At 60.1% G+C, this 57,229-nt stretch carries 54 protein-coding genes and 1 tRNA gene (1 of these 55 cut by a window edge); 28 read left to right on the top strand and 27 right to left on the bottom strand.

The annotated features are described in order from the left end of the window. Nucleotides 1-790: the 5' portion of a D-alanyl-D-alanine carboxypeptidase family protein gene (locus AX760_RS20845; RefSeq protein ID WP_071834921.1), read on the bottom strand. Its footprint begins 317 nt before the window's first position; 790 of the gene's 1,107 nt are visible here — the first part of the coding sequence; it begins with the start codon at nt 788-790; its stop codon lies beyond the left edge, outside the window. Nucleotides 791-958: 168 nt separating this feature from the next. Here AX760_RS20845 and AX760_RS20840 point away from each other — a divergent pair, with 168 nt between their 5' ends. Further along, a complete protein-coding gene (locus tag AX760_RS20840) occupies nt 959-2,122 on the top strand; it encodes a M20 aminoacylase family protein (RefSeq protein WP_071834920.1) in 1,164 nt (387 codons plus the stop codon). 19 nt (nt 2,123-2,141) lie between these two features. Next, nucleotides 2,142-2,606, top strand: a complete 465-nt coding sequence (locus tag AX760_RS20835; protein WP_071834919.1) for an Lrp/AsnC ligand binding domain-containing protein — start codon at nt 2,142-2,144, stop codon at nt 2,604-2,606. 109 nt (nt 2,607-2,715) lie between these two features. Here AX760_RS20835 and AX760_RS20830 read toward each other — a convergent pair whose 3' ends face one another. After that, nucleotides 2,716-3,756, bottom strand: coding sequence for an NAD(P)-dependent alcohol dehydrogenase (locus AX760_RS20830; protein WP_071834918.1), 1,041 nt, complete (start codon nt 3,754-3,756; stop codon nt 2,716-2,718). A gap of 226 nt (nt 3,757-3,982) precedes the next feature. On the opposite strand from AX760_RS20830, the gene AX760_RS20825 reads away from it, so the two are divergent. The 10 genes from AX760_RS20825 to AX760_RS27295 all read left to right on the top strand — a co-directional run bounded on the left by AX760_RS20825 (nt 3,983) and on the right by AX760_RS27295 (nt 10,342). Further along, the gene (locus AX760_RS20825; protein WP_071834917.1) at nt 3,983-4,924 is read left to right on the top strand and encodes an AraC family transcriptional regulator; all 942 of its coding nucleotides are present in this window, start codon (nt 3,983-3,985) and stop codon (nt 4,922-4,924) included. 135 nt (nt 4,925-5,059) lie between these two features. After that, on the top strand, nt 5,060-6,352 hold the full coding sequence (locus AX760_RS20820) for a calcium-binding protein (RefSeq protein WP_071834916.1): 1,293 nt from the start codon (nt 5,060-5,062) through the stop codon (nt 6,350-6,352). 111 nt (nt 6,353-6,463) lie between these two features. Further along, on the top strand, nt 6,464-6,598 hold the full coding sequence (locus AX760_RS27995; RefSeq protein ID WP_280950793.1) for a hypothetical protein: 135 nt from the start codon (nt 6,464-6,466) through the stop codon (nt 6,596-6,598). 283 nt (nt 6,599-6,881) lie between these two features. Next, entirely contained in the window at nt 6,882-7,319 is a 438-nt protein-coding gene (locus AX760_RS20815) for a YqaA family protein (RefSeq protein WP_071834915.1), read from the top strand. Nucleotides 7,320-7,407: 88 nt separating this feature from the next. Then, the gene (locus AX760_RS20810; RefSeq protein ID WP_071834914.1) at nt 7,408-7,938 is read left to right on the top strand and encodes a sigma-70 family RNA polymerase sigma factor; all 531 of its coding nucleotides are present in this window, start codon (nt 7,408-7,410) and stop codon (nt 7,936-7,938) included. Continuing rightward, complete coding sequence (locus AX760_RS20805) at nt 7,931-8,701, top strand: anti-sigma factor family protein (RefSeq protein WP_071834913.1); 771 nt, start codon at nt 7,931-7,933, stop codon at nt 8,699-8,701. Before AX760_RS20810 ends, AX760_RS20805 begins: the two co-directional genes overlap by 8 nt. A gap of 19 nt (nt 8,702-8,720) precedes the next feature. Beyond that, nucleotides 8,721-9,434, top strand: coding sequence for a Bax inhibitor-1/YccA family protein (locus AX760_RS20800; RefSeq protein WP_071834912.1), 714 nt, complete (start codon nt 8,721-8,723; stop codon nt 9,432-9,434). 130 nt (nt 9,435-9,564) lie between these two features. Next, entirely contained in the window at nt 9,565-9,723 is a 159-nt protein-coding gene (locus AX760_RS27305) for a hypothetical protein (protein WP_175552110.1), read from the top strand. 184 nt (nt 9,724-9,907) lie between these two features. Further along, nucleotides 9,908-10,048 carry a hypothetical protein gene (locus tag AX760_RS27300; protein ID WP_175552109.1) on the top strand — a complete coding sequence of 47 codons (141 nt, stop codon included), beginning with the start codon at nt 9,908-9,910 and terminating at the stop codon, nt 10,046-10,048. Between the two features lie 117 nt (nt 10,049-10,165). Then, a complete protein-coding gene (locus tag AX760_RS27295) occupies nt 10,166-10,342 on the top strand; it encodes a hypothetical protein (RefSeq protein ID WP_175552108.1) in 177 nt (58 codons plus the stop codon). Between the two features lie 36 nt (nt 10,343-10,378). Here the strand turns inward: AX760_RS27295 and AX760_RS20795 are convergent. From AX760_RS20795 to AX760_RS20785, 3 genes are all read right to left on the bottom strand, one after another. Continuing rightward, nucleotides 10,379-10,455, bottom strand: a tRNA-Met gene (locus tag AX760_RS20795). 168 nt (nt 10,456-10,623) lie between these two features. Beyond that, nucleotides 10,624-11,820 (bottom strand): tRNA 2-thiouridine(34) synthase MnmA, encoded by a 1,197-nt coding sequence (mnmA, locus tag AX760_RS20790; protein ID WP_071835069.1) that lies wholly within the window; start codon nt 11,818-11,820, stop codon nt 10,624-10,626. Between the two features lie 179 nt (nt 11,821-11,999). Next, complete coding sequence (locus AX760_RS20785; protein WP_071834911.1) at nt 12,000-12,719, bottom strand: helix-turn-helix transcriptional regulator; 720 nt, start codon at nt 12,717-12,719, stop codon at nt 12,000-12,002. A gap of 521 nt (nt 12,720-13,240) precedes the next feature. On the opposite strand from AX760_RS20785, the gene sciP reads away from it, so the two are divergent. From sciP to AX760_RS20770, 3 genes are all read left to right on the top strand, one after another. Beyond that, nucleotides 13,241-13,516, top strand: a complete 276-nt coding sequence (gene sciP / locus AX760_RS20780) for a CtrA inhibitor SciP (protein WP_004430042.1) — start codon at nt 13,241-13,243, stop codon at nt 13,514-13,516. Nucleotides 13,517-14,304: 788 nt separating this feature from the next. Beyond that, entirely contained in the window at nt 14,305-18,390 is a 4,086-nt protein-coding gene (locus tag AX760_RS20775) for a hypothetical protein (RefSeq protein WP_139276122.1), read from the top strand. Between the two features lie 189 nt (nt 18,391-18,579). Beyond that, complete coding sequence (locus AX760_RS20770) at nt 18,580-18,861, top strand: GNAT family N-acetyltransferase (protein ID WP_071834909.1); 282 nt, start codon at nt 18,580-18,582, stop codon at nt 18,859-18,861. A 145-nt stretch (nt 18,862-19,006) separates the two neighbouring features. Here the strand turns inward: AX760_RS20770 and AX760_RS20765 are convergent, their stop codons facing one another. Next, the gene (locus AX760_RS20765; RefSeq protein ID WP_071834908.1) at nt 19,007-19,357 is read right to left on the bottom strand and encodes a flagellar export protein FliJ; all 351 of its coding nucleotides are present in this window, start codon (nt 19,355-19,357) and stop codon (nt 19,007-19,009) included. 441 nt (nt 19,358-19,798) lie between these two features. Between AX760_RS20765 and ctrA the strand changes: the two genes are divergently transcribed. Next, nucleotides 19,799-20,497: a response regulator transcription factor CtrA gene (gene ctrA, locus AX760_RS20760; protein ID WP_060639445.1), complete on the top strand. Its 699-nt coding sequence runs from the start codon at nt 19,799-19,801 to the stop codon at nt 20,495-20,497. Between the two features lie 206 nt (nt 20,498-20,703). On the opposite strand, the gene AX760_RS20755 is transcribed toward ctrA, so the two are convergent. Both AX760_RS20755 and chpT read right to left on the bottom strand, forming a co-directional pair. Then, nucleotides 20,704-21,066: a response regulator gene (locus AX760_RS20755; protein WP_071834907.1), complete on the bottom strand. Its 363-nt coding sequence runs from the start codon at nt 21,064-21,066 to the stop codon at nt 20,704-20,706. Between the two features lie 112 nt (nt 21,067-21,178). Beyond that, complete coding sequence (gene chpT / locus AX760_RS20750) at nt 21,179-21,826, bottom strand: histidine phosphotransferase ChpT (RefSeq protein WP_071834906.1); 648 nt, start codon at nt 21,824-21,826, stop codon at nt 21,179-21,181. Nucleotides 21,827-22,121: 295 nt separating this feature from the next. On the opposite strand from chpT, the gene AX760_RS20745 reads away from it, so the two are divergent. Together AX760_RS20745 and AX760_RS20740 are read left to right on the top strand one after the other, a co-directional pair. Further along, nucleotides 22,122-22,712, top strand: a complete 591-nt coding sequence (locus tag AX760_RS20745; RefSeq protein ID WP_083531272.1) for a DUF1134 domain-containing protein — start codon at nt 22,122-22,124, stop codon at nt 22,710-22,712. A 232-nt stretch (nt 22,713-22,944) separates the two neighbouring features. Then, nucleotides 22,945-24,102 (top strand): hypothetical protein, encoded by a 1,158-nt coding sequence (locus AX760_RS20740; RefSeq protein WP_071834905.1) that lies wholly within the window; start codon nt 22,945-22,947, stop codon nt 24,100-24,102. 32 nt (nt 24,103-24,134) lie between these two features. Here AX760_RS20740 and AX760_RS20735 read toward each other — a convergent pair whose 3' ends face one another. Both AX760_RS20735 and AX760_RS20730 read right to left on the bottom strand, forming a co-directional pair. Beyond that, complete coding sequence (locus tag AX760_RS20735; RefSeq protein WP_071834904.1) at nt 24,135-24,971, bottom strand: TrmH family RNA methyltransferase; 837 nt, start codon at nt 24,969-24,971, stop codon at nt 24,135-24,137. Between the two features lie 5 nt (nt 24,972-24,976). After that, a complete protein-coding gene (locus AX760_RS20730) occupies nt 24,977-25,360 on the bottom strand; it encodes a hypothetical protein (protein ID WP_071834903.1) in 384 nt (127 codons plus the stop codon). A gap of 31 nt (nt 25,361-25,391) precedes the next feature. Here AX760_RS20730 and AX760_RS20725 point away from each other — a divergent pair, with 31 nt between their 5' ends. After that, nucleotides 25,392-26,420: an RluA family pseudouridine synthase gene (locus AX760_RS20725; RefSeq protein ID WP_071834902.1), complete on the top strand. Its 1,029-nt coding sequence runs from the start codon at nt 25,392-25,394 to the stop codon at nt 26,418-26,420. A gap of 297 nt (nt 26,421-26,717) precedes the next feature. Next, the gene (gene rpoH / locus AX760_RS20720) at nt 26,718-27,623 is read left to right on the top strand and encodes an RNA polymerase sigma factor RpoH (RefSeq protein ID WP_071834901.1); all 906 of its coding nucleotides are present in this window, start codon (nt 26,718-26,720) and stop codon (nt 27,621-27,623) included. 88 nt (nt 27,624-27,711) lie between these two features. Here the strand turns inward: rpoH and AX760_RS20715 are convergent, their stop codons facing one another. Beyond that, nucleotides 27,712-30,144, bottom strand: a complete 2,433-nt coding sequence (locus AX760_RS20715; protein ID WP_071834900.1) for a hypothetical protein — start codon at nt 30,142-30,144, stop codon at nt 27,712-27,714. Nucleotides 30,145-30,212: 68 nt separating this feature from the next. Continuing rightward, nucleotides 30,213-31,511, bottom strand: coding sequence for an adenylosuccinate synthase (locus AX760_RS20710; RefSeq protein ID WP_071834899.1), 1,299 nt, complete (start codon nt 31,509-31,511; stop codon nt 30,213-30,215). 219 nt (nt 31,512-31,730) lie between these two features. Here AX760_RS20710 and AX760_RS20705 point away from each other — a divergent pair, with 219 nt between their 5' ends. Beyond that, on the top strand, nt 31,731-32,621 hold the full coding sequence (locus AX760_RS20705; RefSeq protein ID WP_071834898.1) for a DMT family transporter: 891 nt from the start codon (nt 31,731-31,733) through the stop codon (nt 32,619-32,621). Here AX760_RS20705 and AX760_RS20700 read toward each other — a convergent pair. The 14 genes from AX760_RS20700 to tolQ form a co-directional block, all read right to left on the bottom strand. Further along, nucleotides 32,618-33,142, bottom strand: a complete 525-nt coding sequence (locus AX760_RS20700) for an MgtC/SapB family protein (protein WP_071835067.1) — start codon at nt 33,140-33,142, stop codon at nt 32,618-32,620. The genes AX760_RS20705 and AX760_RS20700 overlap by 4 nt on opposite strands. 116 nt (nt 33,143-33,258) lie before the next feature. After that, nucleotides 33,259-34,854 (bottom strand): phosphoglycerate dehydrogenase, encoded by a 1,596-nt coding sequence (serA, locus tag AX760_RS20695; RefSeq protein ID WP_071834897.1) that lies wholly within the window; start codon nt 34,852-34,854, stop codon nt 33,259-33,261. A 79-nt stretch (nt 34,855-34,933) separates the two neighbouring features. Next, nucleotides 34,934-36,112: a phosphoserine transaminase gene (locus AX760_RS20690; protein ID WP_071834896.1), complete on the bottom strand. Its 1,179-nt coding sequence runs from the start codon at nt 36,110-36,112 to the stop codon at nt 34,934-34,936. Between the two features lie 177 nt (nt 36,113-36,289). Then, a complete protein-coding gene (locus tag AX760_RS20685; protein ID WP_083531268.1) occupies nt 36,290-37,120 on the bottom strand; it encodes an outer membrane protein in 831 nt (276 codons plus the stop codon). A gap of 242 nt (nt 37,121-37,362) precedes the next feature. Next, a complete protein-coding gene (locus tag AX760_RS20680) occupies nt 37,363-38,196 on the bottom strand; it encodes an outer membrane protein (RefSeq protein ID WP_071834895.1) in 834 nt (277 codons plus the stop codon). 241 nt (nt 38,197-38,437) lie between these two features. Continuing rightward, a complete protein-coding gene (gene glmM / locus AX760_RS20675) occupies nt 38,438-39,790 on the bottom strand; it encodes a phosphoglucosamine mutase (protein ID WP_071834894.1) in 1,353 nt (450 codons plus the stop codon). Nucleotides 39,791-40,038: 248 nt separating this feature from the next. After that, on the bottom strand, nt 40,039-41,985 hold the full coding sequence (gene ftsH / locus AX760_RS20670) for an ATP-dependent zinc metalloprotease FtsH (RefSeq protein ID WP_071834893.1): 1,947 nt from the start codon (nt 41,983-41,985) through the stop codon (nt 40,039-40,041). A 116-nt stretch (nt 41,986-42,101) separates the two neighbouring features. Continuing rightward, nucleotides 42,102-43,508 carry a tRNA lysidine(34) synthetase TilS gene (gene tilS / locus AX760_RS20665; RefSeq protein WP_071834892.1) on the bottom strand — a complete coding sequence of 469 codons (1,407 nt, stop codon included), beginning with the start codon at nt 43,506-43,508 and terminating at the stop codon, nt 42,102-42,104. Beyond that, nucleotides 43,498-44,487: a tol-pal system protein YbgF gene (gene ybgF, locus AX760_RS20660; RefSeq protein WP_071834891.1), complete on the bottom strand. Its 990-nt coding sequence runs from the start codon at nt 44,485-44,487 to the stop codon at nt 43,498-43,500. The genes tilS and ybgF overlap by 11 nt, the downstream gene beginning before the upstream one ends. Nucleotides 44,488-44,674: 187 nt before the next feature. Beyond that, a complete protein-coding gene (pal, locus tag AX760_RS20655) occupies nt 44,675-45,205 on the bottom strand; it encodes a peptidoglycan-associated lipoprotein Pal (RefSeq protein WP_071834890.1) in 531 nt (176 codons plus the stop codon). A 196-nt stretch (nt 45,206-45,401) separates the two neighbouring features. Continuing rightward, a complete protein-coding gene (tolB, locus tag AX760_RS20650) occupies nt 45,402-46,706 on the bottom strand; it encodes a Tol-Pal system beta propeller repeat protein TolB (RefSeq protein ID WP_071835065.1) in 1,305 nt (434 codons plus the stop codon). A gap of 37 nt (nt 46,707-46,743) precedes the next feature. After that, the gene (locus tag AX760_RS20645; RefSeq protein ID WP_071834889.1) at nt 46,744-47,814 is read right to left on the bottom strand and encodes a hypothetical protein; all 1,071 of its coding nucleotides are present in this window, start codon (nt 47,812-47,814) and stop codon (nt 46,744-46,746) included. Between the two features lie 10 nt (nt 47,815-47,824). Further along, nucleotides 47,825-48,280 carry a protein TolR gene (gene tolR / locus AX760_RS20640; RefSeq protein WP_071834888.1) on the bottom strand — a complete coding sequence of 152 codons (456 nt, stop codon included), beginning with the start codon at nt 48,278-48,280 and terminating at the stop codon, nt 47,825-47,827. 54 nt (nt 48,281-48,334) lie between these two features. Continuing rightward, nucleotides 48,335-49,051: a protein TolQ gene (gene tolQ / locus AX760_RS20635; RefSeq protein WP_071834887.1), complete on the bottom strand. Its 717-nt coding sequence runs from the start codon at nt 49,049-49,051 to the stop codon at nt 48,335-48,337. Nucleotides 49,052-49,412: 361 nt separating this feature from the next. Between tolQ and AX760_RS20630 the strand changes: the two genes are divergently transcribed. The 4 genes from AX760_RS20630 (at nt 49,413) to ligD (ending at nt 53,616) form a co-directional block, all read left to right on the top strand. Beyond that, nucleotides 49,413-49,676 carry a hypothetical protein gene (locus AX760_RS20630; RefSeq protein WP_071834886.1) on the top strand — a complete coding sequence of 88 codons (264 nt, stop codon included), beginning with the start codon at nt 49,413-49,415 and terminating at the stop codon, nt 49,674-49,676. Nucleotides 49,677-49,817: 141 nt separating this feature from the next. Further along, complete coding sequence (locus AX760_RS20625; protein WP_071834885.1) at nt 49,818-50,081, top strand: hypothetical protein; 264 nt, start codon at nt 49,818-49,820, stop codon at nt 50,079-50,081. 20 nt (nt 50,082-50,101) lie between these two features. Beyond that, nucleotides 50,102-50,971 (top strand): non-homologous end joining protein Ku, encoded by an 870-nt coding sequence (ku, locus tag AX760_RS20620; RefSeq protein ID WP_071834884.1) that lies wholly within the window; start codon nt 50,102-50,104, stop codon nt 50,969-50,971. 8 nt (nt 50,972-50,979) lie between these two features. After that, nucleotides 50,980-53,616 carry a DNA ligase D gene (ligD, locus tag AX760_RS20615; RefSeq protein ID WP_071834883.1) on the top strand — a complete coding sequence of 879 codons (2,637 nt, stop codon included), beginning with the start codon at nt 50,980-50,982 and terminating at the stop codon, nt 53,614-53,616. On the opposite strand, the gene ybgC is transcribed toward ligD, so the two are convergent. After that, on the bottom strand, nt 53,590-54,051 hold the full coding sequence (gene ybgC, locus AX760_RS20610) for a tol-pal system-associated acyl-CoA thioesterase (RefSeq protein WP_071834882.1): 462 nt from the start codon (nt 54,049-54,051) through the stop codon (nt 53,590-53,592). The two genes, ligD and ybgC, sit on opposite strands and share 27 nt — an antisense overlap. A gap of 129 nt (nt 54,052-54,180) precedes the next feature. Between ybgC and AX760_RS20605 the strand changes: the two genes are divergently transcribed. Genes AX760_RS20605 through AX760_RS20595 form a run of 3 tightly spaced genes read left to right on the top strand, consistent with a single transcriptional unit; the run spans nt 54,181 to nt 57,181 of the window. Further along, nucleotides 54,181-55,401 (top strand): NAD-dependent epimerase/dehydratase family protein, encoded by a 1,221-nt coding sequence (locus AX760_RS20605; RefSeq protein ID WP_071834881.1) that lies wholly within the window; start codon nt 54,181-54,183, stop codon nt 55,399-55,401. After that, entirely contained in the window at nt 55,398-56,282 is an 885-nt protein-coding gene (locus tag AX760_RS20600; protein ID WP_071834880.1) for a glycosyltransferase, read from the top strand. Before AX760_RS20605 ends, AX760_RS20600 begins: the two co-directional genes overlap by 4 nt. Further along, nucleotides 56,282-57,181: an NAD-dependent epimerase/dehydratase family protein gene (locus tag AX760_RS20595; RefSeq protein WP_071834879.1), complete on the top strand. Its 900-nt coding sequence runs from the start codon at nt 56,282-56,284 to the stop codon at nt 57,179-57,181. The genes AX760_RS20600 and AX760_RS20595 overlap by 1 nt, the downstream gene beginning before the upstream one ends. Nucleotides 57,182-57,229 lie beyond the last annotated feature (48 nt).

The following is a 57,229-nucleotide window of genomic DNA, read 5'->3' as shown; positions in this document are numbered from 1 at the left end:
TCAGGCCCATCTGCAGCAATCGTGCTGATTCGTCCGCACGGCCGCCAAGACTATCTGCCCCCAGAACGACGGAAACGACGCTGCGGCCGTTGCGGGTCGCGGAAGACACCTGATTGAAACCCGAAGCGCAGATGAAGCCGGTTTTCATGCCGTCTGCACCGTCGAAGCGACCGATCAGCATGTTGTAGTTGGGAAAGTTCTTCTTGCCCGTGGTGAAGCCCTCAAGCGCGAAATAGCCCGAATACTGCGGAAACTCCCGCTTGATCGTGATGGCTAGCACCGCCAGATCCCGCGCCGTCGTGTACTGGCCGGCCCCGGGAAGTCCGTTGGCATTGATGAAGCGTGATGACGTCATGCCGATCCGCAGCGCCTCGGCGTTCATCTGCTGGATGAAGGCTGCGTCCGATCCGCTGACCGTTTCGCCAATGGCCACCGCCACGTCATTTGCCGACTTGACCAGCATCATCTTCAAGGCGTTGTCGAGTGTCAGGGCCTGGCCGGGCTTGAAATACATCTTGCTCGCCGGTTCCGCAGCCGCATTCTTGGTCATCACCACCGGCGTTTCGAGCGTGATACGCCCCGACTTGATGGCACGGAAGGTCGTATAGGCGGTCATCAGCTTGGTCAGCGATGCCGGATACCATTTCTGGAAAATGTCCTCATGCTCCAGAACCTTCAGCGAGTTGACGTCAACCACCAGCCGTGGATTGGCACCCGCAGGGCCAATTGCCAGCAGAAGAGATGCGCAGGCGCCGGCCAAGACACCCAGTCCTTTGAGCTTGCCGCCCATCCAAATTCGACTTTTCACCACAATCCAACCTTCAAATTTCGGGAATTGCCTCGTATCGTCCGGCTATTTACCTTATATGGCAGGGTGATGGCAAAGGCCATCCTATCCATACCGATGGCAAAATCACGCTGGACGACCCTGACCGTACCGGATCCACAGGAACGAAACATGCCCATTCTGAACAGAGCTGCCGAACTCCAGAGCGAAGTCGCCGAGTGGCGCCGCCATCTGCACACCAGGCCCGAACTGATGTTCGCGGTGGAAAATACGGCAGCCTTCGTCGAAATGAAACTGCGCGAGTTTGGCGTTGACGAAATCGTGAAAGGCCTCGGGCGCACCGGCGTCGTCGGCCTGATCCGCGGCAATCTCGGTGAAGGTCGCACCATCGGCCTGCGCGCCGACATGGATGCGCTGCCGATGACCGAAACCAGCGGCGTCGCCTGGGCATCGACGACCCCTGGAAAAATGCATGCCTGCGGTCATGACGGTCACACCGCCATGCTGCTGGGCGCAGCCAAGTATCTCTCGGAAACACGCAATTTCAAGGGCGCTGTCGCCGTCATCTTCCAGCCTGCCGAAGAGGGCGGCGGCGGCGGCAACGAGATGGTCAAGGACGGCATGATGGAGCGCTTCTCCATCGCCGAAGTCTACGGCATGCACAACATGCCAGGCATGCCGGTGGGAGAATTCGGCACGCGTGTCGGGCCGATCATGGCTTCGACCGACGAATTCACCATCAGTCTGCAGGGCCGCGGTGGCCATGCCGCCCAGCCGCACCGGACCATCGACCCGATCGTCATCGGCGCGCAGATCGTCAGCGCCTTGCAGACAATTCCGTCCCGGACCGCCGATCCGCTTGCCTCGGTCGTCGTCTCGGTCACCAAGTTCAACGCCGGTTTTGCCCACAACGTGATTCCCGAACAGGCTGTTCTCGCCGGCACCGTGCGGACGCTGCGCGCCGATGTGCGCGACATGGCCGAAATCCGCATCCGCGAGATTTCGCAAAACATCGCAGCCGCCTTTGGTGCCACGGTGCAGGTCCGCTACGGCCGCAACTATCCGGTCACCGTCAATCACCGCACGGAGACGGCCCATGCGATCGCGGCGGCGGCAAACATTGCCGGCGAAGCCAAGGTCATCTCGGACATTGACCCGATGATGGGCGGCGAGGACTTTTCCTACATGCTGCTGTCGCGCCCGGGTGCCTTCATCTTCATGGGCAATGGCGACACCGCCGGCCTGCACAATCCGAACTACGATTTCAACGACGAGGCGATCCCGCACGGCATATCGTACTGGGTCAAGCTCGCAGAAACCCGTCTGGCTGCTTGAAGGCAGGAAAGGGAGGCGCATGTACGAGATAGACAAGATCGACCGCCGGATACTCCATATCCTGCAGGCCGACGGGCGGATCACCAATCTCGAACTTGCCGACCGCATCGGCCTGTCGCCGACCGCAACCAGCGAACGCCTGCGCCGCTTGCTGAAAGAGGGCTTCGTCTCGGGCTTCGGCGCGCGCCTGGATCCGCACAAGCTCGGCTTCGGCCTGCTGGTCTTCATCGAGGTCATGCTCGACAAGACCACGGCCGAAGTCTTCGACAAGTTCGCTACCGCCATCAAGCAGGCGCCGTCCGTGCTCGAATGCCATATGGTGGCCGGTGGCTTCGACTATCTCGTCAAGACCCGCTTCGAGGACATGATCGCCTATCGCAATTTTCTCGGCCAGGTTCTCTGGACGCTTCCGGGCGTAAAGGAAACCCGCACCTATGCGGTGATGGAAGAGATCAAGAACGACGGGCCGCTGCCGCTGGGGTAAGTGGGCAGTAGGCAGTAGGCAGTAGGCAGTAGAAACAGGGTGCGGGCGCCTTCGTTACAAAGACACCCCTTCACCAATTCCTACTGGCTATTGCCTAACGCCTAACGCCTTACAATGTCGCCATGTCGATGACGAAGCGGTAGCGAACATCGCTCTTGATGACGCGTTCATAGGCTTCGTTGACCTGGTCCATGCGGATCAGCTCGATTTCCGAGACGATGTTGTGTTTGCCGCAGAAATCCAGCATTTCCTGGGTTTCCTTGATCGAGCCGATCATCGAGCCCGAAATGCTCTTTCGGCCCGGCACCAGCGAGAAGGCATGAACCGGAACGGCATTTTCGGGTATACCGAGAAGCACCAGCGAACCATCAACCTTGAGCAGCCCGAGATAGGCGTTCCAGTCGATCTCGGCCGACACCGTGCACAGGATCAGGTCGAACGTTCCGGCCAGCGCCTTGAAGGTTTCGGCATCGCTGGTGGCGTAATAGTGATCGGCACCGAGCTTGAGGCCATCTTCCTTCTTCGACAGCGACTGGCTGAGCACGGTTACATCCGCTCCCATGGCGTGGGCAATTTTAACGCCCATATGGCCAAGCCCGCCCATACCGACGATCGCGACCTTCTTGCCGGGACCGGCCTTCCAATGCATCAGCGGCGAATACAGCGTGATGCCTGCGCACAGCAGCGGCGCTGCGGCATCAAGCGCCAGGTTTTCCGGGATCGACAGCGCATAGCCTTCCTTGACGACGATGCTGTCGGAATAGCCGCCATAGGTCGGCGTGACGCCATCGGCCTCGAAGGCATTATAGGTGCCGACAAGACCCGGCATGTACTGCTCGATGTCGACATCGCGGGTGGCGCACTGGGTGCAGCTGTTGACGAAGCAGCCAACGCCGGCACGGTCGCCGACCTTGAATTTCGTCACCTTGGATCCGACCGCCGTGACGATGCCGGCGATCTCATGGCCGGGCACCATGGGATAGTTGGAGTTGCCCCACTCGTTGCGGGCCTGATGAATGTCCGAATGGCAGATGCCGGAGAACTTGATGTCGATGACGATGTCGTCATCATTGGGTTCGCGCCGTTCGAAGGTGTAAGGCTGGAGCGGTTTCGACGCATCGGTCGCCGCATATCCTCTTGCCTGGGCCATTTTGTTTTCCTTTGATGTTGGTTCGGGGTCGTGCAAGACGAGGCACCGGGCGCGCCTCTTCCCCGCGATCCACTATGCACAGGCCAAAAGCAAACCGTTAGTTCAATCCTGCAAAATTCTTGCATGATCCTGCAAAAGGATTACAGCAGCTTTTGCAAAAAGCCAGCAACAATACTAATGTGCCCCTAGCAAGCCTCAGCCTAAATCACTGGAAAGACGTCTCAATATGACGGAAGAACGACAATCCCGCCAACAGGAACTGATTGATCTTATTGCCCGTTTCGCCAAAACGGATGGTGATCATACAACGGCAATCCAGGGCCTGAACCTGTATCGTCGATCGACATTGGACATGCCCGCCTGCGGCGCCTACCGACCCAGCCTCGCCTTGATTGCCCAGGGCACCAAGCAGGTGACGCTGGCCGAAGAGACCTATCGCTACAGTGGTTCGGACTACCTGCTGACGGCGCTCGATCTTCCCGTCATCACCAGGATCGTCGAGGCATCGCCGGAACGGCCCTATCTCAGCATGTCCTTCCAGATCGATACAGGGCGCCTTCCCAACCTCATTGCGCAGACAGGCGTGACGGGCCCGCTGCCCGGACCGGCCGCCCGCGGCATGGCCGTCAGCCCGGTGACGACGGATCTGCGGGATGCGGCCATCCGCATGCTTCGCCTGCTCGACCGCCCCCACGACATCCCCGCCCTTTTATCGCTGATCGAGCAGGAGCTTGTCTATCGCCTGCTGACAGGTCCGCAGGGCGCGCGATTGCGACAGATGGCCATTGCCGAAAGCCAGTCACATCAGGTGAGCCGCGCCTGCAGCTGGCTGAGGGACCACTACGCCCTGCCTTTGAGAATTGAGGAACTGGCAAACAGGGTGAGCATGAGCGTCTCGTCTCTGCACCATCATTTCAAGGCGATCACGGCCATGAGCCCTATGCAGTATCAGAAGCAACTGCGGCTGCAGGAGGCACGCCGGCTGATGCTTGAGGACATGCTTGATGCCGGATCGGCCGGGCATCGGGTCGGCTATGAGAGCCAGTCGCAGTTCAGTCGCGAATACACGCGCCAGTTCGGCGCCCCGCCTTTGCGCGATGTCGGGCGCATCCGCCAAAGCCTTGTGGGGCGCCTGACGGGAGGGACGGAGATGATGAGCGAAGGATAGGCCACAAGAGGCGGAGCCACTCCGTCGCGGCAGCACCCCAAAAATGGATCGCTTTCCTGTTCCATCAGGAACAGCGCATACTGAAATCAGCTGCTAGTTTCTGCCCATGTTGAACACGAATTGAGGACGAAGATCATGGGTGTCACGATTACAGGAAACAACAGCGCAAACCGGATCGTCCAGGACAATCGGTCAGAGATCATCGTCAACGCGCTCGGCGGCGATGATGTCATCATCCTCAACCTCGTCGGCAATCTCGGCGGCGACAATTTCGTCGATGCCGGTAGCGGCAACGACATCGTCGACAACCGCTTTGAAGGCGGCAACGAGATCCGTCTGGGCGCCGGCAACGACACCTATGTTGGCAATGGCTTTGCCCTGACCGGCGAAGGTTTCGACCGCGTCTTCGGTGGCGACGGCAACGACACGATCGCGGTTTCGACGTCAAACAGCGTCTATTTCGGCGAAGACGGCAACGACACGTTCATCTCCGAAGGCTGGCAGAATTTCTTCAGCGGCGGCGCCGGCACGGACACGCTGAGCTATGAACTGCGCGACGAAAGCAACGTTCTCGGCGGATCGGGCGTAACCATCGACCTGGCACAGAATTTTGCAAACACCGGCGCGATCCGGATCGAAGAGTTCTCCAGCATCGAAAATGCCACCGGCACCAATGTCGGCGACACCATCTTCGGCTCTTCGGTCAACAATGTGCTCAAGGGCCGCGGTGGCAGCGACCTGCTGGTCGGTCGCGCCGGCAACGATACGCTGGACGGCGGCACCAGCGCCGACGAAATGATCGGCGGCGCGGGCAACGACACCTATATCGTCCAGAACAGCGGCGACATCGTCGACGAACTCAACGATGGCGGTGCCGGCATCGACACGGTCAAGTCCTCCATCAGCTTCAGCCTGGAGCAAAGCGCCAAACTCGGCGGCGTCGTCGAAAAACTGACGCTGACTGGCAGCAATGCGATCAACGGCACAGGCAACAGTGCCGCCAACACGCTGACAGGAAACAGCGCCGCCAACACCCTGAACGGCGGCAGTGGCGACGATACGCTGAACGGCGGTCTCGGCAAGGACGTGCTGACCGGTGGAACCGGCGCCGACAAATTCCTGTTCAAGACAGCCCTCAATGCCTCGACCAATGTCGATCGCATCACCGACTTCAACGTCATCGACGATACGATCCAGATCGACAACGCCATCTTCACGACCGTTGCCGGAACCGGCACCCTGAGCGCCGCGCAATTCGTCAAGAACACCACGGGCTTCGCCGGCGATGGCAATGACCGGATCATCTACGAAAGCGACACCGGCAAGATCTTCTTCGACAGCAATGGAAGCGCCAGCGGCGGCAGCGTGCATTTCGCCACCGTCGGCACCAACCTCGCGCTGACGAGCGCAGACTTCTTCATCGTCTGAGGATGTCGCGAATTCGAGGCGCGTCAAAGGCGCGCCTCGACATCGGACCCCTGACAGCAGGCTGACAGGTTCGTCGTGCGATCCTTGCTGAAAGATGGGGTACTGTTGCGAATGAAGATCAGAACCATGCCGCTCGGCTTTATTTTTATCGGCCTGCTCATCGCAACCATCTGCAGCATCGCGCTCGTCCCGCATCGGGCATCGAGCCCCGCCACCGCCAGCATCTCAGGACATGCCCGCACCTGAGCAAAAGCATATCGTCGCCGGTATCCGAGACGGGACAGAGGTCGGTAGAACTTGTCCTCTCAAAACCACGACGATAGCATAGGCTGATGACAGACCCCCGGCATGGCCCACGCGACCACATCACAAACCGGCAAAGACACAGACAACGGCGCCCCGTCATTGATGCCGCGCGCGGGTTTGCCCGATGCGGGAACGGTCTTCGAGGCGAAACCGGCGATCATGAGGGATGGCAGGGGCTTAAAGCGCAGGTAACCACGCCGCCCTTCTCGACGACGGCACCCTGATGGCGGATCTTGCCGCCTATGCCGGGCTGTTTCTCTCCGCACTGGTAGCGGCTACGATTCTGCCGATGCAGTCCGAAGCCGTGCTGGTCGGATTGCTGCTCGGCGGCAACCATTCTCCCACACTCCTGATTGTCGTCGCCAGCCTGGGCAACATTCTCGGCGCAATCATAAATTGGATTCTCGGACGCGGTATCGAGCGTTTCCGCGACCGGCGCTGGTTTCCGGTCTCGGCTGAAAAACTCGAACAGGCGCAGGCCTGGTATCGCCGATATGGCAAGTGGTCACTGCTCGGAAGCTGGCTGCCGATCGTTGGCGACCCGCTCACCATCGTGGCGGGCGTGCTGAAGGAGCCCTTTCCCATGTTCCTGCTTCTCGTATCGATCGCCAAGATCGGGCGTTATCTCGTGCTTGCGGCGCTGACGTCGAGTCTGGCCTAGGACACAGTTCGAAAGCGTTGATGCGGACCGGTCGAAAATATTTTCGCGCGGATGGAATGAGAAGCGATCGCGTCTCGTATACTCTTGTATGGACTCGAAAAACCGCCCGTTCGACGTGCTCGGCCAGCTCACCGCTCTCAGGCGGTACGCCCGCTCGCTCGTGCGCAATCCGAACGATGCGGAAGACCTTGTCCACGATACGCTGGTCAAGGCCTATGAGCGCCGCGTCACCTTCCATACCGGCGCCAATCTTCGCGCCTGGCTTCTCTCCATCCTGCACAACACCCATGTCGACGGCAGACGGTCGGCGCGCGCGCAGCAGCGCCGCGACGATGCCGTGCTGCAAGAAGCGGATGTCTCGATCCCGGCGGATCAGGAAACCGTGGTTCGGCTTGGCCAGATCCGCAACGCGTTTTTCGACCTGCCGGACGAGCAGCGCGAGGCCCTGCACCTCGTCGCCATCGAGGACCTTTCCTATGAGGATGCCGCCAAGGCGCTTGGCATTCCCGTGGGCACGCTGATGTCGCGCGTCTCGCGCGCCCGCGCAAAACTCCGCGCCTTTGAGAACACACCCGCATCGCAAGCCCATCTGAAGCTTGTCGGAGGCAACAATGATTAATCCGGATCCCATCCTTGAAAGCGACCTCGACGCCTATGTCGACAACAGGCTGGCACCAGGCGCCCGTATCCGCGTGGAAAGCCACCTGTCGAAAAACCCGGCGGAAGCAGCGCGCATCATGGCCGACCTGGAGATCCGCAGCACGCTTCGCATTGCGATTGGCGAGCACGACGCCCCGCACCGCGCCGAGACCCGTGAGGCCGCCCGCCGTCTGGAAAGCAATCTGTCGATGCGTCGGACATGGGCGACCCTGCAGCGGATTGCTGCCATCGGCATCCTCGTGACCACCGGCTGGGTCGCCAGCTCGCAGATCGGGCCCTTCAACGCGACTGCGGTGAACGCCTCCGTGCATGCGCCAGCCTATGTTGAGGAAGCCATCCGCGCGCACAACACCAGCCTGCTGCGCGCCAGCATGACGTCGCAGCGCGAAGCCCCCGGCTACGACGCAGAAGACATCCGCGCGGCAACCGCCATCGTCATGCCGAAACTGCCAGGAAACTGGAAGGTCGCCGATGTGCAGATCTTCCCCTCGGATTTCGGTCCCAGCGTCGAAATGGCAATCGCCGTCGAGGGTGGCGGGCAATTGTCGCTGTTTGCCGTCCGGCCCGGTTTCTTCGCGGTCGAGAACGTCACCGACGTCAATCTTTCCGACGCCGAAGCTGCCTATTGGCAGATCGGCGAAGTCGCCTATGCGCTCGTCTCGAGCGTGCCGGATGCGACACTCGCGGCAGAGGCCCGCGACCTGTCGAAAACCCTTTACTGAGTCAACAAAGGAGACCTTCATGTACCAGAACGAACAGCGCCTCGGCGCAACAACCGCCCAGTCGGGGGCAATATTCGACGAGGGCCTGCGCAAGCACATGCTGCGTGTGTACAACTACATGGGCGCCGGCCTGCTCATCACCGGCATCGTTGCCTTCGTCATCGGCAACACGCCGGCGCTTTATGTGCCGATCTTCTCTTCGCCGCTGAAATGGGTGGTGATGCTTGCGCCGCTGGCGTTCGTGCTGTTCTTCTCGTTCAAGATCCAGACGATGTCGGCCGCAACCGCGCAGACGATGTTCTGGGCCTTCTGCGCCGTCATGGGCCTTTCGCTCGCGTCGGTCTTCCTGGTGTTCACCGGCGCCAGCATCGCACGCACTTTCTTCATTGCAGCGACCATGTTCGGTGCGACCAGCCTTTACGGCTACGTCACCAAGCGGGACCTCGCGCAGTTCGGATCGTTCCTGATGATGGGCCTGATCGGGGTGGTCATCGCCTCGGTCGTCAACATCTTCCTCGGCTCTTCGGCGCTGCAGTTTGCGATCTCGCTGATCGGTATCGCCGTCTTCGTCGGTCTCACCGCCTGGGACACGCAGAACATCAAGCAGCAGTATGCTGAAAACTTCGACCAGGAATCGCAGCAGAAGATCGCCGTTTTCGGCGCCCTCTCGCTGTTCCTCAACTTCGTCAATATTTTCCAGCTGCTGCTGTATTTCACGGGCGAACGCGAATAGTCCGGGGCCACATCGACATCGGGACTTCGAGGTCGCAGCGCAAGCTGCGGCCTTTTTTCGTGACCGACGGCGTGGTTCGGAACTATCTGACGACTCCGGTGTTTCCTGTCCTTAAACGCGGAGATGCTTCATGAAATCGCAAGCCCTGCTTTTCACTGCCATTCATCTGACAGCCGGCTTCTGTGCGCTGGCGATCGCGCATTTTTACTACCTGCCGCAGTTGCAGGACGGTGCGACCAGCATGCTGCAGAGCTACAGGATTGCGGAAACCACCCCTGACTACCGGTGAGCCCAGAAACAATTTGTCAGTCGGCTGCCCCGCAGACCGGGCGAGCATGGGCAGTCGCCACGATTGTCTGCATGACACGTCGGAATATAGCGCGATCATTGCATTCATCGGTTAGAACACACGCGGGATCGTTGCACCCTTTCAAACGTCCCAATAGCGATTCGAACGTCAGAACGGAGATACCATGCGCCTGATCATTTTAGCCCTCACTGTGACCGCCAGCCTTTCAACCCTTTCGGGCTGCTCCAGCACGGGATCAAGCAACACGACCTATGCACAAACCGGAAATTCCGGCCCAAGCGCCGTGAGTATCCCGCTGAATTGATGCAGCGACTGAGCTGAGGCCAAAGGGTTGCCCACGTGATCGCTTGAATCGATCCGTGGGCGTCCGGACGCGTGATATACGCCGCATCAACGGCGCCATATCAGCGAAAACACATTCTTGAAGATGATGATCGACAACAAAAAAGGTCGGGGCGAAACCGCACCGACCTTCGTGTCCGTCGCTTTATCACTTGTGCCAGTACATCCGTGGTCAAAAGGCTCAAGCGACGAAGACATTGCGAACATCCGCGAAGTTTTGGGACGCTCACCAGCAATGCCGATGGAAGTTATATAGGGAGTGACTGTGTCAAAATCAAGACAAAGATTGATATGGTAGCGGGAGAGGGACTCGAACCCCCGACCCCAGGATTATGATTCCCGTGCTCTAACCAACTGAGCTACCCCGCCGAGTGGACGGAAACAGCGGTTTTGGCCGCGTTGCCGTCAACAGATGGCGGCTTATAAGGTGCGGTTCATGCCGGTGTCAAGCCAAGCCGTTTCAAAAAAATGGAAGTTTTCCGAACCCGGCGGACAACCGCCCGCCAAGGTGCGGAGGACGGCAGTCGACACCTTTGATCAGGCCGCCGCCACGGTCTGCAGCAGGTCCTTCAGTGCGGCTTCCGCTGCCGCCTCGCGTTCCGACCGCAGAATGAAGCCGCCACCATAAACGCGGGCGTCCTCACCAATGCCCGAATAGAGCGCGCAGGCCTGACCCGGCGCAACCCCGGCCTCGCCTTCCAGCAGCTCGACGGAAATACCATGGCTGTCGGCATGCAGGATCGCCGGTGCCGGCTGACGGGTGGAGCGCACCTTGGCAAAGCAGGCAAAGCCTTTGGCAGCCACGTCATGGATGTCGCCATCGCCAAGCCAGTTGATGTCGCGCAGATAGACGCGGCGCGTTTCCAGCGCCTCCTTCGGGCCGACGATGACGCGGCGCGAGCGGGCGTCGAGGTGCACCACATACAGCGGCTCGCCGGTGGCCACGCCGATACCGCGGCGCTGCCCGATTGTGTAATGCAGGATGCCGTCATGGCTGCCGAGCACGCGTCCGTCCAGATGGACGATATCACCCGCCAGCGCCGCATTCGGCTTCAGCTTGTTGATGATATCGGCATATTTACCCTGCGGCACGAAACAGATGTCCTGACTGTCTGCCTTCTTGGCAACAACGAGGCCCATGTCTTCCGCCAGCGCCCGGGTTTCAGCCTTGGTCAGGTGGCCGAGCGGGAAACGCAGATAATCGATCTGCTCCTGCGTTGTGGCAAAAAGAAAATAGCTCTGGTCGCGGTCGGCATCGGTCGGCCGGAACAGCGCGCGGCGGCCGGGCGCATCCGGCTGCGGATGGGCCTTCGACCGGATATAGTGGCCCGTCGCCAGCGCATCGGCACCCAAATCGCGTGCGGTTGCGAGAAGATCGGCAAACTTGACCGTCTGATTGCAGGCGACGCAGGGGATCGGCGTCTCGCCGGCCACATAGCTTTCGGCAAAGGGATTGATCACCGTTTCGCGAAAACGCTGTTCGTAGTCGAGAACATAGTGCGGGATGCCCAGAACCTCACAGACCCGGCGCGCATCGTCGATGTCCTGGCCGGCGCAACAGGAGCCCGCACGATGCACGGCAGCGCCATGATCATAGAGCTGCAGCGTGATGCCAAGCACATCATACCCCTGGCGTTTCAGGATGCCGGCGACCACGGAACTGTCAACGCCGCCGGACATGGCGACGACGACACGGGTGTCTTCGGGCTTGCGATCAAAATCGAGACTGTTCACGGCATCCAATCCGGTCTTATTGCCTGTCGGCGACCATACCCTTTTTCGGGCAATCGGCCAAATCGCCAGAACTCCCGTCTGCAGGCGTTCTGCCGCTGGCCGGCACAGTCGCTATATAGAAAGTCGAACGCCAGCAAGCAAGGGAAACGCAATCCCCTGCCCTTGGCGTCTTGACACGATCAGATGATCTTCAGGCGCATCGCGCGGGCAATCGCCTGCATGCGGTTGACGGAATCGAGCTTTTTTGTCGCCGTCTTGAAATAGCTGGAGACAGTGTAGACAGATATGCCGAGAATAGTGGCGATTTCGTCGCTGCTTTTGCCCGCTGCAGCCCAGCGCAAGCATTCGATTTCGCGGGCCGAGAGGCGATCGCGGACTGAAATACCGGCATCAAATGTGCGCTCCAGCGTCTCGAACACCTGCAGCAGAGCAAGACAGAGGTCTGCAGCCTGCTGCCTTTCAAGTTCGCAGCGCGTGCCGAAAAGGGTGACGATGAACGGTTCGCCATAGGTCGTGTGCAGGGTGATCGAGAAAATCCGGTTCATACCCGGCTGAACCATGGCTATGCCTTCCCCGAAAAGAAGGGCCGCCTCGCCGGAGATCGGCAGCTTTGTCTGCCGAAGCCGCTCGACAAGGGCCGATGAATGAAACAGCCCCGCGGCATCATACTGGCGCACAAGTTCTGCAGGCCAGCTGCTCAGCACCAATCGTTCGGAAAAGCGTTGCTGCTCTCCGAAAGGCATACGTGCGATCATGAAGTGGTTAAAGCCGAACTGCGTCGCACACTGACGCATCAGATGAAGCACTTCATATTCCGTCTGGATGACAGGGGCAGACATGCCGAACAGAAAATCAGTATAGGCCTCGCTGCGCAAGGCCAGTTTTTCGGGGTCTTTCATTCTTGATCACCAATCAGCCGGACCATCGCGCCGGCACCAAAAAATTCCAGGGATCCGGAATTTTTCTGCAGCAACACATCGGACCAAACATAAAAAAGCGCTCGAAAGCGCCTCTTTGATTGCCCGTTAAGCAACAGGGCCTAGTCTGAAAATAATGTGATGCGACAAAGAGCATTCCGGGAACATCACAAAGATGCTCATGCTCAATTTCTGTCCTTGTATAGCAACATTTTTATGCAAATTGAACAGATATATTTGCATGGCTCCCATGCGCCACCAATTCAGCGGAAAATGGCCCGTTTTCTCCATGACCAGTGTTTGTGCAAGACAGTCTGCATGCCTATTTTCTGCGCAGCCGGACCAGCAAACCGGGAAGCCTGTGCCATCCACGGACAGGGCCTGACAACATCCCCGTGAAGTCCCTCAAATTATGAGCAAATTGTTACCGGCGGTTTAGGCAAATGTTAAATGTGGCAGGGTAAGTTGCCTGAATATGGTCTTGCGTATGTGTAGAGAGTCCGATGACCGAAATGATACGACCCCGCGTGAAATATGTCATCGGACCCGATGGCAGCCCCCTGACGATTGCCGATCTGCCGCCCGCCAATACGCGGCGATGGGTCATCAGACGGAAGGCTGAAGTGGTTGCCGCCGTTCGTGGCGGCCTACTCAGCCTCGAAGAAGCCTGCGAACGCTATACCCTGACAGTCGAAGAATTCCTCTCCTGGCAGTCCTCCATTTCTGACCATGGTCTGGCTGGCCTGCGCACAACGCGCATCCAGCAGTACCGTCACTGACACAGTGCGCTCGGGGAAACCTGAAGCGACACTTTGCCTTCATTCGGGCGGCCGCGGAGAGATCTGCGGCCGCCCGATGTTTTGCAGCACCCCGGATACGATCGCCAAGGCTGCCTGAAACCAGACACCGGGCTGGGTAGAGGCAAAAGGCGACACCTCTGGTCTGGTCTGGTCTGTGATGCGAGATAGCCAGCGCCACCAGCATGACACCCATCATCCGCCATTTCGACAAGAGCGACAAAAGCCGTGCGACGGATCCACTGATCTGGGAGCGGTGTGCAATACCGTGCAGCAAAGCCACCGTCTCCGGGGTCTGGAAACGACGATACGGAATGGAGCGTTGAAAATGGCGTGTTCGCCATGACAATAGCCCACAATCACGTCACCGACGGCCGAACCGACATCCCCCTGAGGTTGTGACGCGCGCCCGCGTCATCACGTGGTTTTGACCTGTCGTCGAGCAGTCTCCAGCCTGAAGCAAGCGTTGACCCGTACTTCAGAGTGGCATCGCGTTACCTGCAGTTGTGATGATAGCGTTGCCACTCAATGTGGGCGCTGCTGCTGACTGTGTGGGTAGCATCGAAACGAGCCACTGAAAGTCTCCGCACATGACATCGATGATATCTTCATTCAGCACTCTCCAGATCAGAGCCCTTGCGCCGTCCATCGTCGCCACCTGGAATCCTGACGATATTGCCGCATTGTCGAGCTCCCAACTGGGAGCGCTATCGTCTGTCCAGGTTGCAGCGCTTCAGCAAAACAGCATCCAGAGCTTGAACAACGATCAGATGGCTTCGATATCCCCAAAAGCGGTCGTCGGACTGACACTGGATCAATTGGCGGCTATTTCGCCCGACAAGATTGCCACGCTGAAGACGGCGCAGGTTGCAGCGCTCACGACAAGTCAGATTGCCGGTCTGAGCACCGCGCAGGCAGAGGCTTTCAATCCTTCCCAGATCGCCGCACTGAGTTCCGCGCAGATCGCGTCGCTCAGTGCCTCCGATCTTGCATCCTTCTCGACCGCCGACATTGCGGCGATCAACACGAAAGCCATCCGGGGCCTGACCAACGACCAGATCGCGGCCCTGAGCGTCGACCAGGTCACCGCGCTGACACCAGCCCAGATCGGGTTCATGAGGGACAGTCAGGTTGCAGCCTTTTCCGTATCGCAGCTCGGCGCATTCACAAAGCAGCAGATTGGGGCGATCACCGCCACGCAACTTTCCGCTTTATCGACAGCAAACATTGCAGGTCTGTCCAGCGAGCAGATCGGTGCGATCAGCACCAAGGCAATCCCCGGTTTCACCTCTGCCCAGCTTGCGGTACTGACGACCACGCAGGCCGAGGCGCTAACCTCTGGCCAGGTCCGGCAGATGAGTGCGAGGCACATCACAGCCTTGGGTCCGCAGGCGCTTTCGACCTTCTCCAACGACGATATTGCAGCAATCAACACCTCTGCGATCTCGGGCCTGACTGCCGAGCAGATTGGCGCACTGACGACGGACCAGGTTACCGCGCTGACGCCAAGCCAGATCGCCATCTTGAAACCCGCACAGATGGCCTTCTTTTCCATGTCACAGATCGGCGCGTTGACGGAGCCGCAGGTGCGCTCCCTCAGCGCCGTCCAGATTGCCGCACTGACGACGGAAAAACTCTCCTCATTCTCGACGGGACAGATCGCCGCCCTCAACACGAAGGCGATCGCCGGATTAACGCCGGCGCATATCGCTGCCTTGAGCGGAGCCCAGGTCGATGCCATGACTCCGGCTCAGATCGGAAGCCTGAGCACCAAACAGGTGGCTGCGCTCAGCACAGAAGCACTGGCTGTTTTTTCATCCGCCGATATTGCGGCCATCAAACCCAATGCCATTCCGGGCTTGTCCACAGCGCAAATCTCATCGCTCACGCTTGAGCAATTCTCAAGCTTTACCGAAAGCCAGATCGGCGCCTTTCAACCGGTTCAGATCGCGAACATGTCGCCATCGCAAATCGACGTCTGGTCAACGGCTCAGATCCGTGTGCTCACCGCGGCGCAGGTTGCGGCTTTGGGAACGGACAAGCTTTCCGTTCTGTCCGCCGAGCACGTCACTGCGCTGAGCAATCGGGCGATCGCAGGCCTGTCGCCGGCCCAGATCTCGTCCCTGTCGCCCGCCCAGGCCGAGGCCCTGACACCAACCCAGATCAGCAGTCTCGGCACAGCGCAAATCGCTGCCTTGACGCCAGCCGCTGTCGAAACGCTGACCGCCGCCAAAATTCAGGCCATCAGCGCAAAGGCCATCTCGGGTCTGTCGCTCCAGAATATGGCGGCCCTCGATCTTGATCAGGTTGCCGCATTCACCACGGCACAGATTGGGGCAATGAAGAACACGCAGATTGCGGCCATGGCTCCGGCGCAGATCGCTGCCCTGTCCAAAGCCCAGATCGGTGGCCTGAATGCTGCCCATGTCACGGCGCTCAGCAACGAGAGCATAAGGGCACTTTCCACTGAGCAAATTTCCTCCCTGAGCACAGCAGCGATGGCGGGTCTGACGACGGGACAAATCTCTCATCTGAGCTCAGCGCAGGCGGAAGCACTCACCTCCTCCCAGGTTGCAGGCCTCAGCATCCTGCAGGTGGCCGCGTTCACAGCGGAAGACCTCGCAGCATTCTCGACCGCCGACATCGCGGCGATCAGGCCCGCTTCCATTCCAGGTCTCTCCGCAGGGCAGATTGCCATGCTGGCGCCGGAACAGATCGAAGCCTTGACAACGGCGCAGATCACAGCCCTGAAAGCCAACCAGATCGCCGGCCTTCAGCCGTTGCAGGTCAACGCGTTGAGCGTCGCACAGGTGCGCGTCCTCAATGCGACGCAGGTTGCTGCGCTGACGGCAGATGGCATAGCAGCTTTGTCCGCGGATCAGATCGCAGCGCTGGCGACAAAAACTGTCGGCGGCCTGACGGCTGCACAGATGGCAAATTTTTCGGCCACCCAAACCGAGGCCTTGACTGCCGCCCAGGTCAACGGCCTGACTGCGACACAGATTGCAGCCCTCGGGCCACACGGGCTTGCCACGTTCCTTGACGAAGAGATCACTGCGATCCACACAACAGCCATCACCGGCATGACGAATGCGACGGTGGCATCACTCACTCAGCAGCAGATCGCCGCCATGACGCCCAACCAGTTCGGCGCAATGAAACCCGAACAGATCGGTGCTTTGACCGTTTCGCAGATCGATGGCATGAGTACGGCACAGATCACGGCGTTGAGCGCCAATCAGGTCGCCGCGCTGCCGATCAACAACCTCGCAGCATTCTCTCCGGATCAAATTGCAGCCCTCAGCCCCAAAGCTGTGGTCGGATTGATGCCTGCGCAAGTCGCCGCCTTGAGCACGATCCAGATCGACAGCCTTTCGACCGCCCAGATCAGTGCCCTGACTGTGACGCAGGTGGCAGCCCTGCCCGCCGGGAGCCTGTCCAATTTCCCGCCCGCAAAAATCGCAGCGATCAACCCGATCGCATTTCCCGGTCTGACCACTGACAGCATCGCCAGCCTCACTCTTGACCAGGTGGCCGCGCTGACGACAAGCCAGATCGCCGGAATGACGGGAGGCCAGGCGGCGAGTCTCTCTGCAGTACAGATGAACGGGCTGACGACTGCACAGCTCGGGGCTCTCGGCCCGACCCAGGTGGCTGCCCTGACGACGGACCGGATCGCCGCGCTTTCCGCCGAGCAGATTGCTGCGCTGGGGACCAAGGCTATCGCGGGATTGACGCCGGCGCAGATATCCGCCCTGTCCATCTCGCAGATAGACGCTCTTTCGACAGCGCAGATCGGCGCCCTGACCTCGACGCAGATGAGCAATCTCGGTGCGGCGGCGCTGTCAACCTTCTCGGCGAGCGACATAGCCGCAATCAGCACCACGGCCATTTCAGGGCTAAGCGCCCCGCAGATCGCAACCTTACGCTCTGACCAGCTTGCAGCCTTGACCACAGGTCAGGTGGCGGCGTTGACGAGCGACCAGATCGCGAGCTTCGGTTCGGGCCAGCTCGACGCATTCACGCCCACGCAGATCGCGGTTTTGAGCGCAACCCAGATCGCGGCTCTTTCACCATCAAACATCGGCGCATTGTCGCCAATCCAAATCGCAGCAATCGACGTCAAGGCAATTCCGGGCCTGAAAGCGGATCAGATGGCAGCGCTTTCGGCCGGGCAGGTGGACAGTTTGTCGAGCGCGCAAATCGGCGCGATGAGTGCCACGCAGATCGCCGCGTTGGGCAATACTGCACTCTCAACCTTCTCCGCCGCAGACATTTCGGCAATCAACACGCAGGCGATTGCAGGGTTGCCGGAATCCTTTGTCTCAGCCCTTCACCCCGAACAAGTTGCCGGGCTGACCGCAGGCCAGATCGCGAACCTGACCTATTATCAGGTGAATGGCTTCACTCCGTCGCAGATATCAGCGCTCACGCCTGCACAGATCAGCAGCTTCAATGCGCTTCAGATTGCCGCCCTCGGCTCCGAGAGGCTCACGGTACTCTCGGCCACCCAGATCGCTGCCATAAGCCCAGCGGCAATTGGCGGCCTGGCAACCGATCACGTCGCCGGCCTGACGACAGCGCAGGCGGAGGCGTTAACGCCAGCACAGATCGCAAAATTCACGGCAACGCAGATTCAGGCGATTGGCAATGCCGCATTTGCAACATTCTCGAGTGCCGATATCGCAGCCATCGGAACAAGCGCGCTACCCGGTCTTTCTCCAACCCAGATTCGTAATCTCAGCGTCAGCCAGCTCCAGGCCTTGACCCCAGCACAGGTACAAGCCCTCGGACCGGAACAGCTTGCCGCAGTAGCGGCAGCATACGATTCAGCCAGAACAGCGACGGGGTCCTAAAGCCGCTCAGCTTCCGCCAAATCCTGTAGAAGCGCTGACACGCCGATGCCGAGCGCAGGAAAAATGGGCACGGAACGACAACGGTGGCGAAATCCAAAAAATGAAGCGCCGACCATCCTCTTTTTTCCTGGACCTCGACCCTACATAGTCGTGCGACGATCAAAAGACCCGCACGAGGAAAGCAGGCCCATGGATATCAAGAACGAGGAAACAGGATCGCACGGTCGCTATAGCGCCACCCTTGATGGCCACACCGGCGAGATGACCTATTCAAGGGCCTCGCCGACGTTGATCATTATCGATCATACCGGAGTTCCGGATGAACTGCGCGGCAAGGGTATCGGCCAGGCACTGGCACAGAATGCCGTGGACGCCGCCCGCAAGGGTGGCTGGAAGATCATTCCGCTCTGCCCGTTCATGCGCGCCCAGGCGCAGCGCCATCCGGACTGGCAGGACGTTATCCAGGGCTGAGATGCGTGCATGCCTGAAAAACAGAAGGCCCTTCTCAGGGACTCGGTATGAGTCCATGAGAAGGGCCTTTTTGTCCGTCCAGCTTAAGACATGGACAGTCGAGGCCGCGCTGCGCAGCTTGTTGCGCAACCCGTCCCGGCCGTTTTCAGGCCCGCATGCGAATAGCGCTATCGCGCTCCTCGATTGCCGCAGCCTTGGCAAATTCCGCCTGGACTTCCTCAAGCGACAGTTCGGCAGCCTCCTGCTGGACTTTCAGCTCACGGATGGAGACCTGCAGGTTGTCGGCCCTTTGACGGGCTGCCTTGGCGAAGGTCGGGTAGGCGAAATGCGAAGGGTCCGAAATGCCGGACTTCTTCTCTTCGAACGTGATCTGATTTTCCAATTCCTTGGTCATCCGCTCAAATTCGGACATCATCAGCTGCAGCTGGCTCAGCTGACGCCGTTTCTCCTTCACCTGAAATTCCTTCAGGCGAACTAGGCTCTCACGTGACTTCATACGCAATACTCCCGTGATGCGAGATCCCGGTTACTGGATTTGGCCCGACAAACCGACCAGACAGTGTCGGAAGCGAAAAATTTTCAGCGATCTTAACAAATACCTACCGCTGGTAACCTTTCGTTTACGGGCATCGTTAATCATAGGGACGATCATTTAAGGGTCAGTAAATGACGCCCATTAAATTTTACAGGCGCCATACATTGAGTCAGATGAGTCAGATAGCTGGTTTTCTTCATGTTTCGGATGAAGAGGGTCATTCTAGATTCACATGCAAAATCAGAGGACTGCAAAAAATATTTAACATTTCCGATACACCTTGCCAGAGTGAATCAGAATTTGTTAACCATTTACTGGCAGCCTCCAAATCAGGCAACGTCTGGATCCGTATCGCGTAAGGGGGCCAAAACGACCTTTCGGCGGCGGAAAAGGGGATAAATTATGCGGGTACTACTCATTGAAGACGACAGCGCGACAGCGCAGAGCATCGAACTGATGCTCAAGTCGGAAAGTTTTAACGTTTACACCACCGATCTTGGTGAAGAGGGTGTCGATCTCGGCAAGCTCTATGACTACGATATCATCCTTCTCGACCTCAACCTGCCCGACATGTCCGGCTACGAGGTTTTGCGGACGCTGCGTCTGTCCAAGGTCAAGACACCGATCCTCATCCTGTCCGGCATGGCCGGCATCGAGGACAAGGTCCGCGGTCTCGGCTTCGGCGCCGATGACTATATGACCAAGCCGTTCCACAAGGACGAACTGGTGGCTCGCATCCATGCGATCGTGCGCCGCTCTAAGGGCCATGCACAGTCGGTCATCTCGACAGGCGAACTGATCGTCAACCTGGATGCCAAGACCGTTGAAGTCGGCGGCCAGCGCGTCCACCTGACCGGCAAGGAATACCAGATGCTGGAGCTGCTTTCGCTCCGCAAGGGCACGACGCTCACCAAGGAAATGTTCCTCAACCATCTCTACGGCGGCATGGACGAACCGGAACTGAAGATCATCGACGTCTTCATCTGCAAACTGCGCAAGAAACTTGCAAACGCTGCCGGCGGCGCCAACTACATCGAAACCGTCTGGGGCCGTGGCTATGTGCTGCGCGAGCCAGAAGGCGAATTCGCCGAAAGCGCCTGAACGACCGCACCAGCGGTGGACGATGATGTCCCGCATCCCGCATATGCGGAGGCGTCGTGTCTGCTCATGATCCGTTTTGAAAACTCCGTCCCCTTACCGGGACGGATTTTTTTTGTGAAGAGGTCGGCATTACTGCACATCCCCGGACAGCAAAAAGCCGCAGGCGAGCTGCGGCTTGTGTTCTGGTCCCGACAAACATGTATGGGTCAGGCGGCAATCGACAGGCTGGCAAAGACATTCGTCAGGATCTTGCGATCGAAAGGCTTCAGCAGGAAATCGTCGGCACCGGCGCGTTTGCCGGCCATCATCTTCTTGAGGTCAGCCTCGACGACGCAATAATAGATGCGAACAGTCTTGCCGTTTTCCATCAGACGAATATTGCCAATCAGTTCCAGCGCGCCATCGAGGCCAGCATCGACGATGATGATATTCGGGAGCTCGGCCTGGCAATTCGACAGCGCCTCCAGCCCGTTGGCCGCCTCGGACACGAGGAAGCCCATTCCGGAGAGAATTCTCTTTCCGACTTTGCGGACCACATCGGAATCGTCGGCAATCATCAAACGCTGCATATTGGCTCCTCTGCGCCCGTATACCTAAACGGGAGCACTAATCTCAGGAACAACCGTATCGGATTTTGGCAAAGAATTTGTTACCGCGATTGCTAAAACGCGATTTTTTCGCCTATGCCGCTGCCATGCGAACGGTGAAGAGGATCTCTTCGCTGTTCGATGTCACCTCGATTTCCATGCCCGCCTCTTCTGCAAGCAGCACCGTATAATAGGGCTGGATCGTGTGTGCATCGACTGCTTCTTCCAGCGTGCCGGAGAGAAGTTCGACCAGACGCGGTGGGACCCGCATCATCCGCCCCTTGGCGATGAGCTTGAACACCGCATCATATTCCGGGTTTTCCAGAATGATATCGAGCGAGCCACCACGCGGGATAGCACCATAGGCAATCAGGAAGAGGTTGAGCAGAAGCTTGACGCGATTCTTGGCGATGATGACGCGCGGGCCGGTCCAGGTGACTTCGGTCTTCTTTTCCGCGGCAGCAAAATCCTTGGCAGCCTTTTCGGCTTCGCCGGTATCGATCGATGCGCCGACAGAGCCGGAGGCACCAAATGCTAGACGGGCAAACTTAAGCCGCACCGAAGCATTCAGCGCGCTTGTACGGATCAGGTCCATGGCATCCGCGTCGGCACCGCCTTCGTCCAGAAGCTCGAGACCGTTGTTGATCGCACCCACCGGGGAAATGATGTCGTGGCAGACGCGGCTGCAGAGAAGTGCTGCCAGATCAGGACCGGTCAGCGTCAGGTTCGGGTTCTTTCCCATAGAATATCCTCAATGGCCTTCGTTCGGCTTCCGGTGTCATTCCGGCAATTGGCTGGCCGTTTACGTTCAACCAACCCGCTTTGTTTTAAGCGATGAAGATTGCGCGGACATATCCGCCAAGGCGAAGGTCATAAAGACACCACATTTGGTAAACCGATTGTTAAGATCATCGGTTCAAATTGCGTCTATGGGAGGTGGATCTTCCGCCAAACGGCGCTTGCGCCGAAAAAGCTCCACCGCCCCGCGAGCCACGCCCCTTCAACGTCCAGGAAGGATGGCTCTGACGGAGGAAGAAATGCAGTCGATCATCAATGCCGCCAAGACCATTTGCCTTCAGGCATTCGTCACCTTAGTCGCCATCGCCGGCCTCGCAGCGCCGGCACAGGCACAGCAGGCTGGCGGGACGCAGTACACCGCACAGGAAATCGTCGATGCCGGCCACGGCTTCTTCGGATCGACGTCCGGTGGCCTTGCCAAAGTGGTCGAGCGCGCCTTCCAGAGTTACGGCCTGCCCAATGGCTATATTCTCGGCCAGGAAGGCTCTGGCGCCTTCGTCGCCGGCCTGACCTATGGCGAGGGCGAAATGTTCACGAAGAATGCCGGCCAGCACAACGTCTTCTGGCAGGGGCCTTCGCTGGGTCTTGATTGGGGCGGACAGGGCAGCCGGTCCATGATGCTGGTCTATAACCTGCCGAGCATCCCTGCCCTCTACAAGCGTTATGGCGGCGTCTCCGGCTCGGCCTATGTGGTGGCCGGCGTCGGCATGACCGTCCTGACAAACGACAACGTCATTCTTGTGCCCATCCGCACCGGCATCGGTGCCCGGCTCGGGATCAATGTCGGCTATCTCAAACTCACCGATCAGCCCACATGGAACCCCTTCTGATAGCGCAAGCAACGTCATGTACCGGGAAAGCCTGGCCATACGTTTCGCAGTCATCCGCGCCTCGCCGACCATCGAATACTTGAAGTTGGAAGACCGTCGTGCTTAGAGCATAGACCGGAAATGCCGAACGGACATATCGTAAAGCCTATCGGCAGCTTTCGGGCCGGTGGTTCCGATGCGCGGCCGCGACGCTTGAAAAGACCTGTAAACAGAGATCGAGTGGTTCTGGCCCGTGATTGAATTTGCCCTCCTGTTTGCTCTTGGATTTTTGACGGCCGCGATTTTCGGCCTCCTGGTTGCCCCCGCCGTGCACAAACGCATCATCCGCTTTGCCGAAGACCGGCTGAAGGCGACCATGCCGCTCTCACCCCAGGAAGTGCGCGCCCAGAAGGATGCCGCCCGCGCTGGCTACGCCGCCGAGAACGCACGCACCAGCCAGGCGCTGAAGCGCGAGCGCGATAAGGCCGTGGCCCTGATGGTTAGCAACGGCACCATGCTCCAGGAAGCGCAGCGCCTGACCGGCGAGAATGCGGAACTGCACACTCAGATTGCAGACATGAATGTCGAGGCGGCGGATTTGAGATCCTCCATCCGACAGTTCGAGCAGCGGATCGAACGGCTGAAATCGACGCTGACCGCAGTGGAGAGCGACAATGAGGGCAAGACCAAGGAGATCCGCACGCTGCTGCGCCAGCTGGATCACATATCGGCCGATGTCGACGGCATGCGCATCGACCTCGCCACCCGTGACACCGAGGTGGAGAACCTGAAGAGCCGGATTACCGGTCTGCGCGACGAACGCGAAAGCCTGCGGGAAGAGATCAAGGCCGAGGGCGCCCGCGCCAGGGAAATGGAAGTTCGGCTTGGCCGCGAGGAAGTGCGCATCCGCCAGCTTGAAACACGCCTGTCCAAGGAAATTGCCGCCAACGCCGATAAGGACAACGTCATCGAGCGACGCACCGCCGAGGTCGAACGCCTGCGTGCCAAGAACAAGGAAACCGGCCTCGAATTGCGCGACGCGTCCCGCGCCCTGCGCACGGCCGGCGTGACACAACTGCCACGCAAGGAAAAGAAGCTCCCGGAGCCGCCGGGACTGGCCGCGGTTTCACCGTCCGCAATCGACATTCCGACACTCTCCGAAGACGCCCGGAACAGGGCGACGGCGGTGTCCGAACGACTGAGCAATTCCCGCACGTCGGCGCATGATGACGCGCTGCGCTTGGAAATCGCCGGCATTGCCGCAACAATGATTGCGGTGACTGCAGCAAGCGAGGGAGTAGCCTCCCCCATCCATTCCATCCTGTCGGCTGAGGCAGTCTCTAGCACGCGTAGCGGCCGCGACAGTCTGGCGGGCCGCGCCCGCGCCTTGCTGCCGCCAAACGAAGCATAATACCTGAAACGCATGTGGAATCCGGCGGTCTTTCAGACGAAACCGTTGATTCGCGCCACCTGATGCAGCGCGATACCCGTCGCTGTCGCGACGTTGAGGCTGTCCAGACCCGGGCGCTGCCTTATGCGGGCCGTGCGGATCGACGACAGGATCGCGGCTGGCAGGCCCTCCCCTTCCGTTCCGACCAGAAGCGCAGTCCGCGGTGAAGGCGGGATGTCGTGCAACTCGGTTTCGCCACGGGGCGAGAGACCCCATATGGCAAAGCCCTTGGCCTGCAACTGGTCAATGAGCGCGGCGATCGATCCTTCGCGGGCAAAGGGCACGCTCAGCACCGAACCGACGGAAACGCGGATCGCCTTGCGGTACATCGGATCGCAGCTCGTCTCGTCCATCAACACCGCGTCGACCCCGAAAGCCGCAGCGTTTCGAAACATCGACCCCAGATTGTCATGGTTGGAAATCCCGCAGGCGGCAAGCACCAGCGCATCGGGTGCAACGGCATCCAGCAGCGCATCCCGGCCCGCCATACCATCGCGTCTACCAATGGCCAGAACGCCCCGGTGCATGTTGAAGCCGGCAATCGCATCGAAGACAGAGGCCGCCGCGACATAGACCGGCACATCAGCGGGAAAGGCAGCGAGAATTTCATCAACGCCGGACAATCGGTTTTCGAGGATCAGGATCGCATCTGCCACAATACCGCGCCCCATCGCATGCGCTGCCGCCAGCATGCGCAGCACCACCGTCCCCTCTGCAATGAACAAGCCCTGCCGCCCGGTCAGGTCGCGCTCCTTGATCGACATGAAGCCAGCCACCCGCGGATCGGCAGGATCGGAAATATGGATCCGCAGCGCGCCGCTACCAGACATCGCTCTCAGTTCGTCTTGACGAGAATATCGGCGACGATACGACCGTTGGCGATATCGACGACAAACGCCTTGCGCTCACCGCCGGCCAGGCTGCCGTAGAACAGGATCTGCCCATCGGCAAGCGCGACGTCGGAAACGGTAAACCCTGCAGGCAGGGCCGCAATGCCCGCCACAGGCGCATCGCTTGGTACGCTCGCCGACGACGCCTGAGACGAAGGTCCGCCGCTCGGACGTGTCACCTTGTAGACAATCGTGCCCAGCACGGCCATAAGCATGACCAACATGACGCCGACCGAGACGACCTGCAGTTTGATCATCTTGCGGCGGACGTTTTCCATGGCCGGGTCGAGCGGCTTTTCTTCCTGTCCGTCTTGAACCTGTTGCGACATGACTGGCCTTTACCTGTGAGATCGAAGAACTATGAACGACCCCTTTAAACAAGCCCCGGCCATTAGGAAAGTCCTGACTGCCAACGAGGATGCCAGCGGCCGCATGGATGCGTTTCTGACGGATGCGCTGGACGGCGAATTTTCGCGCAACCGGATCAAGGCGCTGATTGAAATGGGTGTCGTCTTCGTCAACGGCAAGGCCGTCACCGAGCCAAAGCGCAAGGTCCAGCCGGGCGACCTCTTCGAAATCGGTTTGCCGGAGCCGGAAGACCCGGAACCGAAGGGCGAGAACATCCCGCTCGATGTCGTTTACGAGGACGCGGACGTGATCGTCCTGGTCAAGCCGCCGGGCCTGGTGGTGCATCCGGGCGCCGGCAACTGGACCGGTACGCTGGTCAACGCGCTGATCCATCATTGCGGCGATAGCCTGTCGGGCATTGGGGGCGTCAAGCGTCCCGGCATCGTTCACCGCCTCGACAAGGATACCAGCGGCGTCATGGTCGTCGCCAAGAATGACAATGCCCACCGCCATCTCTCCGAGCAGTTCGCCGACCATGGCCGCACCGGACCGCTGGAACGCGCCTACCAGGCGATCGTCTGGGGACGGCCGAAAACCTTGAAGGGCACCATCGATGCCCCCCTCGGTCGCGCCGGTGACCGCATCAAGCGGGCCGTCAAGAAGATCGATACAGACGATGCCCGCGAGGCCATCACGCATTACACCGTGATCGACCGCTATCTCGAAAAGCCGGATTCGACGGCGCTGGCCGCCATGGTCGAGTGCCGGCTCGAAACCGGTCGCACCCACCAGATCCGCGTCCATATGGCCTATGTCGGCCATCCGCTGATCGGCGACCCAGACTATGGCGCGGCCTTCCGGACGAAATCGAATTTGCTTCCCCCTGCGGCAAAAACAGTGGTCGATCGCTTCCCCCGCCAGGCGCTGCATGCCTTCCTGCTGCAATTCGAGCATCCGGCAACCGGCAAGACCATGCACTTCGAAAGTCCGATGCCGGATGACATGCGCGCACTCGCCAAGGCCTTGAAGACATCAGCCTGATCCGCGCAGTTTCGGTGCGCAGGAGAGTGATCCAACGGCTGCGTCCCGAACGTATCGTAGACAGGAAACAGATTTTCATGCGGGTTTTGGGGCTGGAAGACTTGTTTTTCAGCCTTTCGGACCCGATCTAAGCGAAGCAACCACCTTATGGAATTCTGTTCTCCCGGTTCACCACTCCGTGAAACCGGAGTTCTTGAATCATGCTTTCGCCGTACTTATTTGTTAGATCGTGGGGTCGGATAGACCCACATGCCCGGTCAGCCGTAAGGAGACCGGAACGCGAAAGGGGGGTGCATCATGGCCCGCAGTACAATGCCGTCAATTACCGCCGGAGAAGGCGGTCTCAATCGTTACCTCGACGAAATCCGCAAGTTCCCCATGCTTGAGCCGCAGGAAGAGTACATGCTCGCCAAGCGCTATCATGAGCATGACGACCGGAAAGCGGCCCACAGGCTCGTGACAAGCCATCTCCGTCTCGTGGCCAAGATCGCCATGGGCTATCGCGGCTACGGCCTGCCGATCGGCGAAGTCGTGTCAGAAGGCAATGTCGGCCTGATGCAGGCCGTCAAGAAGTTTGATGCGGAGCGCGGCTTCCGCCTGGCGACCTATGCGATGTGGTGGATCAAGGCATCCATCCAGGAATACATCCTGCGCTCCTGGTCTTTGGTGAAAATGGGCACGACTGCCAACCAGAAGCGGCTGTTCTTCAACCTGCGTCGCCTCAAGGGCAAGATCCAGGCGCTCGACGAGGGCGACCTGAAGCCAGAGCACGTCACGCAGATTGCCACGACCCTCAAGGTGTCCGAGGCCGAGGTTATCTCGATGAACCAGCGCCTGTCCGGGGATGCATCGCTGAATGCGCCGATCCGCGCAAGCGAAGGAGAATCCGGCCAGTGGCAGGATTGGCTCGTCGACGACCATGACAGCCAGGAAACCATCCTGATCGAGCAGGATGAACTGGAAAGCCGCCGTGGCTTGCTCTCCAGCGCGATGAAGGTCCTGAACGACCGCGAACGTCGTATCTTCGAAGCACGCCGCCTGACCGAGGATCCGATCACGTTGGAAGACCTCTCGACCGAGTTCGACATCAGCCGCGAGCGGGTGCGCCAGATCGAGGTACGCGCTTTCGAAAAGGTTCAGGATGCCGTCCGCAAGGCAGCACTGGATCGCCAGAATTCGCTGCGTGTTGTCGAGGACGCTTAGTCCTTTTTCCAACAGCTCAAACAAACAGGCCCGGCTGATCCTTCAGCCGGGCCTGTTTCGTTGTTGACGTAATACCGAGCTGCGGTCGCTACTGAACCGTGGCTGCCGGACTTGCCGTGGCTGTCAGGCTCCATGCCTGCAGGGCCTTGTTGAAGGCCTCCGTGCCGGTCGGGCCCTTTTCGAGCGTCAGCAAGGCGCGGCGACCATTGCGATAGGTCAGCGGGATGTCGATCCAGCTGCGGCTGCGCAGAAGTTCGGTATTGGTGGTGACCGCCTCAGGAAAATCGTTGAGCGCGATCATGTGGAAATCCTCGGTGATCTTCGCCGGCACGGCAATCAACGCATCGCCGCGATCCTGCTCGTTGCGCTTCATTGCAACGCGCTGGACGCTGTCGATGCTGCCGCCCTCGAACGTATCGGGCAAGGAGAACACGAATTCGATGACATGGCTTGCCGGAAGCGAAGCATCCGCGTTGCGCTTGATCGTCACCAGCGCGGTCAGGCCACGTTCGGGAACGTTGATCTGCGCCTGGATCACCGGTTCAGGTTTTGCATCGCCACCGGGCGATTCATCCTTGACCGACCAGGCGACATTGCCTTCGATTGCGGTCGGCGCAGACTGGCCAAGCCGCTCTTCGTAAAGGAACATCTTCTGCGCACCGGCGGGAACGACCTCAGGTTCGGCAGCGTCTGTCGCCGGTTCCTGTGTCGTCGTCTCGGCCGGCTGTGCACCGGTCGCCGTCGTTGCTGGCGTTGTCTGTGCGGACACAGCGGTATCGGCCGGCTTGCCGGCCTCGGTCTGCGCTGCGACCGACTTGCCCTCCTGCTGGACGATGTCTCCGGCCGCCGCGACCGCAGGCCCTTCATCGACCTCGCTGCCATCCGTCTGCAGGCGCTGAGTGAATTTTGTCGGCGCCGTCTCCAGAGAGGCAACCTCCTCGCCGGCCGGCGTTGTGGAGTTCGCGGCGGGCGTGGTTTCGGCCGTGCCCGAGCCGGACGTATCGACAGTGTTGCCGACAGGTGCGGGCGACATGACCGAGGCCAACATCCCGGATACCCAGCCGTTGACGCTCGCCTGGTTCTGCCAATAGGCAAAGCCGCCGCCGCCGAGCACCAGAAGCAGAACAGCCGCAAGCGCTGCGGTCTTCACATTCAGGGCGGAGCGCTTCGGCTCGACGCGATAGGAGACCGGTCGCGCCGGCGCAGCCATTTCATCGACCGGCTGCGGATCGGGTATGCGGGCAGGACCGAGATCGGCCGTCGCGGCAGCCACGGAAACGCTGCCGTCGCCGTTCAGAAGGTCGTCGATATCATCCCAGGCACCTGGCTTGCGCTCTGCCGTAACGGCTTGCGCCTCTGCGGCCTCGCCGCTGGTCGTCTTATCGACCGGCCAGGACCAATCGGAAACCGGGGGGACAACGGCTGTGTCTGCAGCCGGTGCCGCAGCCTGAGCGAAGGGATCGCCGTCTTCCCAAGCCCAGGAATGGGTCGGCTCGACAGGAACCGCCGTCACATCACCGTCCGCTTCGCGCGCAAGATCCGCAGCCCGCTCGACAGCCAGTTCAACAGCCTCTTCGGCATGCTCGACCGTTTGCTCGCGCTCGGGCCAGGCAGGCTCTGCCGCCGCAGCGTCTGACGAAGGGCTGCTCCATTCCGGCAGTTCCCATTCGGAGGCAACTGCGGCCGGAGCGGGTTCGGGCTCGATCTCGACCTCGGAATGTCCAAAGGCCGGTACCGCCGCAGGTGGTTCATCCTGGGGCTCTTCTACGGGAGCATATTCCGGCTCAGCATAGACGGGCGCGGCATCGACAGACGTTTCAGGGGCGTGGGCGGCCTCAGCGTTGTCGCCTTCATCCGCATGGCCATGCTCGACACCAGTTTCCTCAGCGTCGTTTGCGTCCCGCCCGTGACTTTCGGAAAATTCGGTCTCAGCAGAGACTGTCGGTTCCGGGGTTGGATCAGTTTCAGGGACGACTTCAGCAACGATATGATGCTCTGGCGCTTCCCAGATCGGATCGGAATGCAGATTGTCTGCCGGCGCCTCGACACCGTCCTGATCCGCCACGGCAGCCACGTCGGCGGCAGCAGGGTCGGATGGCCATGGTTCGGACGCGGCCGGCTGCTGGCTGTCAGCGACAACTTCAGGATGTTCGTCCTCTTCGTCGCCGACTGGCTCGGCCTCTGCGACGGTTTCCGTCTGGGCGGCAACCTCGGCCGGATCGTCGACAGCCTGCTGTTCCCCGACAAAGACCGGGGCGTCGTAGACAGGCTCTTCCGCCAAGATCGGCGCTTCGTCCACCGGTGGCAGAGCTTCGGCGTGATCGCCTTCCACTTCGGCAATGGCCAGTTCGAGCTTGACCATCTGCCGGTTGATCATCTCTTCCGACGGCTGCGGCTTCATGCTTTCGAGCTGACGGCGAACGGCACCCCGGGCCTTGTCGTAGACCTTGGCCCGCATCTCGGGAACATTGTCCGACAGGCCGTCAACCGTCCTTCGAATAACTGCTACAAAATCCGCCATCAGAACTTTCTCTAAACAATTCGACGCTCATACACGCCAAACCCATATATGCGTCAGAACAAGGAAGACTAGTCCTCAAAGGGGTCCGTAACAAGTATCGTGTCGTCACGCTCGGGGCTGGTCGACAGAAGCGCAACGGGCGCGCCGATCAGTTCTTCCACCTGGCGGACATATTTGATCGCCTGTGCCGGCAGGTCGGCCCAGCTGCGGGCGCCGACGGTGGAACCCTTCCAGCCTTCCAGCGTGATGTAGACCGGCTTGGCCATCGCCTGCTGTGCCTGGCTCGCCGGCAGATGATCGATCGCTTCGCCGTCGAGCGTGTAGCCGACGCAAATCTTCAACTCATCGAGACCGTCGAGAACGTCAAGCTTTGTCAAAGCGATACCGGTGATGCCGTTGGTGGCAACCGACTGGCGCACGAGGGCCGCATCGAACCAGCCGCAGCGACGCTTGCGTCCGGTAATCGTGCCGAACTCATGGCCTTTTTCGCCCAGGAACTGGCCGACCTCATCGAAAAGTTCGGTCGGGAAAGGACCTTCGCCGACGCGCGTCGTGTAGGCCTTGGTGATGCCCAGGATATAGCCGAGCGCGCCCGGGCCCATGCCGGAGCCGGCAGCCGCCTGTCCGGCGACCGTGTTGGACGAGGTCACGAAAGGATAGGTGCCGTGATCGATATCGAGCAGCGTGCCCTGTGCACCTTCGAACAGGATGCGCGCACCCTTGCGGCGCTGGCGGTCTAGCAGCAGCCAGACGGTCTCCATGAAGGGCAGGACGCGATCGGCGACCGAGGACAGCTCCTGCATGATCGTCTCGTGGCTGACTTCGGCTTCGCCAAGGCCGCGACGCAGCGCATTGTGGTGTGTCAGCAGGCGATCGACCTTGGCCGGCAGCGTGCCGAGATCGGCAAGATCCATGACCCGGATGGCGCGACGACCAACCTTGTCCTCGTAGGCCGGACCGATGCCGCGACGGGTGGTGCCGATCTTGGTACCGCTGTTGGACGCGGCGTCCTCGCGGATGCCGTCCAGCTCGCGATGCAGCGACAGGATTAGCGTGGCATTGTCGGCAACACGCAGGTTTTCCGGCGTGATCATGACGCCCTGTTTGCCCAGCTTTTCGATTTCGGCAAGCAGCGCATGCGGATCGATGACGACACCGTTGCCGATGACCGCCAGCTTGCCGGGACGCACCACGCCGGAGGGAAGCAGCGACAGCTTGTAGCTGGTGCCGTCGATCACGAGGGTATGTCCGGCATTGTGCCCGCCCTGGAACCGCACGACGATATCGGCACGCTCGGAGAGCCAGTCGACAATCTTGCCCTTGCCTTCATCACCCCATTGCGAACCGACAACCACCACATTCGTCATTTCAGATTTCCTGTTTTCCTGTTTCGCGTTTCCGGGCGCCTGTTCATGCGCAGCCTTCAAACCCGCGCATCTATACTGTTTTGTTTTTTTAAAAGCGACCCTGTTGTGTCCCGGCATCCGGGTTTTTGCATGACATTTGGCTGCTTTGGCCTATATCAGGGTGCATCTCACGCGCTTCCCGATCAGAAGGAAGCCGAACCGTCTTCGGAAACACGCCACGTGAACCTTCAGGCCTATGTCATTCTCTGCATCACGACCCTGATCTGGGGCGGCAATTCGGTTGCCGGAAAGCTCGCCGTCGGCCATGTCAGCCCGATGATGCTGACCGGCATGCGCTGGGTCATTGCCTGCTCGATACTGCTGGCATTCGCCGCACCGCAGGTGCGCCGCGACTGGCCGGTCATCCGCAAGAACGGGGCGCTGCTTCTGGGTTATGGCCTTGTCGGCTTTACCGGTTTCAATGCGTTTCTCTACTCCGCCTTGCAGTTTACCAGCGCGATCAACTGCGTCATCGAGCAGGCGGGTATTCCCATGGTCATTTTTGTCGTGAATTTCCTTCTCTTCCGGACAAAAGTCTCGCCCGCCCAGATCGCCGGCTTTACGCTGACCCTGTTCGGCGTGGCACTGACCGCCTCGCACGGCGACCTGACGACACTCTTGACGCTCGACCTCAACAAGGGCGACGCACTGATGATGGCAGCGGTGCTGGTTTACGCCGCCTATACGGTGGCACTGCGCTTCAAGCCGGAAATTCACTGGAAGAGCCTGATCGCTGTTTCCGCCTTCGGCGCGCTCCTGAGCAGCCTGCCACTTGTCAGCTGGGAAATCGCCACCGATCGCATGATCTGGCCGGACATGCGCGGCTGGGTCATCGTCGCCTATGCCGGCCTCCTGCCCTCGCTGGTATCGCAAATTCTCTACGTCCGGGGTGTGGAACTGATCGGCCCCAACCGTGCAGGCCTGTTCATCAACACCATCCCGATCTTCGGCATGGTGCTGTCCATCCTGTTGATCGGCGAGACGCTGCAGACCTTCCATCTGATTGCCATGGCGCTTGTTCTGGGCGGAATAGCAGTCGCAGAGCGCGGGCGCCCGAAGGATCCGGCCTAATCCGGCTTCGACGTTGTATCCGGCGCGCTGGCTGCCTCGCCTTCGCGCTTCCACTGCATCGATACCTCGAAGCGGGCAACTGCAACCAGAACCGTAAGCCCAGCAATCAGCGCGAAAGCCGCGATCAGCCAGTGGCCGAAACCAAGCGCAAGACCGATCGCCCCGGCAAGCCAGAGACCGGCGCCGGTGGTTACGCCATGCACCTGGCCCCTGGACATGAAGATCGTCCCTGCCGCCAGAAACGCGACGCCCGCCGTCACCGCTTCGACGACGCGCAGCGGATCGATGCGGACCTGCTCCTCGGAAAGGCCCGGCACATGGATGCTTTCAATGGATATGATGGCAAAAACCGCGGCCGCGAGGCTGACGAGGATATGGGTCCGCAATCCGGCCGGCCGTTCGCGCACCTCCCGTTCGATGCCGATCAGCCCTCCGAAAAAGATCGCGCCGCAGAAGCGGGCAAAGATGATCGGGTATGGCAACTGCGTGTCGGGGAAAATTTCGGCGATGATCATGTCCATGGCGGGCGAAACGCCGCCGAAAGGCAATGGTTCCGCATTTGTGACAGTTTTGCGACACGAAAAGGTACGCCGCGCAGGGTGCGTGGCGTGCCTTATTCAAATGCGACCTCAAACTATCAGTCGACGTTAAAAACCAGCGGCTTGGCGGCCCGGATCGCGGGATTGGCGCGCAGCTTGTCGAGCACCGTTTCCGATACCGCGCCATCAACATAGAGAAGCGCGATGGCATCCGAACCCGCCGTATTGCGGCCGAGCTGGAAGTTGGCAATGTTGACGCCGGCATCGCCGAGCGTCATGCCGATGAAGCCGATCATGCCGGGAACGTCCGTGTTGGTGATGTAGACCATGTGATTGCCGACATCGGCATCGAGGTTGATGTCCTTGATCTGGATGAACCGTGGCTTTCCATCCGAGAACACCGTGCCGGCAACCGACCGCGTCTGGTTGGCGGTCTTGACCGTCAGCTTGATATAACCATCGAAGACACCGGACTTGTCGCGCTTGACCTCGGACAGGATAATGCCCTTTTCCTTGATCATCACAGGTGCCGAAACCATGTTGACGTCCGACACCTGGGCGCGGATCAGACCGGCCAGCGCCGCACTGGTGAGCGCCCTTGTGTTCATGCCGGCGGTCGCGCCATCGTAGAGGATCTCGATTTCCTTGATCGCGCTTTCCGTGACCTGGCCGACAAAGGCGCCGAGCACGTCGGCAAGCTTGATGAAGGGCTTGAGGATAGGGGCTTCTTCCGCCGTGATCGACGGCATGTTGATGGCGTTGGAAACCGCCCCCTTGATCAGATAGTCAGACATCTGCTCGGCCACCTGCAGCGCGACATTTTCCTGCGCTTCCGTGGTCGATGCGCCGAGATGCGGCGTGCAGACGACGTTCGGCAGGCCGAACAACGGGCTTTCCGTTGCGGGCTCGACCTCAAAGACGTCAAAGCCAGCACCGGCGACATGACCGGACTTGATGGCATCGGCCAGCGCTTGCTCGTCTACCAGGCCACCGCGGGCGCAGTTGATGATGCGAACGCCGGGCTTGGTCTTCGCCAGCGCTTCGCGGCTGATAATGCCGCGCGTCTTGTCGGTCATCGGCACATGCAGGGTGATGAAATCGGCCTGGGCCAGCAATTCGTCCAGCTCGACCTTGGTGACACCCATCTCCTCGGCGCGTTCCTTTGACAGGAAGGGATCATAGGCGATGACGTGCATCTTCAGCCCGATGGCCCGGGCGCAGACGATGCCACCGATATTGCCGGCGCCGATGACGCCGAGCGTCTTGCCGGTGATCTCGACGCCCATGAATTTGGACTTTTCCCACTTGCCGGCCTGTGTCGAGGCATCGGCCTGCGGCAATTGCCGGGCAACGGCAAAGATCAGCGCGATGGCATGTTCCGCCGTGGTGATCGAGTTGCCGAACGGCGTGTTCATGACGATGATGCCGCGGCGGGAAGCGGCCGGGATATCGACATTGTCGACGCCGATACCAGCGCGGCCGATGACCTTCAGATTGGTCGCGGCAGCAATCAGCTTCTCTGTCGCCTTGGTGGCCGAACGGATTGCCAGACCATCATAATTGCCGATGATTTCGGCAAGCTTGTCTTTGTCCTTGCCGAGCTTAGGCTGGAAATCGACCTCGACGCCGCGGTCGCGGAAGATCTGGACAGCAGTTTCGGAGAGTTCATCGGATACGAGTACGCGAGGTGCCACGGGAGGCCTCCATTGGTTTCGTCAAAATTGAAAAGGATGAGGGGAGCAACCGCGCCCTGTCGGCGCGGTCAAATACCAATCAGGCCGCAGCCTGCGAAAGCATTGCCTTCTGGGTCGCAAACGCCCAGTCGAACCAAGGCATCAGCGCCTTGATGTCGGAGGTTTCGATCGTCGCACCGGCCCAGATGCGGAAACCGGACGGCGCATCGCGATAGGCGCCGATGTCGTGGGCAACGCCCTGTTTTTCGAGAAGCGCGACCATGCCCTTGGCAAAGGCGTCCTGTCCCGCAGCGTCGAGGGCCGCGACGTCCTTGTCAACGATCTTCAGGCAGACCGATGTGTTGGACTGCGTTGCCGGATCGACGGCGAGATTGGCGATCCAGTCGGTCTTTGCAACAAAATCCTCGATCGCCTGCGCATTGGCATCGGCGCGCGCAATCAGGGCCTTGAGGCCACCGAGCGACTTAGCCCAGTTGAGCGCATCGATGTAATCCTCGACGCAGAGCATGGACGGCGTGTTGATCGTCTCGCCCTGGAAGATACCTTCGATGATCTTGCCGCCCTTGGTCATGCGGAAGATCTTTGGCAGCGGCCAGGCCGGGTCGTAGCTTTCCAGACGCTCGACGGCGCGTGGCGACAGGATCAGGATGCCATGGGCGCCCTCGCCTCCCAGAACCTTCTGCCAGGAGAAGGTCACGACATCGAGCTTGGCGAAATCGAGATCCTGCGCAAAGGCAGCGGATGTCGCATCGCAGATCGTCAGGCCCTTGCGGTCGGCAGGGATGAAATCGGCGTTTGGAACACGCACGCCAGACGTCGTGCCATTCCAGGTAAAGACCACGTCGCGGTCGAAATCGACCTTTGCGAAATCGACGATCTTGCCGTAATCGGCAACGAATTTTCTGACGTCGGGAAGCTTGAGTTCTTTGATGACATCGGAGACCCAGCCGGAGCCAAAACTTTCCCAGGCGACCATGTCGACGCCGCGCGGTCCAAGCAGCGACCAGAGCGCCATTTCGACGGCGCCGGTGTCCGACGCGGGCACGATACCGATGCGGTAGTCCGCGGGCACATCAAGAATTTCACGGGTGAGGTCGATGGCCTGCTTGAGCTTGCTCTTGCCAATCTTGGCGCGATGCGAGCGACCAAGGGCTGCATCGGAGAGCGCTTCGAGCGACCAACCGGGACGCTTCGAGCAGGGACCAGACGAAAAATGGGTGTTGTTCGGACGAAGGTCCGGTGTCGCAGGGGTCGTCATCAATGCTATCCTTCCAGATAGAAAGCCTCTCGTTAGGGAGAGGTGGCCTGCCGCCGTGAATATGGCGGAGCCGGAAGGAAGTCAAGAATTTTATGTCGTAAATGACATGGTTTTTGACGGTCGCGGCGCAGGCTTCTGACAGAGCAACCCACTGCCCGACCGAGCGACCAGCGCGCGCTACCAGATCGACAGTCGCAAGCCTGCGCGCAGTTCGTGACGTCCCAGACCGTCGTCCAAGCCCTTGGCGCCCGTTGCGCCAGCCAGCGTTTCGGCACCGAAGCCGAACATATCGCCACCGCCGATGTGAGAGTATCGGTATCCGAGGTCGAGCTTCAGGCGGTCGGTGACGTCATAGGAGACGCCGGCCATCAGCGCATAGGTGAAGCGCCAGCTGTCATAGCCGTTATAGGATGCCGTTGCCGATGGACCGCCGGCGCAAACGCCGAGGCTATCGATACAGCTGGACGTCTGTGTCACGTCGGAGAAGCGCAGATTGGTCGCCCCGAGACCGGCGCCAAGATAAGGCGTGAAGCCGGCCAGCGTGCCGAGGTCGACATAACCATTGGCCATCAGGCCATAGGCCGTCACGTCGGCATTCGTGCCGATGGCGCAGGTCGTGCCAGCCCCCTCGCCCGCGCAGGGCAGCACGGCGCGCGAATCACCATCGAAGCGACCATCGAAATACTCGCCGGTCAGGTCGGCCCGAAACATGTCATTGATCTGATAGCCGAGGCCGAGCGTTGCGGACACCGGCTCGCCGAACCGGTCGCCATTGAACGGCATGCGGCCATAGGTACCTGTTCCGGCATCATAGGTGCGGTAGGCTGCGTCGCCATCGCTTGCCCATGGGGCATAACCGATGTCGCCGCGCAGGTAGAGCCCGCTGTTTTCGGCGGCCGTCGCGATCGTCACTTCAGGCGCATCGATGATGTCTTCTGCCAGAGCAACCGAAGGGACTACCAGTCCCATGGAGACGGAGAGGCCGACATAGAGTTTGCGCAAATTCATGGTCTTTGCCCTTTTCCGCCGCGCAGTCCGTGCGCCAATCCATGGAAAGAAGTGTGCCCGAGATGCGGCAGGCCCTGCCTCGAATCCGCGTTTCAGAATTCGTTAACCATAAATCGCGCTCCGTTAAGAAAGGTTTAAAACGGGAACGCCCGAATTCATGTTTGTGACCGGCCCAGCACCACCGGAACGCAAAAAAGCCGCCCGGCAGAACCGGACGGCTTTTTGAAAAAAACGATAGGATCCTACTTGTAAACCGGCTGTTCGACCGGGTAATCGACTGCCTGGTAAGGCTGTTCGCAACCGCCGAACGAATAACGCATACCGGCGCGGGCTTCATGCAGATACAAGCCCTTGTCGGAGCCAGGGCCGCCGTTCTGCGCGTAGCCGAACATATTGCCACCCATGACATGGCGGAAACGATAGCCCACGTCCGCCTTGATGTTGCAGGTCACGTCGATCGACGCGCCGGCCATCAGGGCGTAGGTGAAGCGCCACTTGTCCTTGCCGCCATGCTCGACGGTCGGGTCGCAGTTTGCCGGATTGCCGGTTTCGCAGCTTGTGTTTTTCAGCTTGTCCCACTTGACGTTGGTGCCACCGATACCGGCACCGACGTAGGGCGTGATCGAACCGTAGGTGCCGACATCAACATAGGCGTTGGCGAGAAGGCTCCATGCCGTCATCGAGGAAATATCACGCGAGGTGCAGGCCGCCGCAACACCGCAGGCGCCGGTCGTCGAACCTTCGAAATCGGCGTTGCCGAGATAGTCCAGCGTGACGTCCGTGCGCAGATAGTTGTTGATCTGGTAACCGGCACCAATGCCCAGCGTGTAGGAATTGTCGAGATCGGCGTGATCGAAGTCGCGGGTGTTTGCATTCGAGCCCTGATAGAAATGGGCGCCGCGCAGCTTGTTGAGCGAGAACCCGGCATCGCCGCGCAGGTACCAACCGCTGGCCGCCTCGACAGCGACCGGCTGTTCGATGATGGGTTGCTCGATCGGGGGTTCATAGACGTCTGCTGCATAAGCCGATGTGCCGCAGAGCAATGCTGCAACAACGCCACTCAAAATCTTCTTCATGGCCACACTCCACTATAATTGTTGCTTGGCCACCGGTCATGCGGCGTCCAAAATCCGTTTCTCGAAATGGATCATGGACTGGAAAGGTTAAGGCTCGATTAACTACATAAATTTACCGTAGTTGTCAATGAATTTTAGTATTTACATAATTTTCATCAATAAAATATCGTTTTAGACATAAAAAGGACCGGAACGATGTCCGGTCCTGAAGTATTCTGATGCCAACGCAGTATTGTCCCAATCAGGCTGCGCTGCGTGCGCTTCCGATAACCCCGATCAGCTCGTTGACGATCCGCTCGACCTGGGCCCGATCGTCGCCTTCCGCCATGACGCGGATCAGCGGCTCGGTACCGGACGGGCGGATGAGCAAACGGCCGGACTTGGCGAGTTCTGCCTCCGCATCGGCGATCGCCGCGCGAACGACACTGTCTTCCAGCGGCTTGCCCGTGGAGACACGGACATTCTTCAAAATCTGCGGCACCGGCTCGAAACGGTTGCAGACTTCGCTCACCGTGCGGCCCTGCCGCTTGACGCAGGCAAGAATCTGCAGCGCGGCCACCAGGCCATCGCCGGTGGTGCCGAAATCGGAGAGCACGATATGGCCCGACTGCTCGCCACCGACATTGAAATTATTCTGACGCATGTGCTCGACGACGTAGCGATCACCGACCTTGGTGCGGTGCAGATCGAGGCCGCGGCCGGTCAGGTAACGCTCCAGCCCAAGATTGGACATGACGGTGGCAACGATGCCGCCACCTTTCAGCGTGCCTTCCGAGGCCCATTCATCGGCGATCACCGCCATCAGCTGGTCGCCGTCGATGACGCTGCCGTTCTCGTCGACGATCAGCACGCGGTCGGCGTCGCCATCGAGCGCGATACCGATGTCGGCACGGACCTCATGAACTTTTTTCGCCAGCGCTTCCGGATGTGTCGAGCCGCAATCGAGGTTGATGTTGACCCCGTTCGGTTCGTTCCCGATCGTCACCACATCGGCACCGAGTTCCCAGAGCGCCAGGGGGGCAACCTTGTAGGCAGCGCCGTTGGCGCAGTCGATCGCCACCCGCAATCCCTGCAATGTCACATCGCGCGGCAATGTGCGTTTGGCATGTTCGATATAGCGGTAAATGTCGCCATCGACGCGTTTGGCGCGGCCGATCTCATGCGATTTTGCCAGTTGCGCCGTCATGTCCTTATCGAGAAGATCCTCGATCTGGCTCTCCATCTCGTCGGACAGCTTGTAACCGTCAGGTCCGAAGAGCTTGATGCCATTATCGGCAAAAGGGTTGTGCGATGCCGAGATCATAACGCCGATATCGGCGCGCAACGAACGGGTCAGCATGGCAACGCCCGGCGTCGGGATCGGGCCGAGCAGGAAGACATCGAGACCGGCAGCCGTGAAGCCGGCAACCATGGCATTTTCCAGCATATAGCCGGACAGGCGCGTGTCCTTGCCGATTACCACCCGGTGACGATGGTCGCCATTGCGAAAGATGGTACCAACGGCAATGCCAACCCGCATCGCCAGATCCGGCGTCATCGGGAACATGTTGGATTGCCCGCGGATGCCGTCCGTACCGAAATATTTCCGCTTCATGTAAGCTCCGTTCGTGTTGTCACACCGTGGTACGCCGCGGCGTTCCGCTATCGTCATGCCAAGAGCACGGAAGTCGGGTGTGTTGGCGCTCTGTGTGCCATAAATTGCAATAAATGGCACCGTTTCTATCATCAGAAATCATTACATCCGGTTACGAAATGCGGCCAGATCGAGCACCACAGGAACCGGCAAAGAAAAAGCCGCCTGACCTTTCGGCCGGCGGCTTTCAAATCAATCGGACTGATGCGTTATTGAGGCTGGGGCTCGAGGTCGCCATCGGCCTCGTCGCCCTTGTTTCCAAGGGAGCCGTCCTTTTTCGAACCGGCCGACGGCACGGCCGAACCGCGATGCGGCGGGCTATCGTCGCCGAGATCACGCGCTGGCTTTTCGCCGCGGATAAGCGCCTTGATCTCTTCGCCTGTCAGCGTTTCATATTCGAGAAGGCCTTCGGCAATCGCGACAAATTCGCTGTTCATATCAGTGATGATGCGGGTCGCTTCGACATAAGCCTCGTCGATCAGGCGGCGCACCTCGGTGTCGATCTTCTGCGCGGTCGCTTCCGAGACGTTCTTGGACTGCGATACAGAATGGCCGAGGAACACTTCCTGCTGGTTTTCACCATAGGCAACATGACCGAGCACGTCGGAGAAGCCCCACTGCGTCACCATCGCACGCGCCAGCTTGGTCGCCTGCTCGATGTCGGAGGATGCGCCGGAGGTGATGTTTTCCTTGCCGAACGTGATCTCTTCAGCCACGCGGCCGCCCATCATGATAATCAGGCGCGAAACCATCCACTTGTAGCTCATCGAATAGCGGTCGCCTTCGGGGAGCTGCATGACCATGCCGAGCGCACGGCCACGCGGAATGATCGTAGCCTTGTGCAAGGGGTCGGCAAGCGGCACCTTGAGCGCTGTGATCGCATGGCCGGCTTCGTGATAGGCGGTCAACTTCTTTTCGGCTTCGGTCATGGCGGACGAGCGGCGTTCCGCACCCATCATGATCTTGTCCTTGGCGTCTTCGAATTCCTGCATGGTAACGACGCGCTTGTTGCGGCGTGCGGCCATCAGAGCCGATTCGTTGACAAGGTTCATCAGGTCGGCACCGGAGAAACCGGGTGTGCCACGGGCGAGAACCTTGAGATCGACATTCGGTGCCAGCGGCACGTTACGCACATGCACCTTGAGGATGCGTTCGCGGCCGTTGATATCAGGGTTCGGCACCACGACCTGGCGGTCAAAGCGGCCCGGACGCAGCAGCGCCGGGTCAAGAACGTCGGGACGGTTGGTCGCGGCGATCAGGATGATGCCTTCATTGGCTTCGAAGCCATCCATTTCGACGAGCAGCTGGTTGAGCGTCTGTTCGCGCTCGTCATTGCCGCCGCCAAGACCGGCACCACGATGGCGACCGACGGCATCGATTTCGTCGATGAAGATGATGCAGGGGGCATTCTTCTTGGCCTGCTCGAACATGTCACGCACACGGCTTGCGCCGACGCCGACGAACATTTCAACGAAGTCCGAACCGGAAATCGTGAAGAACGGCACGTTGGCTTCACCGGCAACGGAGCGCGCCAGAAGCGTCTTACCGGTACCGGGAGGGCCGACCAGCAGCACGCCGCGGGGAATACGGCCGCCGAGGCGCTGGAATTTCTGGGGATCACGGAGGAATTCAACAATTTCCTCGAGATCCTGCTTGGCTTCGTCGACGCCGGCAACATCGTCAAACGTGACGCGACCATGCGCCTCAGTGAGCAGCTTGGCCTTCGACTTGCCGAAGCCCATCGCGCCACCGCGCCCGCCGCCCTGCATCTGGCGCATGAAGAAGAGCCAGACACCGAGAATCAGAAGCATGGGGAGAAGCGTGCCGACATAGCTCAGGAAGCCGGAGGAACCGTCATTCTCGGGTCGGATTGTAACGGTGACGTTCTTGGCTTCCATGCGCTCGGTCAGCGCCGTGTCCACGGACGGTGCATAGGTCTGGAAGGTCGCGCCGCTCTCGCCATAGGAGCCGATCACCTTGTTGCCGGTGATCACGACTTCCTTGACGCGGCTGCCATCCACATCCTTCAGGAACTGCGAGAACGGAATCTCGCGCGCGCCTGTGCGCTCGGCCGGTTGCTGGAACATGCTGAACAGCGCAATCAACAAGAGCGCTATGATGGCCCAAAGGGCAAAATTACGAAAATTAGGGTTCATCGAACTCCCCGGAACCTCTTGCAGCCTGCAATGATTTGAGGCCGCTTTCTTGCTGCTAACATAGGGTTGCGGGATCGGCTTGCCAAGGCAAACCACGGATCAACCCGTCTTTTCCGTTAAAAGGCGGCACTTTCTGCCAAAACAGATTGAACCGGAAGCTGCTTGTAACAGGCCCGGCCAAACAACGTGGCGCATTGATTGGCGAGTGTCAGGTCAAAACGCGGCAAAAAGGTGTCCCACGGTGAAAGCCAGATCCCAACATTTACAGGGCTTACAGCCTTGGATCCCGGATCGGCGACCAAAACCGCGGGCGCGGCCGCTGCCGCGCGCCGCGCGACGCCATCCGGCACGCCTGCGGCAATGAGTCCCGCCATCGTTTGTGCACCGTCGGAGACAGCAGAGACGAAGATGGGTTGTTTCGCCCGATTTTCGATCCGGAAGCGACCGTCCCATACGCCTTCTTCACCGGGGCACACCTCAAGGATGGGCAGGTTTCGGGCCTCGCGATAGAGATAGAGCCCGGAACGGCGGCGATCAAACACCACACGGCCCGCTGTCAGCCGCCCGAGGGCGCCACTCGCGATGAAGTCGCCCAGGCGCTCCGTCGTCTCGCGACCGGGCAGATAGGCCCGCCCCCCCAGACAGGCCGCCAGAGCGAGAATGCCCCTGATGGAGGCATCCCTGCCAGCGTCCCACACTGGCGCCGGATCGATGCGCGCCACAAGCCCGCCGCAGACCGTCGCATGCTTGCCCAGATAGCCGGCGGCCTGCCCCGCCATGGCTTGCCGGGCTGAGCTTTGCCGGACCAAGGTTCGCCGCTCCAAGGCTTGCCGCTCCAACAGCGCCCCATCCGGCGCCTGCGCCGTGGCGTCAGGATTTTCCGCCAGCGTCCGACGCACCCGAACCCGCTCGAAACGGTCGGCGTCATTGCTGGGATCATCGATCCAACCCTCGCCGCGAGCCAGAAGATAGGCGCGGATCATCGCGCGATCGAGGCCGAGAAAGGGGCGCAGCACCCATGTCCGCTGTTCGAAAAGAACGGCATCCGCCATTCCGGAAAGGCCCGTGCTACCCGTTTCTGAACGGCTGCTGCGCATGGCGATGGTCTCGATCTGGTCATTGCTTGAATGACCGGTGACGACACAAAGCGCGCCGCTCTCATGCGCAACGGCGGATAACAGCCGGTATCGCGCTCCACGGGCTGCCGCCTGCAGGCCGGTGAGTGGCTTTTCCCCGTCCCAACGGCGGGTGATATGGGCAATGCCGAGCCGGGCGCAAAGCTGTGCAACGAGTTGCGCCTCCGCTGCCGATTCGGCGCGAAGGGCATGGTCGATGGTGCACGCGGCGAGTGAAAATCCGGATGCGCTGGTCATCGCCTCGTTCAGGGCGAGGAGAAGCCCCGTCGAATCGCTGCCACCGGAAACGGCGACGAGAACAAGACCGGGCGTATGGAATGTTTCGAGAAATTGACGTGCCGCGTCGAGGACGGCGGCGGGATCGGTCGCAATGACCTCAGCAGGCAAGGCGGCCCTGCTCGCTTGTCACCTTGGCCCGGACGGCATTCGATGCCTTGGGATAGCGCTTGGTCACCTCGCGCAGCGTGGCGCAGGCGGTGTCCTTGTTGTCGAGAGCTGCGAGCGACATGCCGAGCTTCAGCAGCATTTCGGGTGCCTTCGGCGATTTGCTGTAGGCTTGGTGCGCATTCAGGAAAGTCTTCGCCGATTCGTTGAACTTGCCCTGCGAATACTGCGCTTCGCCCATCCAGAAGCTGGCATCTGCTGCCTTTTCGCCATTCGGAAAGACATCGAGATAGTCGCGAAATTCCTTTTCGGCAACGCCATAGTCGCCCGACAAGACATGGCCATAGGCCGATTGATAGAGATCGCCGGGATTATCGAGGGACGCTGTCTGCTGCTGTGTTTCCGGCGTCGCATTGATGCCGCTATCGACGCCCGGAAGCGTCGTGTCCAGCCCTGCTTGCGTGTCGCTGTTGGCAGCGACCGGATTGCCATTCTCATCGAAAACAATCTGGCCCAGCGTCGATGGTGGCGTACCCGCAACGGTGTCCGATCCCAAACCTGCGTTGGGATCGGTTGCAGCGGCCTGGTCACCCGTTGCCGGAGCGGCAGCGGATGCCTGGTCGCTGGTCCTTGGTGTTTCCACTGCGCCGCTCTTGCCGGTGGCGCCCGACTTGCCGCTTTCCAGATCCTGGAAGCGGAATTCGTTGTCCTCCTGGAACTTGCGGATCTGCTCCTGCATCTGCAGAAGCTGGAAACTCATTTCCTCGATACGCCCGTTGAGCGAGCGGATCTGTTCTTCAAGCTGCCCGACACGCCCGGCATCGCTAGCCTGGACTTTTACGAGCGGCGGCCACTGCCCAGTCTGGGCGTCGCCATCGAGTGCGCGGTTCAAAAGCGCGGAAAGCGGCATGGCCATCGCCGGCTGACCCAGACCCGCAAAGGCGGAAAGGCCAATCATTGCTGCCACGACAAGATGTTTCATATCGTCATATCCTGTTCGAAAACCCATGGTCTCATCCGCGGGGCTATGGGTTTGCCGCCCTGCGATGATTGCCGCACACTTTTCCAATTGCCGTCAAAAAGCAACGGAGTTCGGCCAAAGTATGGATAAAAAAGAAATGGCGGCAAAACTGCCGCCATTTCCGATGTCTTTTCTGCAAATGGCGGCATTACATGCCGGCGCCACCCAGCACCGTGACGGCGCGGCGGTTCTGCGACCAGCAGGAAATGTCGTCGCAGACGGCGACCGGCTTTTCCTTGCCGAAGGAGATCGTCCGCAGACGGCTGGCCGGAACGCCCTGCGAAGCAAGGAAGTCCTTGGTGGCTGCAGCGCGACGGGCGCCGAGTGCCAGATTGTATTCGCGGGTGCCGCGTTCGTCGGCATGGCCTTCGACCGTGATCTGGTAGTTCGGATACTTGGCAAGCCACTGGGCCTGGCGAGCGAGCGTCGACTGGGCATCGGCACGGATCGACGAGCTATCGGTATCGAAGAAGATGCGGTCGCCGACATTGACGGTGAAGTCCTGCGTCGAGCCCGGGGTTGCCGCGTTGGCACCGAGACCGAGATCATTGGCATTGTTCGGCAGGTTCTTCTTCGATGCGCAGCCGGCAATGGCAAGCGTCATGAACAAGGCAATCATGACCGGATTGCGAGCGAGGGTATTCATGCGGCCTGCGGCCGGGGTGTGAATGCGGCTCATGGCCGGTCTCCTTGGATGTCAGTAAAATCTGGACAGTTTGTATTCAGGGTTGCCAGACTGTAACCGGAAGCGGTTAACCCGATTTCAACGGGTATGGTTAACAGAAAGACAATTCTACATTTGGAGGCTGGCTAATCAGCACTTTGCGGCGAGAACGCGGCGCCTTCGCCACAATTCCCGCCGCATTGCACAAAGCCTATTCGAGGAGCGGCGACCAGGCCGGGTCGGATGCAAAGCCCTGCGTCGAGACGAGCTGTTCGTTGTATCCGGTCAGATCGATGGAATAGAGCTGCGGTCCGCCGGCGCCAGCATTCTGGCGGAAGAACATCAGCACGCGACCGTTCGGTGCCCAGGTCGGACCTTCATTGTGGAAGCCCGTGGTCAGAATGCGCTCGCCCGAACCGTCCGGCTTCATGACGCCGATCGAGAACTTGCCGCCCGACTGCTTGGTGAAGGCGATCAGATCGCCGCGTGGCGACCAGACCGGCGTCGAGTACGAGCCGTCGCCGAACGAGATGCGGTTCTGCCCGCCGCCGGTGGCGCTCATCACATAGAGCTGCTGCTTGCCGCCGCGGTCGCTTTCGAACACCACCTGGCTGCCATCGGGCGAATAGGAGGGCGAGGTATCGATCGCCGCTGTGTTCGTCAGACGGGTCGTCGTGCGCGAGCGCAGGTCCATCGTGTAGATGTTGGCATTGCCTTCCTGCTGCAGGCTCATGATGACGCGCTGGCCATCCGGCGAGAAGCGCGGCGCAAAAGTCATGCCCGGAAAATTGCCGACGACTTCGCGCTGTCCGGTTTCCAGTTGCAGCAGGTAGACGCGCGGCTGGTTGCCCTCGAAGGACATGTAGGTGATTTCCTGCTTGTTCGGCGAAAAGCGCGGCGTCAGCACGAGATCGGCATTGTTGGTGACGGCACGGGCATTGGCGCCGTCCTGGTCCATGATGGCAAGCTGGCGCTTGCGGGCCGTCTTCGGGCCGCTCTCGGCAACATAGACGATGCGCGTGTCGAAATAGCCCTCCTCACCGGTGATCTGCTTGTAGATCGCGTCAGCGATAATATGGGCAACGCGACGCCAGTTTTCCGGCTGCGTAAAGAACTGCTGACCGGTCATCTGCTGGCCGGCAAAGGAATCCCAGAGGCGGAACTCCGCCTTCAGACGCCCGTCGGCTTCCTGCGTTACCCGGCCGGTGACCAGCGCCTGCGCATTGATGACCTTCCAGTCCTCGAAGCGGGGGGCAGCGTCGGGATTGCTGATCTTCTCGATGAAGGCACCCTTGTCGATCGGTGCGAACAGGCCGGATCGTTTCAGGTCGGCGGCCACGACGTCGGAAATCTTCTGGCCGAGTTCACCCTGCAGAAAGTCGGTGACAGCGATCGGCAGGGGCTCGACATTGCCCTTGTTGATGTTGATTTCGACCAGCGCATGCGCCGGTGCCGCCATCAGGGAAACCATACCCGTGAGGACGATCAGAAAACGGAAGATGTTGCGTTTCAACATTGTTGCAAAGCCTTTCAGCCAATTCATTTTCTTATGTTCAGAGCATGGAGCTAGGATCGAAATTCACGACCACATCGCTCCAGGAATCATATTTGTCCGGCGGCAAGCCCTTGAAGGGAACAGACTTGCGGATGGCACGCGCCGCACCACTTGCAAGCGCCCGCCGGGCAGTTTCCGAACCACCAGTGGCTTCAACCACAGGCTCGCCGACCAGATTGCCGCTTTCATCGAGTTGCATCGTCACCTTGATGCGCACGTCACCCGCGTCGGCCATGCCGGGAATGATCGACCAGTTGTTCTGGATCTGGCCGCGTAGCGCGTCCATCTCGCTCTGCGAGAGCGTGTTGCCGATCGTCGTCTTCTTGGTGCCGAGCGATGCCGTTTCCGTCGAGCGTTTTGCGCCGCCGCCGGAAGGCTCCGTCTTGTTCAGAAGCGCGGCCACTTCGTCGGCGTTGAAATCGCTTTCCTTGGCAGAGGCAGCCTTTTTCGTTTCCTTCTTGGCTTCCTCGTTCTTGCGGTCCGGCGTCTTGGCGGTCTGGGCCTGTGCCTCGACCTTGGGCTTGGCCATCGGCGTCGGGATCTTGTCTGGCAGCGCCTCGGCTTCCGGGTTTTCGGCCGGCTGTTCCTCTGCGGGCGCTTCCTCGGGTTCAGGCTCCGGCTTGACCTCTTCCTTGGGCGTCGGCAGAGCGGCGACTTCCGTCGCTGGCTCGGATGCCGGCTTTTCTTCCGTCTGTTCCTCGATTTCTTCCTTCACCGGATCCGGTGTCGGCAGAGCCTTCTCGGTCTTTTCAGGGGCGGCAGCAGATTCTGTATTGAGGGGCTTCGCGTCCGGCGTGGGCGGCGTCTTCAGATCGACATCGTTGTCACCAGCATTTTCGGCATTCTCCACCCGGTCAGGCCGTTTGGTCGGGGTCGGTGACGATTTTTCGGCCTTGGGTGCTTCCTTGACGCCCTGTTGCGTCTGCGTCAGTTCCTCGATCGGCACCATTTCAACCGGCAAGGCTTCAGAATCCGAAACCTCGAAGGCTTCGGGACTGCCGAGCGACACCAGCGCCCAGGTGAGGACGAGGGCATGCAGAACCGCAGATGTGACGAGACTGGTCTTCATCGCGCGCGCTCTACTGGTCCTTTTTCGGCTGCGTAACGAGGCCGATATTCTTGAAGCCGGCATTCTGGATGCGCGTCATGACGTCGGCGATCACGCCATATGGCGCCGTCGCATCACCGCGAACGAAGATGCGCTCGCTGTAACCGGTCGTGGCAATGGCCTCGAGCTTTGCGACGATTTCCTCGAGCGGGATCGGCGTTTCCTGAAGGAAGACCTCGCCATTGGTCTTGACCGAGAGCGTGATCGGCTGGGTGTCGGCATTGAGCGCCTTGGCCTGGGTTTCCGGCAGGTCGATCGGCACGCCGACCGTCATCATCGGCGCGGCGACCATGAAGATGATCAGGAGAACGAGCATGACGTCGACAAACGGCGTCACATTGATTTCGCTCATGATGGCCTTGCCGCCGCGGCCGCGCCGGCGACGTCCGCCGCCCGAGCCCTTCGATCCGCCCATTGCCATGCCCATGGTCTCTACTCCGTCTTCGCTGGCGTCTGCTGCACGACTACTGCTGTGCTGCCGTTACTGTGCAGCTTGGCGCGGCTGCAGCTTCTCATCGATCTGGCGCGAAAGAATGGCCGAGAATTCATCGGCGAAACCTTCCATGCGAGCCGTCAGCTTGCCGGCATCGGCGGAAAACTTGTTATAGGCGATAACGGCCGGAATAGCGGCGAGCAGGCCAATCGCCGTGGCGAGGAGCGCTTCGGCAATACCGGGGGCGACAACCGCCAGACTGGTCTGTTTTGAACCGGCGATCGCCTGGAACGAGGTCATGATACCGACAACCGTTCCGAACAGTCCGACAAACGGCCCCGCAGAACCGATGGTGGCAAGCGATCCAAGGCGCGCTTCCAGCGTTTCGGCTTCGCGCGACAAGGTCACGTCCATCGCCCGGTCGATGCGCATCTGTAGCCCGATCGGCGAACGGGCACCGCGCTCGAAGCTCTTTTTCCACTCGCGCATGGCGGACACGAAAATTGCACCCATGCCCGATGTCGTGCGATCGGACAATGTCCGGTACAGTTCTTCCAGCGACTGGCCTGACCAGAACACCTGTTCAAAGGCATCGAGCTGGCGGCGAACCTTGCCGAACTTCAGCATCTTGTCGACGACGATGGCCCAGGTCCACACCGAAGCACCAATCAGTCCGAGCATGACAAGCTTCACCACGAAGCCCGCCTGCATGAAAAGCGACCAAAGCGACACGTCGCTCGTTGCTGCCAATCCAACCTGTTCCATCGTTCCTAAGTCCCCGAATCCAAACGCCCGGCAAGAGCGATGTCATGCTCTGCGCCGGGTGGCTCAAACGTCACTGTTACAAGAATTGACCCGGCAGCTGCCGCTGATCGCCCCTAGGCTAATCGTAAAGCTTCCTGCCTGCCTTCTTGCGGCCAATCTTGGTCAAAGGATGACGTGCACTGCACAAAACCCTAATACGGCTATTAAGACATCATTATGGTTAAGAGAGTGTTAGCAAACGCAGCAATCGCACTATGACGAACCCTGTTCCCTTCGAAACACCGCTGTCCCAGACGGCATGGCATTGTCGGGTCACTGGATGAGACGACCTCATCATCAACCCGGATCGAAGGATAACCCCATGCGCACATTCATCATCTCCGCCATCATCGCCACTGTCGCCGCCGTCTCGTTTGCCGCTCCGTCGCAGGCGGGGGGCTATGGCTACAAGAGCCACGGCTATTCCAACAGCTACGGCCACAAATCCTACGGCTACAAGAAGAGCTACGGCCACAAGCACTATTACAAGAAGCACAGCAATTCGGGCTACGCCCACAAGTCCAACAAATATGGCTACGGCAACACGTCTTACGGCCACAGCAGCGGTCACACTTACGGCTACTGAGCCGCCGCTCGATCTTACTACCCTTCCCTCATTGGCCACCCTCAAAACCCGGTCGTGCCCTGCGGCCGGGTTTTGAGCGCGTCATGTTTCTCGGGGCGCCGACGAACTGGAACCTTCGGCTGGTTCCGGCGTTCAGCCTGCATGGGTAAAATCGCACCGAAAAACACGCATGGCGGCAAACAGATCGATCACCGGGATCGGCTGATCCTCGCGCTCTATGCGCAACTGAAGGCCGAGCGCGAGACGCGTGAGGCGCTCGAATGGTCGATCGAAAACGGCGCCTTGTCGGCGGAGGTTCTCCAGGCCATGGCGTCTGACCCGGTTCCTGTGATCACCAGCGATGACACAACCACGCTCGAGCGCATTCTGGCCGGCGAAAACGCTGCCGATACCCGCAAACATTGAACGCAAAACAAGGACGGCCGATGGCATCGCGTGCACTCTGGAAAGGTCAATTGAGGCTTTCGCTGGTCTCCATTCCGGTCGAGCTTTTCAGCGCCACCAAGACCGGCGCCCGTTTTTCCTTCCGCCAGATCCACGAGCCATCCGGCAAGCCGGTCCATTACGACAAGGTGGTCACGGGCATCGGCCCGGTGGACACGGACGATATCGTCAAGGGCTACGAATACGAGGATGGCAAATACGTGCTGCTCGATCCGGATGAGATCGATGCGGTCAAGCTTGAAACCAAGAAGACGCTGGAACTCGTGCAGTTCGTCGATAGCAACGAGATTTCCCCGATCTACTACGACAAGCCCTATTATCTTGTCCCGGCCGACGATCTTGCCGAAGATGCCTACCGCGTGGTTCGCGACGCGCTGCGCAAATCGGGAAAGGTGGGACTGGGGCAGCTGACATTGCGCGGGCGCGAATACATCGCTGCGATCAAGCCATGCGGTGACGGCCTTCTGCTCGAAACGCTCCACTATGCCGACGAGTTGCGCAAGGCCGATCCGATGTTTTCCGGCCTGTCCGGCCAGACGCCGGACAAGGAGCTGCTGGAGGTTGCCACAGCGCTGATCGACCGCAAGACGGCACCGTTCGATGCAACGACTTTCAAGGATAATTATTCCGCCGCCCTGAAAGACCTCGTCCAGAAAAAGCTCAAGGGCAAGAAGAGCAAGGTCGCAGTTGAAGACGATAACGATGACGAAAAGACCAACAAGGACAATGTCATCGATCTCATGTCTGCGCTGAAGAAAAGCCTTGAGAGCAGCGGTGGCAAGACGGCATCGCAAAAGCCCGCGGCAGCCAGGAAGGCCGCCTCCCCGACCCGCAAGAAAAAATCCGCGTGAGGTGATCCATGGCCAAGGTGCTGGACGACCTTTCGGAGTATAATCGCAAACGCGATTTCACCCGCACGGGCGAGCCCAAGGGCGCTGCCGCCGTAGGTAAGGCAGGCAAGGGCAAGGCAGGCAAGCTGTTTCTCGTCCAGAAACACGCCGCCACCCGCCTGCACTTTGATTTCAGGCTCGAGTGGAAGGGCGTCCTCAAAAGCTGGGCCGTGACCCGCGGCCCAAGCATCAATCCCGACGACAAGCGGCTGGCGGTCCGAACCGAGGATCACCCCCTCGCCTATGGCGATTTCGAAGGCACGATCCCGAAAAAGCAGTATGGCGGCGGTACCGTCATGCTCTGGGATACAGGCTGGTGGCAGCCGCTCAACGATCCGGACGAAGGCCTGCGCGAGGGAAAGCTGAAATTCGAAGTCCATGGAAGCCGCATGTCCGGTGGCTGGACGCTGGTCCGGATGAAGCCACGACAGGGCGAAAAACGGGAAAACTGGCTGCTGATCAAGGAACATGACGACGCGGCCAACGAGGATGGCGAGAGCCTGATTTCAAATGAGATCACCAGCGTCAGGACTGGACGTCTGATGGAGGAGATCGCCGCCGGAAAAGGTGAACAGACGGCCCATGTCTGGCAATCCAGCAAGAGTGCTGCGGAAAACGTCAAGGCCGGCGCGGTGGCAGCAGAGCCGCCGCCCGCCACCCGCGCGAAAGGCCACAGCGGACGATCGCCCGCTTTCGTCAAGCCGCAGCTGGCAACACTGGTTTCCGACGCGCCCATAGGCGACGACTGGCTGAACGAGGCAAAATTCGACGGCTACCGGCTGCAGGTTTCCATCGGCAAAGACGGCGTCACCTGCTTCACCCGCAATGGTCTCGATTGGACCGAGAAATTTCCCGACATCGTGAATGCCTTTTCCCAACTCGACTGCGACAGCGCCTTGCTTGATGGCGAGGCCGTGGCGGCATCGCAGGAAGGATCGACGTTTTCGGCTTTGCAGCGTGCCCTGAAAACCGGCGGCCAGACGCGCTTCTATGCCTTCGACCTCCTGCATGTCGATGGCAAGGATCTGCACAAACAGCCCCTGGTCGAGCGTAAGGCGGCCCTGAAGACCCTTCTGGATACGCTTCCGGTCCATCCGACGATCCGCTACAGCGAGCATGTTCGCGGCAATGCCGACAAAGTCTTTGCCGCCATGTGCAAGGCCGGTCAGGAGGGCATCATCGCCAAGCGGGCGGATGCAGCCTACAAGGACGGCCGGACGGGCAGCTGGCTCAAGGTCAAATGCACGCGACGGCAGGAGTTCGTCATCGGTGGTTATTCCCCCTCCGACAAACGCGGCCGCGCCTTCGCGTCGCTGCTCGTCGGTGCCCATGAGAATGGAACATTTGTCTATCAGGGCCGTGTCGGCACTGGCTTTGACGAGGACATGATGGCCGACCTCGCCAGCCGGTTCGGAAAACTGGCGCGCAAGACGTCACCGTTCGAAACGGTTCCCGCTGCCATCGCGCGCAATGCCGTCTGGCTTTCACCGCAACTGGTTGCCGAGGTCAACTTTGCGGAATTCACCGACGACGGCCACATCCGGCACGGTGCCTTCGAGGGACTGCGCGAAGACAAGGAGGCATCGACCGTGACCCCGGAACGCATGGAAACATCGCCTGTTGCTGAAAGATCAGGCAGGGCCCGGCCGACCAGAAAACCCACCAGCCCCAAGCCGACACCGAAAAAGTCCGCGCAAAGGGAAACCGAAGCGGAAGGCGACGTGCTCGGCATCCGGATCTCCAGTGCCGATCGGCTGCTGTTTTCCGACCCTGCGATCAGTAAGATCGATCTGGCCCGGTACTACGGCGTCGTGGCGGACCGCATGCTCCCCTTTGCCGCGCACCATCCGGCCTCCATCCTGCGCTGCCCGCAGGGGCCGGAGCATGCATGTTTTTACCAGAAGCACGCAGGTGACGGTTTCCTCGACGAGATTGCACAGGTCCCCATCAAGGAGTCTGACGGCGAAACGGCCAACTATTTGTATATCGAGGACGCCAAGGGCCTGGTTGCAGCGGTCCAGATGGGCACGATCGAATTCCACATCTGGGGATCGACCGTCGACAGGCTCGACGCTGCGGATCGCCTCGTCTTCGATCTTGATCCCGATCCAAGCGTCTCCTTCGACACTGTGAAGATCGCCGCCCGCGCCGTCCGCGCCCGGCTGTCAGACCTCGGCCTTCAGTCGGTTGCCATGGTCTCGGGCGGCAAGGGCATTCATGTCATCGTGCCCCTGTCGCGCCGCGCAGCGTGGGAGACGGCCAAGGCCTTCGCCCGGGGACTGGCCATCAAGATCTCCGAAAACGACCCGGACAACTACATCGCCACCATGTCGAAGGCGAAGCGCAAGGGCCGGATTTTCATCGACTGGCTGCGCAACGAACGCGGCTCGACTGCCGTTGCCCCCTATTCGGTCCGCGCCCGTACAGGCGGGCCGGTGGCAACCCCGGTCTCATGGGATGAATTGGAGACCCTCGACAGTGCCAACGGCTTTGCGATCCCGGACATCCTCGATCGGCTCGAGACCGACGACCCATGGGCCGAGGCCCGCGATTGGAAACAGGGCCTGACCAAGGCGATGCTAAAGGCTGTTGACGCCGGTTCCTGAGCCGAGGAACCGGGCGGCCAGCGCCTCCGGCAGGCGGCGTGGGCGCCCCTTGGCATTGATCACGGCGATGATCACCCGGGCGGCGATCAACAGCGTTCCGTCGCGGCGGATCTCCTGCTCCAGAACCATCTTCGCACCGCCTGCCTTTTCCGTTGCTGTGTTGACCGTCAGGATATCGTCCATCCGCGCCGGCCCCTTGAAATCGATCTCCATGCGATGGACCACAAAAACCAGCCCTTCCGTATCGCCCTCGATTGCCAGCGTCGCCTGCTCGACGCCAAGAAGGCGCAGGTAATCCGTGCGGCCACGCTCCATGAAATGCAGGTAACGCGCGTGGTAGACGACGCCGGAAAAATCCGTGTCCTCGTAATAGACACGCTGGATCAGCCGGTGTCCGGTATCGGTCAGTTCGCCGGATAGCGCGATCAAGGTCATGCCGGGGCTCCATGCGGTGTTTCTTTTTGCTGTGGCGGAACAAGGGCCGTTTGGCAAGCATTGTCGTCCTGTCACATTCCGGCCGTATCAACTTCCCATGATTTCCCCGGATCAAGAGGAGAACCGCGTATGAAGATTGCTGTCCTTGGCGGTGATGGTTTCGTTGGCTGGCCCACGGCCCTGCATCTGTCCGATGCAGGCCATGACATCCACATTCTCGACAATCTGTCGCGGCGCTGGATCGACACCGAACTCGGTGTCCAGTCTCTGACGCCGATGGACTCGATCCAGGAGCGCACCCGCATCTGGCATGCGGAAACCGGACGGCGCATCCATTTCCACCTGATCGATCTGGCGCGCGACTACGAGCTGCTGAAGAACTGGCTCGCCGAAAACCGCCCGGATGCGATCATCCATTTTGCCGAGCAGCGCGCCGCGCCCTATTCGATGAAGAGCGACCGACACAAGAATTACACCGTCAACAACAACGTCAACGCAACGCACAACCTCTTGAACGCCATGGTCGAGATCGGCCTCGATGCCCATCTCGTGCATTTGGGCACCATGGGCGTTTACGGCTATTCGACGATCGGTGCAGCAATCCCGGAAGGCTACCTCCCGGTCGGCATAGAGACGACAAGCGGCGAGACCGTCAGCCAGGATATTCTCTATCCATCCAATCCCGGCTCGATCTACCACATGACCAAGTGCCTCGATCAACTGCTCTTCCAGTTTTACGCCAAGAACGACAGCCTGCGGATCACCGATCTGCATCAGGGCATCGTCTGGGGTACGCACACCGAGCAGACGCGGCGCCACCCGCAACTGATCAACCGCTTCGACTATGACGGCGATTACGGCACGGTGCTCAACCGTTTCCTGATCCAGGCGGCGATCGGCTATCCCCTGACGGTCCATGGCACCGGCGGCCAGACGCGGGCCTTCATCCACATCCAGGATTCGGTGCGCTGCATCGATCTGGCGCTGAAGAACCCACCCAAGCGCGGCGCCAAGGTCGAGATCTTCAACCAGATGACCGAGACCCACCGGGTGCGCGATCTCGCCGAGATGATCGCCGGCATCAGCGGGTCGGAGATCGTCTGGCTGCCCAACCCGCGCAAGGAAGCGGCCGAAAACGAGCTGGTCGTGCGCAACGAGAAGTTCCGCGCGCTCGGTCTTGATCCGATCACGCTGAAGGACGGTCTGCTGGATGAGATTGTCGACGTCGCTCGGAAATACGCCTATCGTGTCGATCGAAGCCGGGTTCCGGCGGTGTCCGCATGGACCAAGGATATCGCGACAAAGATCAACCACGACCCGGAAGGAAAACGCCTGAAATCGGTGTCATGATCCTGACCAACACGCCTTCCGACGGGCCCTCGTCGAGCACAGTGGCTAGACACGCCTTTGTCACCCTGGTGACGAATGCGGATTACGCGAAAGGTGCGACGGCGCTCGCCCGCTCGCTCCGGCTCACCGGAACCACGGCCGACATCGTCATCCTGCATACCGGCGGCGTATCGGCCGCCGACCTGCGGCCGTTGCAGATGTTCGGATGTCGGTTGATCGAAACGGATCTCCTGCCGCTGTCCGACGCCTTCAACGAGCGGCATGCCCGCCAAAGCGTGCATGCGCGCGCGCCGTTCAGCAAGGGACGCAAGCCTGCATTTCATTCGCTGCTCGACAATTTCTGCAAGCTGAGGCTCTGGCAACTCGTCGAGTATGAGCGCTGCATCTTCATCGATGCCGACGCGCTGGTCTTGAAACCGATCGACCGCTATTTCGACTATCCGGAATTTTGCGCAGCGCCCAATGTCTACGAGAGCCTTGCCGATTTCCATCGCCTGAACTCGGGCGTTTTCGTCGCCAAACCATCGCTTGCCACCTACGAGGCGATGCTTGCGCGTCTCGATGTACCCGACGCCTTCTGGCCGCGCACCGATCAGACCTTTCTGCAGTCCTTTTTCCCGGAATGGCACGGCCTGCCGGTCACCATGAACATGCTGCAGTATGTGTGGTTCACCATGCCGGAACTATGGGATTGGCCGTCGATCAGCATCCTGCATTACCAGTATGAGAAACCATGGGAGAACGATCATCCGAAAGCAGACAGACTGCAGCCGCTGATCGATCTGTGGTACGGTTTCTTCACAGGAGAGACTGTTCCGGCCCTGGCGGAGCTTAGCAATCCAGCGGGATCGAATTCAGAGAAAGCCGATTCAGGGAAATAATGACACGCGTTCTTGTATCCGGAGGGACCGGTATTGTCGGCCGCTTCATCGTCGAGCATCTGCTGGCCAGCGGCTACAAGGTGACCGTGGCGGGGCGCACGCCGCCAGCCGCCGCCCTGTTCTCAAAGCCTGTCGCCTTCGTGCCGCTTTCCCTTGATCCGGACGCGGACCAGATCGAGGCGTTCGACAACATCTACTATTTTGTCCACGCCGCCTTCGACCACCTGCCGGGTCGCTATCGCGGCGGCGAAGGCAACGATCCGCAAGGGTTTCATGCGAGGAACCTGGATGGAACCGTCCGGCTTTTCGAAGCGGCGAAAGATGCCGGCGTGCGCCGGACCTGCTTCCTCTCAAGCCGCGCCGCCTACGGCACGCAACCACCCGGCATGATGCTGACGGAAGATTTGACCTGCAAACCCGATACGCTCTACGGGACCGTCAAGCTCCACGGAGAGCGCTCGCTGCTTTCACTCTGTGGCCATGGCTTCGTCACGGCCAGCCTGCGTGTCACCGGTGTCTACGGGCCTGGCCGGCCGGGACAGCCGCACAAATGGCAGAGCCTGATCGACGACTATCTGGCAGGCACGGTGATACAACCCCGCGTCGGTACCGAGGTCCACGGCGACGATGTCGGCAAAGCGGTCCGGCTGATGCTGGAGACCGATGCCATCCGGATCAGCGGCGAAACCTTCAATGTTTCCGATGTTTTGATCGACAACCGCACGATTCTTGCGCCGCTGCAGCAGCAGACGCACTGTCCGCATCCCCTGCCAGATGCGGCGGACACCTCGGCCTATAATGTCATGAACACCTGCAAGATCGGCGCACTGGGCTGGAAACCAGGTGGACGCGAGAGGCTCATGGAAACCCTTCGCGGCGACAGCCACCTGCTGGCCTGACTGCAGGTCGCTATCGCCTGCCAATCGCCACCTCGAGAACATAAGTAA

Origin of the sequence: Pararhizobium antarcticum, from assembly GCF_001885585.1 — a bacterium.
In the GTDB taxonomy this organism is placed as follows: Bacteria; Pseudomonadota; Alphaproteobacteria; order Rhizobiales; family Rhizobiaceae; genus Pararhizobium; species Pararhizobium antarcticum.
Note: the sequence above shows the minus strand (reverse complement) of the source record. Positions and strands in the feature narration are given on the sequence as shown.

Bases quoted from the DNA above. Each gene is read 5' to 3' on its own strand.
- AX760_RS20700 (WP_071835067.1), bottom strand. From the start codon at position 33,142: ATGGACATGATCATCGCCGAAATTTTCCCCGACACGCAGTTGCCATAC.
- AX760_RS20840 (WP_071834920.1), top strand. From the start codon at position 959: ATGCCCATTCTGAACAGAGCTGCCGAACTCCAGAGCGAAGTCGCCGAG.
- AX760_RS20765 (WP_071834908.1), bottom strand. From the start codon at position 19,357: ATGAAGTCACGTGAGAGCCTAGTTCGCCTGAAGGAATTTCAGGTGAAG.
- AX760_RS20775 (WP_139276122.1), top strand. From the start codon at position 14,305: ATGGCTTCGATATCCCCAAAAGCGGTCGTCGGACTGACACTGGATCAA.
- AX760_RS20685 (WP_083531268.1), bottom strand. From the start codon at position 37,120: ATGAATTTGCGCAAACTCTATGTCGGCCTCTCCGTCTCCATGGGACTG.
- AX760_RS20725 (WP_071834902.1), top strand. From the start codon at position 25,392: ATGAACGACCCCTTTAAACAAGCCCCGGCCATTAGGAAAGTCCTGACT.
- AX760_RS20600 (WP_071834880.1), top strand. From the start codon at position 55,398: ATGATCCTGACCAACACGCCTTCCGACGGGCCCTCGTCGAGCACAGTG.
- chpT (WP_071834906.1), bottom strand. From the start codon at position 21,826: ATGGGAAAGAACCCGAACCTGACGCTGACCGGTCCTGATCTGGCAGCA.
- AX760_RS20595 (WP_071834879.1), top strand. From the start codon at position 56,282: ATGACACGCGTTCTTGTATCCGGAGGGACCGGTATTGTCGGCCGCTTC.
- rpoH (WP_071834901.1), top strand. From the start codon at position 26,718: ATGGCCCGCAGTACAATGCCGTCAATTACCGCCGGAGAAGGCGGTCTC.
- ybgC (WP_071834882.1), bottom strand. From the start codon at position 54,051: ATGACCTTGATCGCGCTATCCGGCGAACTGACCGATACCGGACACCGG.
- tolR (WP_071834888.1), bottom strand. From the start codon at position 48,280: ATGGGCATGGCAATGGGCGGATCGAAGGGCTCGGGCGGCGGACGTCGC.
- AX760_RS20815 (WP_071834915.1), top strand. From the start codon at position 6,882: ATGGCGGATCTTGCCGCCTATGCCGGGCTGTTTCTCTCCGCACTGGTA.
- AX760_RS20835 (WP_071834919.1), top strand. From the start codon at position 2,142: ATGTACGAGATAGACAAGATCGACCGCCGGATACTCCATATCCTGCAG.
- ftsH (WP_071834893.1), bottom strand. From the start codon at position 41,985: ATGAACCCTAATTTTCGTAATTTTGCCCTTTGGGCCATCATAGCGCTC.
- sciP (WP_004430042.1), top strand. From the start codon at position 13,241: ATGACCGAAATGATACGACCCCGCGTGAAATATGTCATCGGACCCGAT.
- AX760_RS20820 (WP_071834916.1), top strand. From the start codon at position 5,060: ATGGGTGTCACGATTACAGGAAACAACAGCGCAAACCGGATCGTCCAG.
- AX760_RS27305 (WP_175552110.1), top strand. From the start codon at position 9,565: ATGAAATCGCAAGCCCTGCTTTTCACTGCCATTCATCTGACAGCCGGC.
- AX760_RS20625 (WP_071834885.1), top strand. From the start codon at position 49,818: ATGGGTAAAATCGCACCGAAAAACACGCATGGCGGCAAACAGATCGAT.
- AX760_RS20690 (WP_071834896.1), bottom strand. From the start codon at position 36,112: ATGACGACCCCTGCGACACCGGACCTTCGTCCGAACAACACCCATTTT.
- AX760_RS20710 (WP_071834899.1), bottom strand. From the start codon at position 31,511: ATGACGAATGTGGTGGTTGTCGGTTCGCAATGGGGTGATGAAGGCAAG.
- glmM (WP_071834894.1), bottom strand. From the start codon at position 39,790: ATGAAGCGGAAATATTTCGGTACGGACGGCATCCGCGGGCAATCCAAC.
- AX760_RS27300 (WP_175552109.1), top strand. From the start codon at position 9,908: ATGCGCCTGATCATTTTAGCCCTCACTGTGACCGCCAGCCTTTCAACC.
- ybgF (WP_071834891.1), bottom strand. From the start codon at position 44,487: ATGAAACATCTTGTCGTGGCAGCAATGATTGGCCTTTCCGCCTTTGCG.
- ligD (WP_071834883.1), top strand. From the start codon at position 50,980: ATGGCCAAGGTGCTGGACGACCTTTCGGAGTATAATCGCAAACGCGAT.
- AX760_RS20730 (WP_071834903.1), bottom strand. From the start codon at position 25,360: ATGTCGCAACAGGTTCAAGACGGACAGGAAGAAAAGCCGCTCGACCCG.
- AX760_RS20630 (WP_071834886.1), top strand. From the start codon at position 49,413: ATGCGCACATTCATCATCTCCGCCATCATCGCCACTGTCGCCGCCGTC.
- AX760_RS20680 (WP_071834895.1), bottom strand. From the start codon at position 38,196: ATGAAGAAGATTTTGAGTGGCGTTGTTGCAGCATTGCTCTGCGGCACA.
- AX760_RS20715 (WP_071834900.1), bottom strand. From the start codon at position 30,144: ATGGCGGATTTTGTAGCAGTTATTCGAAGGACGGTTGACGGCCTGTCG.
- AX760_RS20770 (WP_071834909.1), top strand. From the start codon at position 18,580: ATGGATATCAAGAACGAGGAAACAGGATCGCACGGTCGCTATAGCGCC.
- tolB (WP_071835065.1), bottom strand. From the start codon at position 46,706: ATGTTGAAACGCAACATCTTCCGTTTTCTGATCGTCCTCACGGGTATG.
- AX760_RS20785 (WP_071834911.1), bottom strand. From the start codon at position 12,719: ATGAAAGACCCCGAAAAACTGGCCTTGCGCAGCGAGGCCTATACTGAT.
- AX760_RS20745 (WP_083531272.1), top strand. From the start codon at position 22,122: ATGCAGTCGATCATCAATGCCGCCAAGACCATTTGCCTTCAGGCATTC.
- AX760_RS20805 (WP_071834913.1), top strand. From the start codon at position 7,931: ATGATTAATCCGGATCCCATCCTTGAAAGCGACCTCGACGCCTATGTC.
- AX760_RS20825 (WP_071834917.1), top strand. From the start codon at position 3,983: ATGACGGAAGAACGACAATCCCGCCAACAGGAACTGATTGATCTTATT.
- AX760_RS20755 (WP_071834907.1), bottom strand. From the start codon at position 21,066: ATGCAGCGTTTGATGATTGCCGACGATTCCGATGTGGTCCGCAAAGTC.
- AX760_RS20735 (WP_071834904.1), bottom strand. From the start codon at position 24,971: ATGTCTGGTAGCGGCGCGCTGCGGATCCATATTTCCGATCCTGCCGAT.
- ctrA (WP_060639445.1), top strand. From the start codon at position 19,799: ATGCGGGTACTACTCATTGAAGACGACAGCGCGACAGCGCAGAGCATC.
- AX760_RS20605 (WP_071834881.1), top strand. From the start codon at position 54,181: ATGAAGATTGCTGTCCTTGGCGGTGATGGTTTCGTTGGCTGGCCCACG.
- AX760_RS27995 (WP_280950793.1), top strand. From the start codon at position 6,464: ATGAAGATCAGAACCATGCCGCTCGGCTTTATTTTTATCGGCCTGCTC.
- ku (WP_071834884.1), top strand. From the start codon at position 50,102: ATGGCATCGCGTGCACTCTGGAAAGGTCAATTGAGGCTTTCGCTGGTC.
- AX760_RS20800 (WP_071834912.1), top strand. From the start codon at position 8,721: ATGTACCAGAACGAACAGCGCCTCGGCGCAACAACCGCCCAGTCGGGG.
- tolQ (WP_071834887.1), bottom strand. From the start codon at position 49,051: ATGGAACAGGTTGGATTGGCAGCAACGAGCGACGTGTCGCTTTGGTCG.
- AX760_RS20830 (WP_071834918.1), bottom strand. From the start codon at position 3,756: ATGGCCCAGGCAAGAGGATATGCGGCGACCGATGCGTCGAAACCGCTC.
- pal (WP_071834890.1), bottom strand. From the start codon at position 45,205: ATGAGCCGCATTCACACCCCGGCCGCAGGCCGCATGAATACCCTCGCT.
- AX760_RS20645 (WP_071834889.1), bottom strand. From the start codon at position 47,814: ATGAAGACCAGTCTCGTCACATCTGCGGTTCTGCATGCCCTCGTCCTC.
- AX760_RS20810 (WP_071834914.1), top strand. From the start codon at position 7,408: ATGGACTCGAAAAACCGCCCGTTCGACGTGCTCGGCCAGCTCACCGCT.